This window comes from Neobacillus vireti, assembly GCF_036962465.1.
Taxonomy (GTDB): Bacteria; Bacillota; Bacilli; order Bacillales; family Cytobacillaceae; genus Neobacillus; species Neobacillus vireti_B.
Genome location: NZ_JBALNF010000015.1, coordinates 263 through 57933, shown reverse-complemented (window position 1 = coordinate 57933; position 57671 = coordinate 263). Strand labels below are relative to the sequence as shown.

The 57671-nt window shown below is 38.6% G+C and carries 51 protein-coding genes and 1 riboswitch; of the genes, 30 read left to right on the top strand and 21 right to left on the bottom strand.

The annotated features are described in order from the left end of the window. The first annotated feature begins 727 nt into the window (after positions 1–727). The gene (spoIIP, locus tag V7077_RS06870; RefSeq protein WP_335499744.1) at positions 728–1879 is read left to right on the top strand and encodes a stage II sporulation protein P; all 1152 of its coding nucleotides are present in this window, start codon (positions 728–730) and stop codon (positions 1877–1879) included. A 340-nt stretch (positions 1880–2219) separates the two neighbouring features. On the opposite strand, the gene V7077_RS06860 is transcribed toward spoIIP, so the two are convergent. Next, complete coding sequence (locus V7077_RS06860; RefSeq protein WP_335499741.1) at positions 2220–2525, bottom strand: hypothetical protein; 306 nt, start codon at positions 2523–2525, stop codon at positions 2220–2222. Between the two features lie 71 nt (positions 2526–2596). On the opposite strand from V7077_RS06860, the gene V7077_RS06855 reads away from it, so the two are divergent. The 3 genes from V7077_RS06855 (at position 2597) to V7077_RS06845 (ending at position 5648) form a co-directional block, all read left to right on the top strand. Next, positions 2597–2917, top strand: coding sequence for a hypothetical protein (locus tag V7077_RS06855; protein ID WP_335499739.1), 321 nt, complete (start codon positions 2597–2599; stop codon positions 2915–2917). A gap of 216 nt (positions 2918–3133) precedes the next feature. After that, positions 3134–3961: an SPL family radical SAM protein gene (locus tag V7077_RS06850; protein WP_335499737.1), complete on the top strand. Its 828-nt coding sequence runs from the start codon at positions 3134–3136 to the stop codon at positions 3959–3961. Positions 3962–4472: 511 nt separating this feature from the next. After that, entirely contained in the window at positions 4473–5648 is a 1176-nt protein-coding gene (locus V7077_RS06845) for a glucose-1-phosphate adenylyltransferase (RefSeq protein WP_335499736.1), read from the top strand. Between the two features lie 145 nt (positions 5649–5793). Here V7077_RS06845 and V7077_RS06840 read toward each other — a convergent pair whose 3' ends face one another. Beyond that, positions 5794–6705 (bottom strand): LysR family transcriptional regulator, encoded by a 912-nt coding sequence (locus tag V7077_RS06840; protein ID WP_335499734.1) that lies wholly within the window; start codon positions 6703–6705, stop codon positions 5794–5796. 144 nt (positions 6706–6849) lie between these two features. Here V7077_RS06840 and gdhA point away from each other — a divergent pair, with 144 nt between their 5' ends. Next, the gene (gdhA, locus tag V7077_RS06835) at positions 6850–8232 is read left to right on the top strand and encodes an NADP-specific glutamate dehydrogenase (RefSeq protein ID WP_335499731.1); all 1383 of its coding nucleotides are present in this window, start codon (positions 6850–6852) and stop codon (positions 8230–8232) included. Between the two features lie 304 nt (positions 8233–8536). On the opposite strand, the gene V7077_RS06830 is transcribed toward gdhA, so the two are convergent. Next, entirely contained in the window at positions 8537–9067 is a 531-nt protein-coding gene (locus V7077_RS06830) for an ECF transporter S component (RefSeq protein WP_335499730.1), read from the bottom strand. A 223-nt stretch (positions 9068–9290) separates the two neighbouring features. Beyond that, a riboswitch (cyclic di-GMP riboswitch) is annotated at positions 9291–9374 on the top strand. Positions 9375–9403: 29 nt separating this feature from the next. On the opposite strand from V7077_RS06830, the gene V7077_RS06825 reads away from it, so the two are divergent. The 5 genes from V7077_RS06825 (at position 9404) to V7077_RS06805 (ending at position 14200) form a co-directional block, all read left to right on the top strand. After that, entirely contained in the window at positions 9404–9613 is a 210-nt protein-coding gene (locus tag V7077_RS06825) for a hypothetical protein (RefSeq protein ID WP_335499728.1), read from the top strand. A gap of 249 nt (positions 9614–9862) precedes the next feature. Next, entirely contained in the window at positions 9863–10585 is a 723-nt protein-coding gene (locus V7077_RS06820) for a hypothetical protein (protein ID WP_335499725.1), read from the top strand. 131 nt (positions 10586–10716) lie between these two features. Beyond that, on the top strand, positions 10717–12354 hold the full coding sequence (locus V7077_RS06815) for an Ig domain protein group 2 domain protein (protein ID WP_335499722.1): 1638 nt from the start codon (positions 10717–10719) through the stop codon (positions 12352–12354). A 199-nt stretch (positions 12355–12553) separates the two neighbouring features. Next, positions 12554–13159, top strand: coding sequence for a thermonuclease family protein (locus V7077_RS06810; protein WP_335499721.1), 606 nt, complete (start codon positions 12554–12556; stop codon positions 13157–13159). Between the two features lie 477 nt (positions 13160–13636). Next, positions 13637–14200 (top strand): hypothetical protein, encoded by a 564-nt coding sequence (locus V7077_RS06805; RefSeq protein ID WP_335499719.1) that lies wholly within the window; start codon positions 13637–13639, stop codon positions 14198–14200. A gap of 97 nt (positions 14201–14297) precedes the next feature. Here V7077_RS06805 and V7077_RS06800 read toward each other — a convergent pair whose 3' ends face one another. From V7077_RS06800 to V7077_RS06785, 4 genes are all read right to left on the bottom strand, one after another. Further along, positions 14298–14516, bottom strand: coding sequence for a hypothetical protein (locus tag V7077_RS06800; RefSeq protein ID WP_335499717.1), 219 nt, complete (start codon positions 14514–14516; stop codon positions 14298–14300). Then, positions 14513–14845: a PadR family transcriptional regulator gene (locus tag V7077_RS06795; protein ID WP_335499714.1), complete on the bottom strand. Its 333-nt coding sequence runs from the start codon at positions 14843–14845 to the stop codon at positions 14513–14515. The genes V7077_RS06800 and V7077_RS06795 overlap by 4 nt, the downstream gene beginning before the upstream one ends. A gap of 169 nt (positions 14846–15014) precedes the next feature. Continuing rightward, positions 15015–16094: an LLM class flavin-dependent oxidoreductase gene (locus tag V7077_RS06790; RefSeq protein ID WP_420489618.1), complete on the bottom strand. Its 1080-nt coding sequence runs from the start codon at positions 16092–16094 to the stop codon at positions 15015–15017. A 153-nt stretch (positions 16095–16247) separates the two neighbouring features. Beyond that, on the bottom strand, positions 16248–16874 hold the full coding sequence (locus V7077_RS06785; RefSeq protein WP_335499708.1) for a metal-dependent hydrolase: 627 nt from the start codon (positions 16872–16874) through the stop codon (positions 16248–16250). Positions 16875–17113: 239 nt separating this feature from the next. On the opposite strand from V7077_RS06785, the gene V7077_RS06780 reads away from it, so the two are divergent. The 3 genes from V7077_RS06780 (at position 17114) to V7077_RS06770 (ending at position 19402) form a co-directional block, all read left to right on the top strand. Then, a complete protein-coding gene (locus tag V7077_RS06780; RefSeq protein WP_335499706.1) occupies positions 17114–17881 on the top strand; it encodes a YhfC family intramembrane metalloprotease in 768 nt (255 codons plus the stop codon). A 121-nt stretch (positions 17882–18002) separates the two neighbouring features. Next, positions 18003–18221 carry a hypothetical protein gene (locus tag V7077_RS06775; protein WP_335499704.1) on the top strand — a complete coding sequence of 73 codons (219 nt, stop codon included), beginning with the start codon at positions 18003–18005 and terminating at the stop codon, positions 18219–18221. Between the two features lie 221 nt (positions 18222–18442). After that, the gene (locus tag V7077_RS06770; protein ID WP_335499702.1) at positions 18443–19402 is read left to right on the top strand and encodes an aldolase catalytic domain-containing protein; all 960 of its coding nucleotides are present in this window, start codon (positions 18443–18445) and stop codon (positions 19400–19402) included. 68 nt (positions 19403–19470) lie between these two features. Here V7077_RS06770 and V7077_RS06765 read toward each other — a convergent pair whose 3' ends face one another. The 3 genes from V7077_RS06765 to V7077_RS06755 form a co-directional block, all read right to left on the bottom strand. Beyond that, positions 19471–20196 (bottom strand): ZIP family metal transporter, encoded by a 726-nt coding sequence (locus V7077_RS06765; RefSeq protein WP_335499700.1) that lies wholly within the window; start codon positions 20194–20196, stop codon positions 19471–19473. 167 nt (positions 20197–20363) lie between these two features. Next, the gene (locus V7077_RS06760) at positions 20364–21284 is read right to left on the bottom strand and encodes an MBL fold metallo-hydrolase (RefSeq protein WP_335499698.1); all 921 of its coding nucleotides are present in this window, start codon (positions 21282–21284) and stop codon (positions 20364–20366) included. Between the two features lie 270 nt (positions 21285–21554). Next, positions 21555–22322 (bottom strand): TraR/DksA C4-type zinc finger protein, encoded by a 768-nt coding sequence (locus V7077_RS06755; RefSeq protein ID WP_335499694.1) that lies wholly within the window; start codon positions 22320–22322, stop codon positions 21555–21557. 652 nt (positions 22323–22974) lie between these two features. Here V7077_RS06755 and V7077_RS06750 point away from each other — a divergent pair. The 3 genes from V7077_RS06750 to V7077_RS06740 all read left to right on the top strand — a co-directional run bounded on the left by V7077_RS06750 (position 22975) and on the right by V7077_RS06740 (position 26384). After that, entirely contained in the window at positions 22975–23607 is a 633-nt protein-coding gene (locus V7077_RS06750; RefSeq protein ID WP_335499691.1) for a hypothetical protein, read from the top strand. A 281-nt stretch (positions 23608–23888) separates the two neighbouring features. Continuing rightward, on the top strand, positions 23889–25055 hold the full coding sequence (gene purT, locus V7077_RS06745; protein ID WP_335499689.1) for a formate-dependent phosphoribosylglycinamide formyltransferase: 1167 nt from the start codon (positions 23889–23891) through the stop codon (positions 25053–25055). Between the two features lie 57 nt (positions 25056–25112). Continuing rightward, positions 25113–26384 carry an L-lactate MFS transporter gene (locus V7077_RS06740; RefSeq protein WP_335499687.1) on the top strand — a complete coding sequence of 424 codons (1272 nt, stop codon included), beginning with the start codon at positions 25113–25115 and terminating at the stop codon, positions 26382–26384. Between the two features lie 147 nt (positions 26385–26531). On the opposite strand, the gene V7077_RS06735 is transcribed toward V7077_RS06740, so the two are convergent. The 5 genes from V7077_RS06735 to V7077_RS06715 all read right to left on the bottom strand — a co-directional run bounded on the left by V7077_RS06735 (position 26532) and on the right by V7077_RS06715 (position 30180). After that, on the bottom strand, positions 26532–26972 hold the full coding sequence (locus V7077_RS06735; RefSeq protein WP_335499685.1) for a cell wall hydrolase: 441 nt from the start codon (positions 26970–26972) through the stop codon (positions 26532–26534). A gap of 141 nt (positions 26973–27113) precedes the next feature. Next, entirely contained in the window at positions 27114–27956 is an 843-nt protein-coding gene (locus tag V7077_RS06730) for a manganese catalase family protein (RefSeq protein WP_335499683.1), read from the bottom strand. 476 nt (positions 27957–28432) lie between these two features. Beyond that, on the bottom strand, positions 28433–28618 hold the full coding sequence (locus tag V7077_RS06725) for a hypothetical protein (protein ID WP_335499680.1): 186 nt from the start codon (positions 28616–28618) through the stop codon (positions 28433–28435). Between the two features lie 74 nt (positions 28619–28692). Next, positions 28693–29244 carry a DUF3231 family protein gene (locus tag V7077_RS06720; protein ID WP_335499678.1) on the bottom strand — a complete coding sequence of 184 codons (552 nt, stop codon included), beginning with the start codon at positions 29242–29244 and terminating at the stop codon, positions 28693–28695. A 138-nt stretch (positions 29245–29382) separates the two neighbouring features. Beyond that, complete coding sequence (locus V7077_RS06715; protein WP_335499676.1) at positions 29383–30180, bottom strand: HAD family hydrolase; 798 nt, start codon at positions 30178–30180, stop codon at positions 29383–29385. A gap of 301 nt (positions 30181–30481) precedes the next feature. Here V7077_RS06715 and V7077_RS06710 point away from each other — a divergent pair, with 301 nt between their 5' ends. Further along, positions 30482–31072: a molybdopterin-dependent oxidoreductase gene (locus tag V7077_RS06710; protein WP_335499755.1), complete on the top strand. Its 591-nt coding sequence runs from the start codon at positions 30482–30484 to the stop codon at positions 31070–31072. A gap of 10 nt (positions 31073–31082) precedes the next feature. Here the strand turns inward: V7077_RS06710 and V7077_RS06705 are convergent, their stop codons facing one another. Next, complete coding sequence (locus tag V7077_RS06705; RefSeq protein WP_335499674.1) at positions 31083–33137, bottom strand: helix-turn-helix domain-containing protein; 2055 nt, start codon at positions 33135–33137, stop codon at positions 31083–31085. A gap of 138 nt (positions 33138–33275) precedes the next feature. Here V7077_RS06705 and V7077_RS06700 point away from each other — a divergent pair, with 138 nt between their 5' ends. From V7077_RS06700 to V7077_RS06665, 8 genes are all read left to right on the top strand, one after another. Then, positions 33276–34505 carry an MFS transporter gene (locus V7077_RS06700; RefSeq protein ID WP_335499672.1) on the top strand — a complete coding sequence of 410 codons (1230 nt, stop codon included), beginning with the start codon at positions 33276–33278 and terminating at the stop codon, positions 34503–34505. Between the two features lie 12 nt (positions 34506–34517). Continuing rightward, positions 34518–35951: a M20 family metallopeptidase gene (locus tag V7077_RS06695; protein ID WP_335499670.1), complete on the top strand. Its 1434-nt coding sequence runs from the start codon at positions 34518–34520 to the stop codon at positions 35949–35951. Positions 35952–36064: 113 nt separating this feature from the next. Then, positions 36065–37624 carry an L-serine ammonia-lyase, iron-sulfur-dependent, subunit alpha gene (gene sdaAA / locus V7077_RS06690; RefSeq protein WP_335499668.1) on the top strand — a complete coding sequence of 520 codons (1560 nt, stop codon included), beginning with the start codon at positions 36065–36067 and terminating at the stop codon, positions 37622–37624. A gap of 272 nt (positions 37625–37896) precedes the next feature. Next, positions 37897–39264, top strand: coding sequence for a dipeptidase (locus V7077_RS06685; protein ID WP_335499666.1), 1368 nt, complete (start codon positions 37897–37899; stop codon positions 39262–39264). A gap of 110 nt (positions 39265–39374) precedes the next feature. Beyond that, a complete protein-coding gene (locus tag V7077_RS06680; protein WP_335499665.1) occupies positions 39375–40127 on the top strand; it encodes an NADPH-dependent oxidoreductase in 753 nt (250 codons plus the stop codon). A 449-nt stretch (positions 40128–40576) separates the two neighbouring features. Further along, the gene (locus V7077_RS06675; protein ID WP_335499663.1) at positions 40577–42508 is read left to right on the top strand and encodes a fructose-1,6-bisphosphatase; all 1932 of its coding nucleotides are present in this window, start codon (positions 40577–40579) and stop codon (positions 42506–42508) included. Positions 42509–42661: 153 nt separating this feature from the next. Beyond that, a complete protein-coding gene (gene helD, locus V7077_RS06670; RefSeq protein ID WP_335499661.1) occupies positions 42662–44968 on the top strand; it encodes an RNA polymerase recycling motor HelD in 2307 nt (768 codons plus the stop codon). Positions 44969–45209: 241 nt separating this feature from the next. Beyond that, complete coding sequence (locus tag V7077_RS06665) at positions 45210–45743, top strand: cupin domain-containing protein (protein WP_335499659.1); 534 nt, start codon at positions 45210–45212, stop codon at positions 45741–45743. Between the two features lie 71 nt (positions 45744–45814). Here the strand turns inward: V7077_RS06665 and V7077_RS06660 are convergent, their stop codons facing one another. From V7077_RS06660 to V7077_RS06650, 3 genes are all read right to left on the bottom strand, one after another. After that, complete coding sequence (locus tag V7077_RS06660; protein WP_335499657.1) at positions 45815–46960, bottom strand: SLC13 family permease; 1146 nt, start codon at positions 46958–46960, stop codon at positions 45815–45817. 190 nt (positions 46961–47150) lie between these two features. Further along, positions 47151–48977: an APC family permease gene (locus V7077_RS06655; protein WP_335499655.1), complete on the bottom strand. Its 1827-nt coding sequence runs from the start codon at positions 48975–48977 to the stop codon at positions 47151–47153. Positions 48978–49161: 184 nt separating this feature from the next. After that, positions 49162–50673 carry an MDR family MFS transporter gene (locus V7077_RS06650; RefSeq protein ID WP_335499654.1) on the bottom strand — a complete coding sequence of 504 codons (1512 nt, stop codon included), beginning with the start codon at positions 50671–50673 and terminating at the stop codon, positions 49162–49164. 159 nt (positions 50674–50832) lie between these two features. On the opposite strand from V7077_RS06650, the gene V7077_RS06645 reads away from it, so the two are divergent. Both V7077_RS06645 and V7077_RS06640 read left to right on the top strand, forming a co-directional pair. Further along, positions 50833–51264 carry a MarR family winged helix-turn-helix transcriptional regulator gene (locus tag V7077_RS06645; RefSeq protein WP_335499652.1) on the top strand — a complete coding sequence of 144 codons (432 nt, stop codon included), beginning with the start codon at positions 50833–50835 and terminating at the stop codon, positions 51262–51264. Between the two features lie 353 nt (positions 51265–51617). After that, complete coding sequence (locus V7077_RS06640) at positions 51618–52598, top strand: NADPH:quinone reductase (protein ID WP_335499650.1); 981 nt, start codon at positions 51618–51620, stop codon at positions 52596–52598. 84 nt (positions 52599–52682) lie between these two features. Here the strand turns inward: V7077_RS06640 and hcp are convergent, their stop codons facing one another. Together hcp and V7077_RS06630 are read right to left on the bottom strand one after the other, a co-directional pair. After that, positions 52683–54356 (bottom strand): hydroxylamine reductase, encoded by a 1674-nt coding sequence (hcp, locus tag V7077_RS06635; RefSeq protein ID WP_335499752.1) that lies wholly within the window; start codon positions 54354–54356, stop codon positions 52683–52685. Between the two features lie 387 nt (positions 54357–54743). Beyond that, entirely contained in the window at positions 54744–55334 is a 591-nt protein-coding gene (locus V7077_RS06630; RefSeq protein WP_335499648.1) for a YczE/YyaS/YitT family protein, read from the bottom strand. 136 nt (positions 55335–55470) lie between these two features. Between V7077_RS06630 and V7077_RS27710 the strand changes: the two genes are divergently transcribed. From V7077_RS27710 to V7077_RS06620, 3 genes are all read left to right on the top strand, one after another. Then, entirely contained in the window at positions 55471–55788 is a 318-nt protein-coding gene (locus tag V7077_RS27710; protein ID WP_420489619.1) for a TrkA C-terminal domain-containing protein, read from the top strand. A 249-nt stretch (positions 55789–56037) separates the two neighbouring features. Then, entirely contained in the window at positions 56038–56604 is a 567-nt protein-coding gene (locus tag V7077_RS06625; RefSeq protein WP_335499646.1) for a tyrosine-type recombinase/integrase, read from the top strand. Between the two features lie 32 nt (positions 56605–56636). Beyond that, a complete protein-coding gene (locus tag V7077_RS06620; protein WP_335499645.1) occupies positions 56637–57509 on the top strand; it encodes a YitT family protein in 873 nt (290 codons plus the stop codon). Positions 57510–57671 lie beyond the last annotated feature (162 nt).

Sequence of the window (57671 nt, the reverse complement as noted above, 5' to 3'; positions counted from 1 at the left end):
CAAAAAAAAGGGTAAATACCCTTTGTATTATAAAGGAATAAAAAAATTAAGATGGGAAAGCCTACGGGAGTAAGGGAGGTTAAATTATTATGTCTTTGAAAAATCAGAGGCTCATAAAAATGACAATGATTTTACTTTCATGGCTATCCATCCCGTTTATTGGAAGACGAAATTTAAACAGATTCCTTCCTGCAGCCATATTTATATTTATTCTTGAATTATGGAATGTTCAGATTGGAAGAAAACGAAAATGGTGGGTTACTTATAAAAAGCGAAACACAATTCTATCATTGGAATTTCCTATAGAAGTTGGACCTTTTTTTGTAGGTACTTTGTGGATACTAAAGTCAACGTATGGAAACTTTAAAAAGTTTATTCTGCTCAATGCCAGTATTAATGCTTTTTTCGCCTTTGTAATAACCAAGGTAACCGAAAAGTTAAAAGTCGCTAAATTAGTTAGACTCAATCGATTTCAATTTTTCTTTTATTTATTTTATAAGGCTTTTCTGTTATATGGATTCCAATCCCTTATTGATAGAAAAAGGAGATATAAATGGTGAATTTTAATCAATAGTAACTTTCATTATACTAAAGTCGAGTAAAGAGGCTGAACTGCCAAATCAACTGTTAATGGGATTATCTTTTGTCTTGACGTGTTGTTTAAATTCAATAAAATTCCGCAATAAAACCCTGCTTAGCACATATATATGGGCTAAGGGGGTTTACAATGAAATCAATCAAAATTATCACACTAACATTTACTTTCCGATCTATCCTAATGGTCCTATTTATGTTTTTAATGATTTCTATAGTTGTCGTTTCAAATATTAATATTTCCTCCCTAAAAATGAATAATTCGATCGGTATACTAAATGGTGAAAAACTTTTTTTGCAATTTTTTAAATCCGAGAATCATAGCTTTTTTCCTAAAGTAAAAAATCCTGATTTCACTGTTTCCAAACTGACAAACTTAGCTTTTCAAATAGGGACGACAATTAAACCTACAGATACACGAACGTTTTTAGGCAATGAAATTCCTGGATTAAGAATGTATGACACTGAGATCGTAGTAGCTGGTGAAGGAACCAACATTACTAATCTTCCATACGAATCTGCACCTCCAACTGAGGTTTTGTTAAATGAGAGAAAAGCTTCAGAGGAATTAATAAATCAAACGACAGACGACAATAAACCAATAACCAACCCTGAACATAAAACAGTAATGATTTATCATACCCATAGCTGGGAGTCATATCTTCCAGTTTTAAAGGATGCTAAGAATCCTGACGACGCAATAAGCTCGGACGAAAGAGCAAATGTAATTGGTTTAGGAGAACGTTTAGCTAGGAATTTAATGAGTAAAGGCATTGGCGTTGACCATGATAAAACAAATATGACGCAGGAGTTACTAAAGAAACAATGGAAACCAACAAAAGCATATACAGAATCGCGGGAAATCGTTGAAGCAGCCGCAGCCAAAAATAAGGAACTAAAATATTTTATTGATATTCACCGTGACTCGGCCCGAAAACAAATTACGACGAAAACCATTAATGGTGTTAACTACGCAAAGCTCTTATTTATAATAGGAAGAGAAAATAAAAACTATCTGGATAATCTAGAATTTGCCAAGGCACTGAACGCAGAGCTGGAAAAAAAGTATCCTGGAGTTAGTAGAGGGGTCTTTCTTAAATCTTATAAAGATGGAAATGGTGTCTATAATCAAGATATATCCAATAAAGCAATGTTGTTAGAAATCGGCGGAGTAGATAATAATTTGGACGAACTCCATCATACCGTCGATATATTTTCAGAAATACTGGCTGAGTATTATTGGAAAACCAATGAAGCAAAAGCGGTGAATGGAAATGGGGAATAAGTGCGAATCCTCAAAATAAAGGATCGCTTTTTCCAAAAATAGGCTATGAAGGTAGTGTTAAAATCAGAAAAAGGCCGATTTTTCAAATGAAGGATTGGCTTTTTTCTATCCTTTCTTAATCTGATTTCTTAACGGATCTGGTCTTTCCCGAAAAACAATTATGAGTGAAATCGATAAAAGGATAGAGAGGTTGGAAATGGATTATGTACACCTTTCAATCATCCACCGCCGGTATTACCATACATCTATTGAAGCACCTCCAATCGCTGGACATAAATTATTTCTTCTTCAATCGAAATTGCCGAGAAAAGGATGTCTTCATCTTATATGTCTCAATAACTCAGCGTATCCCTACGAATTTCTTATGTTCCTTAATAACAAGCTGAATAAATTTTTCACGCTCATCTGCACTATTTTTGAGAACTTTAATATTTTCAGTCTTCCTTAAGTAGTGCTTAACCTTTTTGTTATGCCAAATGATGTAATTATATCGAACATCTTGATTCAGGTTGGTGAACCATTCTTCTTCTTTTAATTCATCTATGTTTTTTTCTAGTTTTGACATCGAAGTAGGAAAAATTGTCTCAACCAGACCACCAACCAAATCACCGATTAAATCAACTAAAAAATCACTAATGATTATCATAACTACTCCTTGCCCTTAAATAGATTTTACCTATCAATTTTATATTATTATTGGAAGGGCGTAGGTAAACAATGAAAAAAATCCCCATTTTAATTACTTTTATTTTTCTTTTAATTGTTACAGCTTGTGGTGGTCCATATTTATCCAAAACCTCCGAATTGTATATACTTAAAAAAGCACATTCAGAGGATGATCAAAAAGCATGGATAATTGCTTTTGACCCCAACAGTATTACAGGGAAAAAGAAAACAACAATTATGGTCAAGGAAGCCATGGTGTGGAACTTAATCGAGGTAAATAAAACTTATCTTATAACTTACTCAAAGAAAGGAGATAATCCTTGGGTTTTAGAGCAAATTGAAAATCGAGGTGATGATGATACTATCAGATGAAAAAGTTTTATTAAACTAACGGAAGGGTATTTGAATTTAACAATTATGGTAAAATGTCCGTCCCTCATGAGGATGGACATTCTTGTTATTATTTTTTATTTGCTATTTCTATTTTTTTAGGAGCAAGTGGTGGCTGTTCTAACACTTGTTTTTCACCATAATATCGAACCGGTTTTTTGTCATTGCCAATGAAATTCAACAAAAGAGGAGCTTAAGATGGAAACAAAAAATATTCTTGCAAAGAAAATCCTTACGGAGGCAAAAGGTTATTTGGATGTTGGATTTACCCATTCATTAAACCCATACAGCGGATGTGCTTTTTCCTGCCTTTATTGCTACGTAAGGGAAATGCCGATTCAAAGATTTAAAGACATCCCTTGGGGAGAGTGGTTGGACATAAAAACAAACGCAGCAGAAAATTACCAAAATGAAATCTTGAAACTGCGTAAGAAAGATCAGCCTGTTAATATTTTTATGTCTTCAGCCACAGACCCCTATCAACCGATCGAACGGAAAACAAAGGTGACACGTGAAATAATAGAAGCGATGGTTGAAAATCCGCCAGATTTTCTTCAGATTCAAACACGGAGCCCGCTCATCACGAGGGATATTGATTTGATCACGCAATTGAAGGAAAAATGTAAAGTTTTAGTATCTATGACAATTGAAACAGACAGGGAAGACATAAAGAGGATTTTTTCTCCATTTGCACCAGGGATAAAGTTACGGTTAAAAGCTCTTCAAGCAGTGCATGATGCGGAAATCACCACCCAAGCTTCGATTTCTCCTGTTTTGCCCTTTACTCCTGACTTCCCCAAACAATTAGATGGAAGAGCCGACCACATTTGGATTGATACGTTAAGGATCGGGGATGGTTTGATGGGGAAACGGTCGGAAAAGTTAGGAATGCCTTCTTTATTTAAGAAGCATGGTTTAGCGGCATGGTATCAACCAGATATACATGAAAGAGTGGAGAAATTTTTTACTAAGTATTTCCCACGTGACAGAATACGTGTTTCTAAACAAGAAGCCTTCCTAAAATAAGAAGCCTATTTTTATAAAAGGTTTTGTCCCCGAATACAAATGATTCAATTGAAGCAGTCCAATTCGTAAATGAATTAGACTGCTTCTTCTCTTTTTATAACCACTCAATTCCTAAACGGGATAATACCGCAGCTAGCTGCTGATATACAAAAGTCATGTTAAAAGGAACAGCCGAATATACATTTGAAGAGGTTTTCCGTTGGAAACAGAAAATGTAAACCCTTCCAATTATTCTGAAATATCAATGTTAGATAATCTTTCGATAAACTTGATACGAATATTTTTTAGATTAAAATTTAATTATAGACTGACTCATTCCCCTCGTGTTCCCAACCAATATACAACCAATATTGACCTCAATAACTGAATACATCCACTTAGGATTGCCGTTATGTCTGCAAAGCCTCAACTAGGATCCAACTAGTTTTTTCAATGTTATATGTATGTTTGAAAACTTTTTAAAAGGGTAGGTAAATACTATATAGATAAATTTTTGGGAAGGTGAAAGATTATGAATAAAAAACAATGTATAGCGATGCTCTTAGCTGGCGGCCGAGGGACACGTTTAAAAGACCTGACCAAATCGATGGCAAAACCAGCCGTTCCATTCGGCGGTAAATACCGGATCATTGATTTTACCTTAAGCAATTGCAGTAATTCTGGGATTGATACCGTAGGTGTTTTAACCCAGTATCAGCCTCACACATTGCAAAATTATATTGGAGACGGTAAGCATTGGGATTTAGATCGGAGAAATGGCGGCATTACAATCCTGCCGCCGTATCAGAGTGAGGATGGAGACCGTTGGTATGAAGGTACCGCCCATGCGATTTACCAAAACCTCAACTATGTTGAAAAACATAATCCGGAGTATGTCCTTGTCATATCAGGTGACCACATTTATAAAATGGATTATCGTAAAATGCTTGAACAACACATCCAAACAAAAGCAGAAGCGACGATCTCTGTGATAAATGTTCCATGGAGAGACGCTCATCGGTTTGGGATTATGAATATGGATTCCAGCTCCAATAGAATCCTAGATTTTGAAGAAAAGCCCAAACAACCGAAATCAAATCTTGCTTCAATGGGGATATACATTTTTAATTGGAGCGTGTTGAAAAAATATGTAGAAAAAGAGGAGAAAAAACGATTCTCTTCTAAAGATTTTGGTAAGGATATTATCCCCGCAATGATTCATGATAACCGTGAAGTGTATGCTTACCGTTTTAACGGATATTGGAAGGACGTCGGAACCGTACAAAGCCTGTGGGAAGCGAATATGGACCTACTTTCCTATGAAACTAATCCGATTATTCAGCATGAAGAGTGGGGGATTTATACCCGTGAAACGTCACACCAGCCTTTCTATTTGGACGGAAAAGCGGTCTTAAGTCAATCTCTAGTATCTGAAGGCTGCAAGGTGTTCGGTAGAGTCGAAAATTCACTGCTTTATCACGGCGTAACGGTGAGCAAAGGGGCAGTCATAAAGGATTCGGTGATTATGCCAGGTACGTTTATTGGGGAAAATGCGGTGATTAATCGAGCCATTGTCGGAAGTGAATCGTTTATTTACTCGAATGTTCATGTGGGAGATACTAATCCATTTAGTGAGATTAGCTTAATAGGTAACAATCAAATAATTAAAGAAAACAAGCCTGTAAAAGTAAAGGGAAACGCAGTTTAAGAGTTTTATAATAAAATGGTTTTATGTTAGAAAAAAGCGTGACGTAGTAAAAATCAGGGCAGTGATGATTCATCACTGCCTATTTGTGTTTTTTAAAAGAAAAATTCTTATATTATGCGTAAAGTACTATAATTCAAGCCAATATTTACGATCGAAACTGATTTAATCTTTCATATGTTTCAAGCAGGAAATTATAAAACAATTCCTCCGTCGGGAGCAATTTTCGTTGTGTTGGGTAGATTACACCAACTGTCCGGGTAAGATTTGCATCGGATAGTGGGACTATGACGGTGGACCTCGGGGTGTTATCGACCAATGTCATTTCTGGCATTAATGCCACACCTAAGCCTGCTGAGACGAGCCCTTTTAAGGCATCGATATCTTTGCCTTCAAAGGCGATTTGTGGAGTGAAGCCTGCATCATGGCATGCCCGAACCACTTGCTCGCGAAAAACAAAACCTTCCGGAAGGACACAAAACGGATCCTCTCGTAAGTTCCGCAACCTAATTGATTTTTGATCAGCTAATCGATGATGGAGAGGGAGGAGGGCCACAATATTTTCTGTGAACAGAGTCGCTCCTTTAATTTTCGGTTCCTTTTCCTGATTGGGCATCGGGGCCATCATGGCCAAATTAAATTCACCATTTATCACACCGTCAATTAAATCATAATAAAGAGCATTGCTCATTTGAAATTTAGCTTCAGGGTATCGAGTCCGGAATGCATAAATAATGGAAGGCAAGGTATGGGCCGCCATGCTAATCGGGAAAGCAATTCGAACGGTCCCTTTCTCAGGGTCTAAGTATTCTTCTACTTCTCGCTTCGCATCTTCCATCATGTTCCATACTTGTTTCATTCGTTCATAAAAAATTTTTCCAAGAGGGGTTAACTTGACCCTTCTTCCCTCACGGATAAAAAGTTCAACCCCTAATTCGTCTTCTAAATTGAAAATTTGCCGGCTTACAGAAGACTGGGCAACATGCAGGACATCAGCAGCCTCGGTTACATGCTCTCTTTTTGCGACTTCTAGAAAATAGTTAATTTGCCGCGTCTCCAATTTTATCCCTCCACATTGATGCGTTAAATGCATTGATTTCATCGGAAAATCATATTGAAACTATCAATTATAAAATTATAAAATAAAAACACATATTAGAAAAGAGAATTTTCTTAATTTTAAATACTTTAGGGGTTGAATGGGATGAAAATGCTGGAAAAAGTAGAAGAGAATCAAACAGAAATCGTAAAAGAGTACGTAAATCGTTTATATAAAAAGGTTCAACAACGCAATCCAAATGAAATGGAGTTTCAGCAAGCAGTTAAAGAGGTACTTGATTCTTTAGTACCTGTCCTTGTCAAAAAACCAATCTATATGAAACAAGCCGTTCTAGAAAGACTGATTGAACCAGAACGATTGATTTCCTTTCGCGTTCCTTGGGTGGACGATAAAGGGAAGGTCCAGGTGAATCGGGGATATCGGGTTCAGTTTAGTAATGCAATTGGGCCCTATAAAGGGGGACTACGATTTCACCCTTCCGTTAACGCAAGCATTATTAAATTTCTCGGGTTTGAACAAATTCTGAAAAACTCTTTAACAGGTCAGCCAATAGGCGGTGGAAAGGGTGGTTCCGACTTTGATCCAAAAGGGAAATCGGATTTAGAAATCATGCGTTTTTGTCAGAGCTTTATGACCGAACTTAGCAGACATATCGGTGCAGATATCGATGTTCCTGCAGGAGATATAGGAGTAGGGGCTAGAGAGATTGGTTATATGTTTGGCCAATATAAAAAATTGAGAGGCGCCTTTGAAGCAGGCGTACTTACTGGAAAAGGCATTGGTTATGGCGGAAGCTTAGGCCGGAAAGAAGCAACAGGATATGGAACGGTTTACTTTGTCGAAGAAATGCTGAAAAGTCAGGGATTAAGCTTTAAAGGCAGTACAGTAGTGGTTTCTGGTTCAGGCAATGTGTCAATTTATGCCATTGAAAAAGCTATACAGTTTGGTGCAAAAGTGGTCGCCTGCAGCGATTCATGCGGCTATGTGTTTGATGTAAACGGAATAAATCTAGAGACAGTGAAACGATTAAAAGAAGTGGAGAATAAACGAATTTCTGAATATGTCAACGACCATCCAGAGGCTATTTACCAAGAAGGATGTTCAGGAATCTGGGCCATCCCGTGTGATATTGCATTACCATGTGCAACACAAAATGAGGTAAATAAGGAAGCAGCAGAAATGTTAGTTTCGAATGGGGTAAAGGCTGTCGGAGAGGGGGCCAATATGCCTTCAACTCAAGAGGCTGTTGATACTTTTATGGAGCATCATGTTTTATTTGCGCCAGCAAAAGCAGCAAATGCAGGCGGGGTGGCAGTCTCCGCGTTAGAAATGGCGCAAAATAGTGCCAGGCTTGCTTGGACACTAGAAGAAGTGGATGCCAAATTACAAGGAATTATGAAAGAGATCTATAATAAGAGTTTGAAAGCATCAGTCGATTATGATGCACCAGGCAATCTTGTGGTCGGTGCCAATATTGCTGGCTTTGTAAAAGTAGCAGATGCCATGATTGAGCAAGGAGTTATATAGACATTATAAAGTCAATTTTCCAGTGTAATAGGCGAGTTACAATTAAAAATTATGTGTATGTATACAGCTCCAAATGTTATGTTAATGCTGATGAAGGAACCCATTTAATATAGGGCCTAATACCAATCTTCAAAATGCTCAATTTACATGGTTTGAAATCAAAAAGCTTTTCAAGCTTCATTGGGAATAAAGTGAGTATTGATCATCGATCTCTTGTTCTTGGTACTTGCTTATCATTAACCAAAAAAAGCTGCCAGGCAATGGCAGCTTTTTTTTCATTCGATAGGGAGAAAACTTTCTACTTCTATTTCTGTCCAGCTTGTTTCTGTAAGCGTCCAATAAGAGGGACGACAATGATACCAGCGAGGGTGACCTGTAGAAAGTTGCCAGGGATGGAGCCGACTGGCTGAATCCAGTTGCCATAAAGAATGACTTCGGCAAAATAGTAGCCCACGATTTTGATAATCAGGGCAACAACAACTGCAAGTGAATAGACAAGAACTCTTTTCCCCGGTACCTTTTCAGCAATAAGACCGGCTACAAAGCCCATTGCCCCTACGATAATAAAGGTAAACGGTGCCCATGCTCCCCATCCGGAAATTAGATCGAATAAGCCCATTCCAAAAGCGCCGGCGATGGCTCCTGTTTTTTTACCGTAAACCAGAGCTGCTATAAATAGAGGTACGTTACCGAGATGGATTAGTCCTCCGTTACTCATAATTGGGAGCTTTACGTTAATAAACATAGTAGCAACTAGGGTTAATGCGATGAAAAGTGCATTGATGACTAGCGCTCTAGTTTTCGTTGATGCTGTTGGCGAGTATGTTGTATTCATTTAATAACCCCTTTCTTTTTTTAAATAATATCATAATTTACTATAAGCTCAATACTATTAATTTGCATAGATAAAGATTCTGATAACAACCATGGAAAGTATTTCCTCATGAATCAGTGCATTTGCCCCTTTTAATTCTTTAGTATGTCGAAATTTGTGTTATTTTATTTAGTAACATTTGAAATATTTGTAATATAATTTACTTTGATTAATTAAAACTCTTTATAGATAAAGGCAAACCACTCGAAAGATTGGGACGCAAAGCTACAGGTCTAAGGTTCTACACTATGATGGCTGAGCTGCCTAAAATAGAATATATTTTAGGAGGCTTATATTTTGATAGCACTTACTTGGGAAAAGGAACTGGAGATAGAATGGGAGGAAGCTAGTGACGAAAATATAGTAGAGGCATATGTAGTTAGCATACTGAATAAGTGGGACCAAAATTTAAGAGATTTGGAACAAGAATTAATGAAAAGAAAATTATTTTTAGTTGCATTAGAGCTCTATGATCGTAAAAAGCGCAGGGCATCATTAAATTTGTAGATGGTTAAAAATAGAACAACTAAAAAATGATAAAAAAGCAGGAGTGCCTAGAACATTAGGACTCCTCTTTTTATTCTGAGTTGTATGGAAAGTAGTTTGGATAAACGTACGAAGTTGTTATTCTGCTAAATAATTTAGTAGAATAATACTATTAGCATAGTGAAAATCAAGTGAAAGGAAATACCTTTTGCAAGATAACCATTCGATTTCCACTAGTCATAATGATAAAACATAAAAGAGGGATATAATATGACAACAGAAACAGATAATGAACTTTCTGAACGTTTCGAAGTGGCTTTTAATAAAATACATACTTGGCTGCAAAAAAATATTAAAAATGCAAAAACAAACAAATATACGGAACTACTTAGAATAGGTTTTCCGATGCATGCCATCATCAGAAAACATTATGATGATTTAAAAATATACGGCCGACTTAGAAACTCTATTGTCCATGATAAAGTTGAACCAGGGTTTTATATCGCGGAACCACATATGAGCGTAGTCGAACAAATTGAAACGATCGCGTCCAAAATCAATGAACCAAGGACGGCTCTTTCGATTGCTACCAAACCCGTATTTTATTATCTAGAAGATGCAAAATTAAAGGATATACTTACTGTCATTAACCGTAAAATGTATTCTGTTTATCCAATATACAATCAAAGTGGATATAAATGGCTATTAACAGCAGAAGGGATTATTCAGTGGTTTTCTCAAAATTTAGTCGATAATACGGTTTACTTAGATGAAGTAAGGGTACAAGACTTATATTCTTTCCATCGGCCCCTATCAGTCGAGTTTGTAGGTCAGGAAACAGATATGTTTGTAGTGGAAGAAATATTTGAAGACTATCATCAGAAAAATAAAAAATTGGAAGCGGTCATCATAACTGAAACAGGGGAACAGAGTGAAAAGCCCCTAGGTATCATTACATCTTGGGACTTAGTGGAAATTAATTCATTAGAATAAGGAACAAAGATAGTCACACAACTACTAGTTTAAGGATAGTTGGGAAAATTTTAAAAGTTTAACTATTCTTAATATTTACCTAACATGAGTGTGGTATTTTATGGAGGACAACCTATACGAGGAGTGATGGAATGAAACGTCAAAGCTTTCCCATTTTCGCATTGGTCCTTCTGTTCATGTCTTCAGCTCTTTATCTACCAACGTTTGCTTTAGCAGAAAATGCGCTCGATCCTGCCCCACAACTACAGCCCGTTGGGACGGCAAATGGCAAGAAAATTTTATTTGATAATACCCATGGACAAACAGCTGGTGCAGCAGACTGGGTGTTGGATGGAGGTTTCTCGGATTTTTCCAATGCTTTAGCCAATAAAGGTTATTACGCAAAAGAGCTGAGAAAAACCACTCCGATTACCTATCAAGATTTACAAGATTATAATGTGTTCGTCATCGGGGAAGCTAACATTCCCTATAAAACTTCTGAGCAAGCGGCAATGATTCAATATGTACAAAATGGCGGGAGTATCTTTTTCATTGGCGATCATTATAATGCGGATCGCAACAAAAACCGCTGGGATGCTTCGGAGGTTTTTAATGGTTATCGTCGCGGTGCTTATGCCGATCCGGCCAAAGGGATGACATCAGAAGAGGCTGCGTCTGCCGCCATGCAGGGTGTCACCGGCTCTGATTGGCTGTCAGCTAACTTTGGAATCCGCTTCCGCTACAATGCGATTGGGGATGTAACAGCCAATGATATCGTCACACCGAGCCAAGCCTTCGGAATAACAACGGGCGTCACTACGGTTGCCATGCATGCCGGCTCCACCTTAGCGATTACAGACCCTGCCAAGGCAAAAGGAATTGTCTATCTTCCAAAAACAACACTTGCTTGGAGCAATGCGGTCGATCAGGGCGTCTATAATGGTGGAGGAAGAGCAGAGGGCCCCTATGCAGCTGTTTCCAAACTTGGATTAGGAAAAGCAGCGTTTATCGGAGATTCCTCGGCTGTTGAAGATGCGACCCCAAAATATTTGCGTGAGGAAACAGGCTCTAAGAAGACGACTTACGATGGTTTTAAAGAACAAAATGATGGTACATTACTTGTGAATATCATCGATTGGTTAGCCATTCAGGAAAGTTATACCGCATTCACCCAGGTTAGCGGGCTGCAGCTAGATCAGCCAGCCGCCTTGCTAGCAATGGAAAATCCACAAACATCGACAGAGCCGCAAGTAGAACCGTGGTCTGCACCAGACCCAGGCTATAAATGGTATAATCCATCCACGTTTAAATCCGGATCTTATGGGTACGGTTCTAGCGGATCTGGTGGTACAACTACAACTTTGAATGAAAAATTTGAATCCGGTTCTAAAACTGCCTACACTTCAGGAAATGTGACGCTTGCGAGCGGTTCTTGGTACTTTGATAATGCTCTTATCGGCAATCTATCCACCGATAAAAAAACCGGTTTGCAATCGGCACGTGTACGAGCAGCTGGAGCGATTACGATGAATTTTAATGTCAGCGGGGCGAAGAGTATTCAGATTTCTCATGCCAATTTCGGAACCGACAGCGGAGCTAATTGGCAGCTGCAAATGTCGACGAATAGCGGTTCGACTTGGACAAACGTGGGGAGCACGAATACTAGTACTTCCACTTTAACCGTTAAAACGTTTGCCCTTACCCAAACGGCTTCAGTCCGCTTCCGAATTGTCGTTTCTGGTACTTCAGGAAGTAGAATCAATTTTGATGATATTGTGATAAACAATTAAATACGATATGAGCTATCCCGGGTTTAGTGGGATAGCTTTTTTTTGCCGAATTTTTCAAACATGTCTAACCTTTTGGTCTTTTACTCTTTATTTAAAGGGTGAATGGCGGATGTCCTTATGGAGGGGACTCTTGGCCAACCAACAGAATAGAACGTAAAAATAGGTAAGGACATTTTTAAATTCCTCGGGAGGGATTTTTATGCAAAAAGGATTAGCCGGCTGCGTTTTGATTGCTGCGACTTCGATTCTAGCTTTTCATCCACAGGGTACGCAGAACAAAGAGGGTACAGGAAATGAAAGGGTCATTCAAGATGAAGCTCTATTAGGCGATTCAATTGTAGAAGAAACAGGCAGTACGATACCTGTTACATGGGTTGCGACTATTGATGGGGATACGATTAAAGTAAGGGTGGACGGCAACATAGAAACAGTTCGATATTTATTAATCGATACACCGGAATCGAAAAAGCCAGGCATGTGTGTTCAGCCTTTTGCGATGGAAGCCTTTCAGCGGAATGAGGAGCTAGTGAGAGCAGGAAATATCACACTTGAAATGGAGAATGGGAATGACAGGGACTCCTACGGGCGCCTGCTTGCTTATGTATTTGTAAAAGGAAAATCGGTTCAAGAAACATTGCTTAAAGAAGGATTCGCTCGGGTGGTCTATATCATCCATCCACCTTATCGATACATTGATCGTTATCAGGAGGATGAAAATCTAGCAAAAAAAGAAAAACGAAACATCTGGGGCAAAGTGAATTACGTAACCCAATCGGGATTTAGTGGCTGCATTACAATGAAGTAGAGAACGTTTTTTGATGAAAGACTCTAAAGCACATCACTAACGACCCAAAATAGTGATGTGCTTTTATGTGGAAACAGTTCAATAGAATGGAAAATTTTTGTGATATCTATTCGATTACAAAAAGAGCTAATTGTGCCCGTTGGATGAGTCAATTCAGCTGGTCGGTCAAAAAAACAGATAATTGTGCCCGTCGGGAAAGCAAATTCAGCCTAACGGGCACAAAAACAAGATAAGGGTTGTAATACTAAATCAAATATTCACCGTCTCGACAATGGCTTGATATACAGGTCATATACCAAACGATTATGACAAATTATGAACCCCTTCATAGGACTTTTTGATTAAAATTCGTGAAAGATGTGGATTTTTGTAAGAAACAGCAGGATTTTTACTCTTATTAAAGGAATAGTTAGAATATAAAAAACAAAAGCCATTTTTTTCATTCATTCTATCAAAGTATGAAAGAAGGTATACGATGTGATGAAAGATTTCTTTGCTGACTATAAAAGGTTTATTGTTGTACCAGAAGATAAAAAGCGAGTGGAGAATGAAGTATTTGATCCAAAAAATTTTGCTGCCTATTATATCCTTACCTTGTCCATTTTTGATTCACGTTTAGTGACCTGGAAGGATGCAAGTAAATTTGGCATAGACGTCGAAAAAAGCATCAAAACCATTCTAGGGGATTTCAATCAAAAACAAAGCGAGAAGTACCATCTGCAATTATTAGAATTAGATCCGTTAAAAAACTACTTTATCTTAGCTCTTTCTTCTAAAACGAAATGGAACCCTGGGGAAGAGAAGGACCGTATTGCTTATATCATTGATAGATTTCTGACAAATCCTTTTTATGTTGGACAAGGCTGGTTCAACTTAATTGGAGAAAAAGGAAGAGTAGCCCGTAAACTCTTTTGCTGCTCATTTAAGGAATATACTTGGGAGGGCCAGAGGGAAGATAAATTTGAAAATATCAATGAACGAATCCCTAAAAATGGAGAGATAAAGCTGTTTAAAAGCTCTCCGAAGAGAGATATTCTCTAATCTAAATCATAATCATTTAATGAATGATAGAAAAAAATATCCCCATTTTACTAGTGCGCTAGAATATGGGGGATATTTTATTCCTCACCGAAACCCGCTATTTACCCGTCTCAACATCGTTACGATATTCCAAAGGATTCCTCCTGTTAGCAGAGATGCCCACCACGTAAACTCTAACGTGGGGCCAAAGCCAGGAAGGAACAAGCTTACGGTAATAACCATTCCCATCGATAACGCTCCAATCCCACCAACCTTTCTCTGGGTTGAGAAGCTCGCGCTTTCGATTATTTTCCTCAATTAACTGTTTAGCCTTCACGAAAATATCCTCCCCTTGAATAATAAGTGAACAGGATTTACAATTTGCATCCACTCTGAAGTGATCGTATCAAGTGATTCTTTGCCTTGTTCAGTTAAATAATAATATTTTCTATTTGGACCAGACTCTGATGGCTGCACTCTCCCACTAATAAGACCGTTTTTTTGTAATCGTAATAAAACAGGATAAATCGTACCCTCACTGACATCTCCTAATCCCACTTCCTGCAGTTTCTTCGACAGTTCATAGCCATACACGGGTTCCTTTTCAATGACGGATAATACACAACCATCCAATATTCCTTTTAATAATTGACTTCTTAAGGACATGGTATAGCTTCCTTTCTTATCACATCTATATTGTATAGCAAGGTAGTGGATGAAAAAATCACTACTTTGTTATACATAGTAGTGAGTATATTTTATCCTTTTTTTATTCAACAATGTCAATACTCTGCCAAACTTTGAGTGCCTTCCATTTTTTTGACTCTAGGGTTCATTATTTCCTGGTTTCTTTTCGTATGACGGGTGCGACTTCTGTTGCCAACCGTTCAATGTTCTCGGCGACCTTTTTAAAGGGCATTCCACCTATATCGATTTGGGCTAATAATCGTTGGTGTCCAAACAATTCATAGTGACGCATAATTTTTTCGATAATTTCCTGTGAACTTCCAACAAATAGGGCTTTATCCTTGCTGCACATCTGCTCAAATTCGACTCTTGACCAAGTCTTATTGACCCCATGATGACGATTGAGCTGGTGCCAATAATTGGAATGATACGGGTAATATTCTTCAATTGCCTGCTGATTCGTTTTTGAAATATAGGCATGCCCGGTAACCGCAACCTTCATGTCTTCCAAAGCACGGCCGGTTAGAGCAGCTGATTCTCGGTATCGGTCAACAAACGGCTGAAAGAAACAGGGATCCCCGCCAAGAATCACTAAAGCTAATCCAGTACCCAATCTGCCAGCTCGTTCCGCACTTTTCACAGTTCCTCCTACACCTACCCATATGGGAATCTGCTGTTGAATAGGACGCGGAGAGATGGCTGCTTCCTTTAGGGATGAACGATAACGACCATTCCAGGTGACCAATTGCTGCTCATTTAGTTTTAGAAAAAGCTCAAGGTGTTCTTCAAATAATTCATCATAATTAGTTAGATCAAAACCGAAAAGGGGAAAGGAGTCTAAAAAAGCCCCGCGTCCGGCAATAATTTCAGCGCGTCCATTGGATAAAAGATCCAGTGTGGCAAAATCCTCAAATAACCGAACAGGATCTACTGTATTTAACACAGTTGTAGCACTGGTAAGTTTAATTCGCTTTGTGACTTGGGAAATGGCTGACAAGACCACTGGCGGTGAGGACACAGCATAATCTAAACGGTGATGTTCTCCCACACCAAATACATCCAGCCCTGCTTCATCCGCCAATTTGGCAGCTTTGATGATTTCCTCCATTCGCTGTTTTACGCTGATGGTTTTCCCTGTTAGTGGATCTGGGTATAAATCCGCTAACGAATAAATACCAATCTCCATACCAATTTGATTTGCTGCTTTCAAATTCCTCTCCTCCACCATGGTTTAATCACTTTTACTTAATAGTATTCAATCACTTAAAAAAGGAATTAAATAAATTAACATCGTGAAGTTAATGAGTATGTATGGCAAATTTGCTCAAGGGTTGGTGAGGAGCCGTCCACACAAGTGGTCATCTAACAAAAGTTATTAGAGTTAAATTTCTTTGTGTGACAGAGGTAAAAATGGCTTAATCCCACGTTTATTAAATGGCAGAATTTTTAAATCAGCAATCAGGTGACTGATGTAACCCCCACAACAGGTATAGAACACACCACGGATTCCCAGTGAAGTCTCTAAATTGGAAGAGATGATTCCAAAGAAAACAACACCTAAGATGGAATGGGTATAGCTGCGGTGAGGAGAAAAGGACGCAACGATAAGGTAGATTCCGAGCAGTATTAACCATCGTTCGTCTATCGAGAATCCGCCCACAAGGACCGCTATTCCAGTAATCGTTAACATGTGTTTCTGCTTAATGAGGGAGGCAATCACAATAATTAACAAGCCGATGCCAATCCCCAGCCATTGCTCTAAAACTGCTTTATCCACGAAACTATAGACAATCATCATCAATCCAATGATCAGGGCAGAGAGCCGAATTACCTCATGCGGCAGAGTAATCTTTCCGCGCAGTTTCCCATCAATATCTAAATCCGGCATTAATCCTGAAACACATCCAAGTCCGACAAACAAGAGTGTTTCAGTCGGAGAGGCATGAAATGTATGAGCCACAATAAATCCTGTTGCAGATCCAATGACAGCATGTGAGGTACCATTCAATTTATTTCCACCTTTCATCCTATTAATCTCATTCATACAAAAACAGACAATCACTATTGTACAACAAAACATCTGTTCTGTTTAGCGGTTTGACAAACTTTAAGATTGGAAGTGAGGAAAGGCCTATTATTAAAAAAAATTTGTTTCAATTTATAATTGAGTATTGACAGTTAATGGTAAACAAATTATTATCATTATTAATAATGATAATAAAAAGGTTTCTATAGGGGGAGCTTAGAATGGTTAGTACAGCAACGATTATTTCAATGTTTGTTCCGATTGTGTTTTCATTTGTATTATTTATTGGGTTAATTCTATTTTTTCGCAAGAAGTCAGGTATTGCCGTAAAGCCAGTAATCATAGGTGCGATTGGATTTGTGGTGATAACACAGATTTTGGAAAAGGCGCTCCATCTCGCGGTCATCACGGCTTTTCCACATTATGCTGACCACCCTTGGGCTTTTGGGGTGTATGGAGGGATGGCAGCGGGCTTATTTGAAGAGCTGGGCCGCTTTCTTTTATTTACCTGGCTGCTAAAAAAATTCCATGATTACAAAGGCGGAATTTCTTTTGGCGTAGGCTGGGGCGGCATTGAGGCAGTGGTCTTAATGTTAACGATGATCGTGCCAAACATTTTGTTTGCTTTTATGATTAATGCAGGAACACTAGAAAAATCGTTGGGAGGACAAATCCCAACGGATCAGCTCGCAATGATGAAAGATGCCGTATTAAATAACGGTATCCCCTATTATTTATTAGCCGCTGTCGAACGGTTTTTCGCCGTCTTCATGCAGATTGCTTTTAGTCTATGGGTATTGATTGCGGTAATAAAAAAGAAATTTGTTTACGTGCTATATGCCATTCTGATTCATGCAGCGATTGATTTCCCACTCGTATTCGTCCAGACGGGTTATTTCACAAATTTGTGGGTGGTGGAATTCTATTTAGCCATCGTCGCGATGATTGCGTTTTGGTTGATAAAGAAGGCAAGGGCATATTTACTATAACAATAATAGATCTTTACGCCTGCGTGAAGGTCTATTATTTTAAAAATATTTCCTTCTAAATTTCAGCTAAATTCCTAATTAAGGAACATTTGTTCTTGTATAATGGTATTGAGGTGATAAGATGTCTTTTCATATCATGCTAACAAGGAAAATTTCGGACATAAAGGGGCATACACAAATTCAAGTCCAAGTCATGGATCCAGCTGCAGCACAAATTATTTATTTTACTCTTGATGAACTGGAAAAAGATGAGTTGCCGGAAAGCTTAAAAGAATACATAAGAGGATTACTACCCGAGATTGTGGAGGGGAGATGGCACTATAGTGGGAAACATAAATAAAGTCTATCTTGACTAAATGAAATCGAAGGTTGGAAACGACAATGTTTGACCATGGCTTCGATTTGTGAATTAAGCAGATAGCATAGTTTTTCTCCAAATACTGTTAAGAATATTCATAATTTAAAAAAATAATTTGACACCTTTGCTCGAATCATGATATAACCCCTTTAATAATAACAAATAATATGGCGAAAGAGTAAATAACAGGGGGAGTTACAATTATGGCACATAGCAGCAAAATATTAGACTGTACGATCCGTGATGGGGGATTGGTAAACAACTGGGATTTCAGTGTGGAATTTGTTCAGGATTTATATAATGGTCTTAGTGAAGCCGGTGTGGAATATATGGAAATCGGCTACAAAAATTCTGCGAAACTTCTCAACGCGACGGAGCATAATCCATGGAGATTTCTGGATGATGAGTTCCTAAAAGAGGTCATACCTGAGAAAAAGTTCACGAAGCTCTCTGCTCTAGTAGATATTGGCCGTGTAGATCCAAATGACATTCTGCCCCGTGAGCAAAGCGTATTGGATATGATACGGGTGGCATGCTATGTCCGTGAAGTGGATAAAGGGTTAGAACTTGTTCAAATGTTCCATGATTTAGGATATGAGACTTCACTTAACATTATGGCCTTATCTAGCGTGCCGGAGCATCAGCTGATTGAAGCGATGGAAATGGTAAAAGAAAGCCCTGTAGATGTGGTGTATGTCGTTGATTCCTTTGGAAGTTTAGATCCTGCCGGAATTGCCCATCAAGTGAAAAAGTTCCAGTCGATGCTCCCTAATAAACAGCTTGGAATTCATACCCATAATAATATGCAGCTAGCATTCGCTAACACCTTAACGGCCTATCAAAATGGTGCGATCTTCCTAGATTCGTCTGTTTATGGCATGGGACGTGCCGCAGGGAACTGTAACACAGAGCTTCTCGTTAGCTATATTCAAAAATCAAGCTATGAACTTAGACCGTTACTTGGTGTAATAGAAAAACACATGGTTGAAATGAGAAATAAGTGGGAGTGGGGTTATATCATTCCTTACATGATTTCTGGTGTGCTTAATGAACATCCACGTGTTGCCATGGCATACCGTAATAGCAAGGAACGTGACCAGTTCGTGAATTTTTATGATCAGGTAACAACTCCGGAAGCAACGTTAGCGACCGTTTCGAAGTAGATGAATGATTCACAAGAAAAGGTGTTTTCCATTAAGGAAAGCACCTTTTTTATCTGTCACTATGTTTATTAAGAAAAATGGTCCATGACCAGGGATACCAAAAGCCCCAAGGCAGCAATCAATCCAGTAACGGTTCCGCTTTCTTCGTAGGCTTCTGGCATCATGGTGGAAGTAATCATAGCAATAATTCCGCCCCCTGCGAAAGCGGCAATTCCTGCCAAAAGATAGTCAGGTGCGTTTGAAAGAAAAAAGTATCCTCCCCAGGCACTAATGGTAGCAATCACCAAAACAGACAACCACAAAAGAAAAATTTTACTTTTCTTATATCCGCTGTTTTTTAAACCAACGGTACTGGAAAGTCCTTCGGGAATATTACTGAGGAAAATCGCTGCCACTAACAACCAGCTGACAGACTGCTTTTCCAAAAGACTGGCTCCTACCATGATGGATTCGGGTATAGCATCCATCACGGTTCCGATAAAAATGGCAAGCCCTGCCCCTTTGGCTTGCTGATTGGATCTTTTTCGTTGATTCGCCCCTTTTTTCGAAACGAAATAATTTAAGAGCGTAAAAATAACAGCACCCAAAGTAAATCCGATCGCTGTTGCTTTTAAACCTCCATTGTGGAGGGAATCCTCAAGCAGTTCATAGGAAGCTGCACCAATCAATATCCCTGTACCAAAAGCCATTATGTCTCCAATGATCCTTTGCTTAACGGGTAGAAACATCGCAGCAAGGGCACCTAGGAAAACGGCAGAACCAGAAATGGCTCCCCACATCGCAGCATACCACATAGTTACTCCTCCTTCCAAAATAGGTTTCACTTATGTATAAACGTAATCACGAACGGTTAAACCTTGTATCAATTATAGGGGTAATAGAGGGAAGTGATGGAATAATAAAATTTTGATTCAAGAAAAATTCCCTTCTCAAAGGGAAGGGATACAGACTGTGCAGAATATTATTTTATTAATGTTTCTTCTAGCCTTTTAATATTCTGGTGATAAACCTCTGGGGAAGTCCAATCTTTATAAATAGTAGGAATTTCAACTTTATCGTCTTCACTGTTTTCTAAAACGATAGACATCAAATACGTTATATAGGTAATTACTTTTGTAAGGTCTGCTTTTGTTCCAATTGAACCATGTCCTGGTATTGCTGCTTCGATTTCTAGGTTCTTAACCCTGTGTAAAATTTCAATCCATTTTTTAGGATCCGACTCTTCAAAAAACGTTGGGTGACAGTTAACAAATAGCAGGTCTCCCATAAAAATTACTTTGTTATCGGGAATATAAAGCATTGCATCACAGTATGAATGCCCTCCACCCAACGTAAAGAGCTTTGCATTTCGCTTTGTTCCCTGTATATTCAGTTCGTTCATAAATGTTTGACTTGGTAATACTAATTCCAGGTTGGGTAACGAATCTTTTATTTCACTTAAAAAATTAATTTGATTTTGTAACTCCGAGTTAAAGAAATGATCTAATTGATTTTTTAGGGACTCAATATAATTTGATAGTCCCTGTAGGTCATCTTTTTGTTTTTTAATTCTTAAAGGATGAAGCTCTCTTATCTTTGAAAGAGTAGTTTGGCTAGAAATGATGTTACTATCCTTAAAGGTTTGGTTACCTCGAATGTGGTCACCATGCCAATGACTATTAACCACCAATGTGACTTTCTGATTTGTTACCATTTCAGCGGCATATTTTAGATCTTGTGATGCTTGTTGCGTGTTAAACGTATCAAAAACGATAATTTTGTCTCCTAAATCCACAAAGCCTGCATTTGCTACAGCACCTCCACCTGTTTTCGCTAGAGCGGCATAAACACCATCACTAACCTTTTCAAGCTTAAAGTGTTTACTGTAAAATTCCCCATTCATTTGCTTCACCTCTGAGGTTTTGATATATTCTATTAAACTGTAATTTACAGAATATTACTTATATATATTTTATCATAAGATAGAAGATGTTATTTTTATTCAATCGAGAGAATGATGCACATGAAAACGACATTTGGGGAGTGGTTGTGTTGGTGTTTTCTGATTGATTCAATGATGGAAAGGGAAGGGCTTGCAGGGGAAGAAATAGAAAACTGGTTTTTCCTTTTATTTAACGAGAGAAGAAGGGATGGTTTAGGTAAAACAGAGACTTTATTTAGTCTCTGTTTTCTTCTCATCTAATTTTTCCTCTAGATAACTATCTTTCCATTTATATGGAATATCTCCAATTTTGGAGTCAATTCCTTTACGATCAAGCAGTTCCTCGTATTCTTCCTTCTTTTTGGAAGGCAGAACGGTTTTTTGCTGACCTGTTATGTCTGTCGCAGAATAAGTTTCGTAATCCTCCGCATAAGAATCTTCGTTTATACCACGGTTATAAAGTTCATCATAGTTAGTATAATCCCCAACGAGGTCGGCAGGAGTTTCCGAGGTTCCAAACTTGGCCACTTCCTGAAAACTATCTTGTGTATCGATTACACCGTCCTTCGGTTCATGCCTGAAGGAATTAATCTTAGGCGGCTCTATCAGGTCTTCCTCGACTGGACGATAATCTCCACCAGATGTTTCCGGGGAGTGATTGACACAATACAAGGTGGAAGGTATAACTTCCAGCCGCTCGTAGGGAATATCGTTTTCGCAAACCAGACACTTTCCATAGGTTCCATTCTCAATGGCCTCTAGGGCCGTATTTATTTTTCTAAGCTCTTCATCCTGGTGTTGTTTTAAGGCAAAATCTCGTTCACGTTCAAATAATTCTGTCCCCAGATCGGCAGGATGATTGTCATAGGTCGATAATTCATCGACTGTTTCCCGTAAGCTTGTATCCAATTGACGGTTAACATCTATTTGACCTTCAATGGTTTGTTTATCCTCTTCAAGACTATTTTTTAATTGATCAAGCTGGTTTGTAGATAGCATTATCAGTCACATCCTCTTTTATAGTTGCTAGTAATCACTTACGATATACCCTTTTTGTATATTTAAAAACCTGAATATGGAATGAAGGTTGGGCACGGATTCTTAACAGTGAATTTTGCTGCCATTTTTCAAAATTCCGTTTCTCCTCCTCTATAAACGGGTATTTTACTAGAAAGACAAGGTGACATTGAATGCAGTGAAAAGGGAGATCCATTCATAGGATGAGAAAGCCTTTAGACGGAACAGTTTACTCATAGTCATCTTGCTAAAGTGTATGTTTTGACCAATGGTACCTATTTCTAATTTGAATGGAGTAAAAGCCAGGAAGGAAATCTTCATAACTTCAACTCATAAGGAGGAGAGCACTATGTTAAATTTTTTTATTGGGTTCATCCGAGGAATCACGATGATGGCTCCGTTTTGGTTTATGATTTATGTTGGTTTATCAGGGAAAAATGGGAGCGCTTAATATAGATTCACAGGAAGTTTTTAAAGAGCAGGTTCTGAAACCTTAATGGGATAATGATGTTTTCAATAAAGTCATAAAAAATCAGGCGGAAATCCTGATTTTTTTTCTTATGTTGTCCACACCTTGTTATAAACCCCATCATATTTTATCTAAAAGAGGACGAAGGGAAGAAGAGTGAGATCGTTGGGGGAAGAGAAAAGAGTTAGAAAGGAACCAAATGGAGAATTAGATCGGTTTTCGCAATTAATGTTTGGAGCCAATCGGCGAAGAGAGGGAAACAAAAAGGACGAAAGTAGTTCACAAGAAAATCCGAACCGAGGATATAGGCTTGGAGCCCATCAGCACAGAGAAGGACGTAAGAAAAATGAAAGTAGTTCACAAGATATTTCAGAACGTAATTTAATGTTTAGAGCCCACCAGTACAGAGAAGGACGTAAAATGAATGAAAGTAGTTCACAAGATATTCCAGATCGTAAATTAATGTTTGGAGTCCATCAACACAGAGAAGAACATACAAAGAATGAAAGCAGTTCACAAGAATTTCTGGACCAAAAAGCAGCTCCGCCTTTGAATCGCAAATCCAATCACTTTGATAATTGGTTTTTTGCCTCTAGGAGAAATGAAGAAGAGGACAGTTCGCCAACTCCTCAAAATCAACTAGAACAACAAATTGGAAAACTTCTTAATACGGTGGATGTTGGGTTGCTGATGGAGACGGTTGATATGCTCGTCGAAACAACTAAACAATATAAACCATTGCTGAAAGAAATCTCTCCCATGTTTAATAAATTTATAAAAAAGTTCAAATCCAAATAAACGGTCGAACTTCAGTGTGGATTGCGGCGGTCGTTTGGAGATTTCATTTCATTTTCTAATGAAAAGGGGGCATCAAGGATGTGCTCTTTTTTGCTTTTTACTTAATTTTTATTTAGGTCAAGGGCAGAAGATGAATAGTTGGTTGCGTTTTCGAATAAAAATACGAATAATTATAGTATAAAATATTATTATTGTTCGTGTTTTAAAGAAAAATACCACTTGTGTGAAGTGTAATTATAGGTTACTATAATCAAAAGGCAAACGATAAGGGGTTGTACAAGATGTTTGGTTCCCAAACAAAAAAAGTACTGCTGCTCGGTTCCGGCGAGCTTGGTAAAGAAACAATTATCGAGGCTCAGCGTTTAGGACTTGAGACCATAGCAGTAGACAGATATGAAAACGCTCCGGCGATGCAGGTGGCTCACCGTTCCTATGTGGTGGACATGCTCAATGGAGAAGAACTTCGAAGAGTAATAGAACAAGAGAAGCCGGATTTTGTTATTCCTGAAATTGAGGCGATTGCAACAGAAACCTTGATCGATCTTGAAAACGAAGGATTCCGGATAGTACCGACGGCTAAAGCAGTGAACCTGACCATGGATCGGGAAGGAATTCGGCGTTTGGCAAGTGAAGAACTGGGGATTCCTACTGCAAACTATGCTTTTGCAAACACATTAGAGGAATTGAAAACTGCTGTAGAGGAAATCGGGATTCCCTGTGTAATTAAACCAATCATGAGTTCATCTGGAAAAGGGCAAACCGTTTGCCGTTCAATCGAGGATGTAGAATGGTCTTGGCAAGAGGCTATTTCAGGTGGAAGAGGCAAAAAAACTCGGGTAATTGTCGAGGAATTTATCCATTTTGAATCAGAAATTACCCTGCTAACCGTCCGTTCCACTTCAGGAACAACCTACTGTGCTCCCATCGGACATGTTCAAAAAGATGGGGACTATATTGAATCCTGGCAGCCGCATGACATGTCAATCGAACAAATCGCAGAAGCTGAGGACATCGCAAAAAAAATCACTGATGCGCTTGGAGGATACGGCCTGTTTGGAGTGGAATTATTTCTTTCTTCCAAAGGTGTTTATTTTAGTGAAGTATCGCCCCGGCCACATGATACGGGGATGGTGACAATGGTAACCCAGGACCTATCCGAATTTGCCTTACATATACGAGCGATTTTAGGCTACCCAATTCCATCAGTTCAGCTGCTGAGATCTGGTGCAAGTCATACGATTAAAGCAACGAAGGAAAGTAAGACCTACCAGATAAACGGGATTTCTGAAAGCTTATCCATTCCTGATTCACAGGTTAGGGTGTTTGGAAAACCGGATACAAAAGTAGGAAGACGTATGGCAGTTGTGTTAAGCAATGGAGAAACAGTCGAGGAGGCAAGGCAGCGTGCCGCACTAGCAGCTGACAAAATGATGGTTACTTATGACTAAGTACGAATTAAATTAACTCACAGCAAGAAAAGACAACTCGAAAAGGGGACTTAAAGGATGCAAACAAAAAATCGTTGGTTGATTGCTCTTTCAGCCGTTGGAATTCATATTTCCATTGGTTCAGTTTACGCCTGGAGTGTTTTTACCAAACCACTGCAGGAACAGATGGGGTGGGGATTGAAGCAAATTTCGTTTACGTTTAGCTTAGCGATTCTATTTTTAGGTTTATCAGCCGCTTTTTTAGGGCACTTTGTCGAAAAATTTGGGCCGAGAGCAGCAGGTACACTTAGCGCTCTGTTTTTTGGAGTGGGAATTGCTGGGGCGGGTCTCGCCATTCATTTAGAATCCTTGCTATTACTCTACTTATTTTATGGTTTGATTGCAGGAATTGGCTTGGGGGTTGGTTACATCACCCCTGTTTCTACGCTGGTAAAGTGGTTCCCTGACAGGAGAGGTCTTGCAACTGGACTGGCCATCATGGGATTTGGCTTTGCTTCCTTGATAAGCAGCCCGATTATGAATCATTTAATTGAAGCGTACGGTATTTCAAACACTTTCTATATTCTTGGATTGGCTTACTTCGTAGTTATCTTTTGTTCTGCGCAGTATCTTGCTCCGCCGAAAGAAGGGTGGGTCCCTAAAGGACTAGAAGCCGCTGTCCAAAAGTCCGGTGCTATGAAACTAAACCGTGACCTTCGTCAGTTAACCGCCAATGAAGCAGTCAGAACAAGACCGTTTTGGGCCTTATGGATAATGCTGTTTATCAATATTACTTGTGGAATCGCGATCCTCTCAGTTGCGTCTCCAATGGCTCAAGAGTTAGTGGGGATGTCGGCTGCGGGAGCCGCGGCAATGGTTGGAATCATGGGATTATTTAACGGATCAGGGAGAATTGTGTGGGCCACCATTTCTGATTACATTGGAAGGCCAAATGTGTACACACTATTTTTTGCTTTTCAAATTGTCGCCTTCTTTATGCTGCCAAACATAACAGTTGGAATTCTTTTTTCGATCATTGTTTATATGATCATGACCTGTTATGGAGGAGGCTTTTCCTCAATACCAGCCTACATCGGTGATTTATTTGGAACAAAGCAGCTTGGGGCTATTCATGGCTACATTTTGACAGCATGGGCTGCAGCCGGTTTAGTCGGACCAATCTTTGTAGCCTGGGTCAGGGAGACCACTGGAAGCTATCAAGGGACGTTGGTTATTTTTTCAGGGATATTTATCATCGCTCTAGCTGTATCACTTCTCATCCGTCTCGATATTAAAAAATTAAGGATGAACAGCGAAAATCGCATCGTCAAAAATGCAGGGAATTTTTAACGTTTAAATCGATTTTTCAGGTAATCACAAAAAAAATTGCACATTAAACAAGGGACCACACCAGTATATTTACAAATGGTGTGGTCCCTTTTTATTTTTCTATAACATGACTCTGGTAACAATTGAGTACCCCGAATATCATGCTCCCTATCCGCTATATACGGAATCACATGTTCCAGCTTTTGGTTCATAATAACAATGGTTTTTAAATTGACCAGATTGTGGTTGACCGTACCAGGTGGGAGGACATGGGGCATGTGGATTAAAATACCAAAGGGCATATTTCCCTGGGTGTTGTCGCCAATAATCCAAATTTTGTTTGGCTAATCTTCTTTCAGACGTTCTGGCTCTTTGATAAAATACATTTCCTTTTTGAACAGCTTCAAAGGAAAAATTTCCTCCTTGTACTTGGAAAATAACTTGGTTAATAGAACGTAAACCTTTAAAGTCTAAACAATTAGCTACAAGGCGATTTACAATTACATTTCCAACATATAACATCCCTAATTTTCCTTCACCTTCGGCTTCTGCTCTCATCATCCTTGCCATTAAGGCAACGTCCGCTGTTCGATAGTTTACTCTTGGCATTTTTTCACCTCCAAATTATAAATATGAAAAAAAGCCTACATAGATGTAGACTTTTTTAAAATAAAATCACCTTATGATGTTACGTTAAAAAGACAAGAAAACAAGATGAACTCGTAAAGAGATCATCTTGTTAAATAGTTCTTATTTCGCAGGTAATTTAGTGATATCTAAATCGTGATGTAATTTTTCAGATGGTATACTTGGATTAGGTACTTGGCCTTTGGCAATTGGCTCTTCAATAAACACAAAGTCTCCCGACCCATCAGGTGCACTTCCTGTTGCCCAAAGACCTTCAGAGGATTCACTGCCTTCTGAAAGATTCCAAAATTCATAGGCTTGAGGCTGGGATTCCTGTTCAGCTTCAGCAGGGAAGGAAGCGGGAACTACCACACCGTTTTTCTCTTCAAGCTCTGCAATGGCCGCCATCCACTGGTATTGGTGGTAACGGTCACGGGCAAGCATTTTGCGGAATGTTGCACGGACACCTTCATCGGTTGTCATATGGTACAGACGAGCTACTTGAAGTCTACCCTGGCTTTCAGCGTGTAAATTTGAACGCATATCTGCTAATAAATTTCCACTTGCAACAATGTAGGCACCGTTCCAAGGTACTCCATTTGCATTAGTGGGCAATCCGCCTAGACCGCTAACGAGTAAATGCTGGGGATTAATCCCGCCCATGATTGCAGCAATAGCAGGGTCCTTTGCCGCTTCAGCCTGATCTTCTGGAGACGCACCATCCAGTAATTGACTGATTAGAGAGCATAGCATTTCAACATGTCCTATTTCCTCTGTGCCAATATCCATCAACATGTCCTTATACTTTTCTTCACCGCGACAATTAAATCCTTGAAAGAGATACTGCATCATGACGGTCATTTCTCCAAATTGACCACCAAGTACTTCCTGTACTTGTCGGGCGAGCATTGGATCTGGTCGGTCTACTTTTACCTCAAACTGTAATTGCTTTTGGTGTCGAAACATAAAATCCTCCTTTATCCATTAAAATTCTATACTTTAGTACCCGTCAATCTTTACGATTAATCATTTTTTTACAACAAAACAACCAGGAAACGGTGAAATTTTCAGTGGTATTCCTTTGTTTGTCACACAATAAAGAAGAACCATTTGGAAAGGGGACGGGGTCTGGTTATCTTCTTCAGAAAATAGGGAGTGAAAAGTATAACGGGTTCCGTTTCCTGTCGCAAAACCCGAATATGTAATCGAAATTGTAACCAAAATTGTACCGTGATTTGTAATTATTTTGTAATTAAAATAAAATGGCCCTGTCCGCTATACTGTGCCATTCTTATATCCGATAGCTTAAGGGTATTTATTCAACTACCCTTCTTTGTTAGCTCAATAAAAAAAGGCTGCTTTTTTGGCAGCCAGATCTTTAAGGAAAGCACCCGTAAGCATAAAAAATAGATTAATTATTTATGCATGAAACTTAATATTTCTTATAAGTATTTCTCAGGCTCTACAATCCTTGGAAGATGCCCATTATTTTTGAAAATAACGTTCTGTCTATTTTTCCATTTCATAACTCTAGCTTTTGCTTTGAGCAAAATGGCAGGATCATAGTGACCATGTAATAGTAAAGATTTTTTTGAATCATAGGTAATAGACCCAGTATTGATTGGCATATCAATACTTCCCGGAAGAACTTAGTGTGTTCTTGTGTTCTTACCCACATGTTACTACGCTACCCCTAACTTAATCATTGTTGGGAACCATGTGAAACGTAAAATGGTGGTACTTTAATCCATCCGCGTTTGCGCATTAAATGTTTTAATCTAGTCGCGAAAGCAAATTTTTCTGCTTGAAATTGAATAAACATTAAACCGACATCTGTACGAATTGATTCGGAAGCAGCACCAGCAGCACGCATAATTAAACTTACGATTTTTAAAGATAATTCGTTTGCAATCACATCATCCGTTAATTTAACACCAAGAGGAATACTATTAGGGTCTGATTTTGGCATATCTTCAGGGGCAGGAGGTAACGAAATTCCTTCCTTAATCATGAAATCATGAAGTCTTTCCCTTTGACTGGTCCCTAGTCTCATATCTTCTTCAAGTATTGCTTTTAGTTCATCATCCATCGTGGTATTTATACCTGCTTGAACAGTTACTTTGGCTAATTCAAGTCCAGCTAAGTAAATCCAGCATGCCATCACTTCTCCGACATGAAGAGGTTGGTCTTCGTTTTGGTCTTGAACTGTCAGTGATTTCATGGCATCCATGATTGTTTCCATTATATTTACCATGCGACTCCCTCCTAATCTGGTAGTAGACTATACATATTCTTTGTATGAAAAGACTTTTTATTCAGGAGGTATCGCCAACATTTCGGAAATTTTGTACGCTAAGCAAATTACAATTTAAAAAAGTCATAATAAAAACCTCTAAATAGCGTATGATTCATAAGATTTAAGAAGATAACGTTCGATAAACTCAGCTAATCCATCATTTTCGTGGTGTCCTGTAACAAAATCAGCTGCTGCTTTAACCTTTTCGCTAGCATTCCCCATCGCCACACCAGTACCGACAGACCTAAGCATCTCTATATCATTGGGTCCATCTCCAATAGCTACGACTTCATTTGGGCTAATTCGAAATTCGGTAAGCAGGCTCTTAATAGCAGACCATTTGGAAACATGAGGAGCAACCAACTCAAACCCGTCTTCCCAATCGATGACTTCAGCTTCATTCTTAAACAAGGCAGAAAATTTCGGACTAGGTGCACCTGTGCGAACACTATATTTAAGAACATCCCGATAGTTTGCCAGTCTTAAATCTCCAAAATATCGTGGCGGAATTAGCCCGATTTTTGTCCAATAATCGATTTCTTCACTCGTTTCCTTACAATATAGCCCATTTGCTGTATGGATAATAACATTACAAGGTTTTTCAGCAGTCAGATGGTGGAATCGTTCTTCACTCAGTTGGACGGTCTTCATTTGTATAGCTCTTCCTGTCTCTGCATCGTGAATAGCAGCACCATTCAAACAGATCATGGGAGTGGATAATCCAATTTCTTTGTGGTAGGGAGCGGTTACTTCATAGTGTCGACCAGTAGCTAGAAAAACCTTGATTCCCTGATTCATGAGCCTAATTATGGCTTCTCTATTACGATTGGAAATGCTGTTTGAGGCTTTTAACAGTGTACCATCCATATCAATAAATATTGCACGCACATTCATTTATTCTGCCTCCTCATTCGTGGTAAACCAATCATATCATGTGAATATTAAGCCCGTGTAAACTCTGTGTACAGACAGAATAAAGTTTATTGGAAATCGTGAGACGGTTCTATGCAAATACTTAGAAAGCAATAGTGATTTTTATTGAGGTAAAGCGAATGAGTCCGTGTCCTCAACTGGAGCTGCTACCCCTATTCAAATTTTGTAGAGTGTTATGAATTTGGTTTGCTTGGGTTATTTGGTATCATCTATATGAAACACTGTAATTTAATACGTTAAGAGGAAGAAGGGATGGTGTATGATGGAAAAACAGCTTCCGCCTGGCCAATTTGAAACAGAAAAATGGCCCATACTTCATAAAGGGGACGTTCCCGAGTTCAATAAAACCACTTGGAATTTCAAACTCTTTGGTGAGGTAAAAGAAGAAAAAATTTTATCCTATAAGGAATTTATGGAGCTTCCGAAAACCATTTCTACCGTTAATATGCATTGTGTAACCACCTGGTCTAAATTTGATACAACCTTTGAAGGAATTGCCCTTAGAGAGTTATTAAAGTTTGTTGAACTAAAGGAAGAGGTAAAATACATTAAAATTTATGGTTACTATAATCGGGAGAGATTTGGATATTCTGCCAACCTGCCGCTTGAGCCTTTATTAGGGGACGATTCTTTGTTTGTTTACCGGTGGAAGGATCAAAATCATGATTGGCAGGATATCGATCCAAAACATGGTTATCCACTAAGGTTTATTCCACCGGAAGTATTTTACCTATGGAAAGGCACCAAGTGGGTGTCTGGGATTGAGTTTATGACAGAAGATCAAGCAGGATTTTGGGAAGAGTTCGGCTATTCGATGACTGCAAATCCATTTAAAGAAGAACGGTACCGTTAGTACCGTTCCTCTAAATCGAGTTACTGGTCTTTCTTAAATAACATGCAAGCTGCAGTTTCAGAATGTCTTCTGTATCTGTCAGAGAAATATGAAGGATGTCTTCTATTTTTTTAAGCCTTTTATATAAAGTATTAACGTGAATGTGTAATAATTGTGCGGTCTTTCCTGGTGCTCGGTCATGTTCCATATAGATAAGCAGCGTTTCTTCGAGCATTAAGCTTTTATCATTTTCTGATTGAAGTGGAAGGAAGACCTCATTAATGAATGCATTTAATTCTTCGTTCGGATGATTAATAAAAAGCCGATTAATTCCAATTTCGTCATAGTTCATGATTCCCGTCTTTCTTTTCGAAACTAGATACGTTATGGCCTTGTCGGCTTCTATATAGCTTTTTTGTATAGATTCAAGCTCTTGATAAGAGGAACCTACTCCAATTTTTAAGTCTCCTTTATATAAGTACTTCCAGCTCGTTTGAATCGTTTTAAGATTATTTAATAAATACTTTTTCTCGCTTTGACTGGAAAATTGACAAAGCATCGTAATTTTGTTCCGATATCCGAAAACAATAGGGGTATAGGAATGAAAATGTTGATTAATTAGTGAAATAAGTTTATGAATCTGGATATTGGTCAATTGGATATCCAAGTGAGAAGGTATATTAATCAAAATAACTAGATTATTGGATGTGACATCCATTCCTAGTTCAACTGCTTTTTGTGTTAGTAAATAATTATCTTTACATTCTAGGAAATCATGAAATAAATCATGGGTTTTTTGATAAAACGATTCAGTGAGTTTGTGTCTTCTGATCATTTCTAATGCAATGATCGAGCTAGCTTGTTCTAAAATCATTTTATCTAAGGGCAATAGAATACCATCATTTATTTCCACAATGATTAAACCAAAAGGTACATCGATCGCTAGAATGGGATAAATGTATAAAAGCTTTTCATGTCCTGGAACTTGTAAAGAATGAAAAGATGGTTCTTGACAGTAGGTGATGAGTTTCTTTAACTCGTTAGGAAACTCTGATAACCATTCACCAGGACTTGAAAACACTTGGTCCTCGGAAAAATCAAAGATGATTAATGGTTTGTGGATTAGTTTATTTAATTCGTTTACGATGAATTTCAATCCTTTGCTTTGAAGGGATAGTTTAATAAAGGTGTCGTGAATTTCATCACGTTGTATCAGTAACTGATTATGTAACTTGAGATCGTGGAATAATTTTGAATTTTTTAGAGCAATGGAAACTTGGTCAGAGAAACTTTCTAGCAACCGCTGGTCCTCTTTTGTTAAAAGGGACGTGTGACCATTCTGATAAACAATCAATACACATAAGGTATGTTCTTCTACCTTTATTGGCACCGAAATAATCGATTGCAATGACTCAAATTGAAAGGAATTAAGTAGATGCTGGGTATTTTCAGATGACATCGTTGCTGATTCTCTAATAATATCACCCATCGAAGTCAATCTGATCGATTGATTGGTCTGAAACGTTTTTCCGATGATGCCTTCCCCAATGTTCATCTTCATATTTTTAATTTCTTCACTCGGTCCACCTGTCCATGCCTTAGGAAGTAGTTTGCCTATATCACCGTCATACATCCAAAGGACCCCCATATCCGCACTGGGAATAACGGATAGAGCATTTTCAAGGATTTTCGTTAGCAGAAAGTCTATATCTTCTAAAACAGATATATCACGTATACTCTCTATTAGTTTGTTCCGGATATGTTTCTCTCTTTCTAACATCAATTGTAAATAATAAAGATCCACGAGTAATGTAAGGTGTTCCTGGTTACAGCTTTCCGACCTTTTGACTCCTGCTGTTCTTAGGACAAAGGTCGAGTGACTAGGGTAATAGAAATGGATTTCATTGTAATCCGAAAAAGCCATGGTGATATTTTTTCTCAGAGTCTTTGGAGAAGGGGTCTTATCATGAAATTGATGAGAGGAAACAAGAGAAAAATCCATTCCATTAATACTCTCCCATAACTGATAACTAGGAAGGCAACATTGTTCTCTCAAATACTGCTCGATTTTCATTCGTGCGTTCATATGGATCCCTCCTATTAAGAGTGTATATAACTACATTAATTTTACATGAATGGTGTAGATTTGAACATTGTTTAAATAGTCAGAATTTTTTATATTTAGAATAACATCACATTACTTAATTTGATAGGGGGTAGGTATATGGTAACGAGAGTACAGCAAAATTGGAAGTATATTATTATCACCATGCTTTTTCTAGGATGGTCATTAGGGAATTTTGATCGCTTTATTATTAATTATGCTATTTTAGGTATTTCAAAGGATTTACACTTTAGTGCATCTGAGACAGGAATTGTATTAAGTAGTTTCTTTGCTGGGTATGCCATCATGCAGATTCCAGGCGGTTGGCTGGCAGATCGATTCGGTTTCCGGAAAATCATTATTACCGCCTTACTGGCATGGTCCATCTTTACCGTCTTAACAGGTTTTGCATGGTCCTTATTATCGATGATTCTCATCCGCTTTCTGTTTGGAATTGGGGAAGGAAGTTTCTTTCCTTCAGCGTCAAAAGGAATAGCTGGTTGGTTTCCAATCAATGAGAGGAGCCGTGCCATGTCTATTATGCTCTCTTCTGGAACCATCATGGGGGTTTTGACCCCAATTGCAGGAACGCATCTCATACAAGGCATTGGGTGGAGAGGTATATTTCACTCAGTCGGTGTAATAGGAATTGTCATTACCCTATTGTTTGTTTTCTTTCTTAAGGAACAAACAAGGACTAGTGTTGAGGGAGGGAAAACCTCTAGTAAAAAGAAACAGCCTTTAAAAGATGTATTGAAGACACCGATGATCTGGAATTTGTTTATTGCTTATTTTAGTATTTATGCAGTGAACTGGGGATTAACTTCATGGATGCCAACATATTTAGTGAAGGTAAAAGGGCTCGATTTAACATCTGTTGGTTACGTATCTGCTATTCCTCCGCTCGCAGGTGTTTTAGCGATGTTTTTAAGTGGATATGTCTTAGATAAATTACCTGAGGGGAAGGACAAGCTTTTGGCAGCCGTTTTTGCGGTAATTTCGGCGGGTTCACTCCTCCTCATGGCTTTTGCGCCTAACATTACGATGTTTGTAATCTATCAAAGTATCATTACTGTCTTATTCTCATTTAATATTATTTTGATTACCACTGTCCCTTTGAAGATTCTCCCAGAAGCAGTGGTGGGGACGGCAAATGGTTTTATTAATACCGGTGCGCAGTTTGCAGGTGTCCTAACACCAATGTTGATTGGGTTTTTAGTGGATGCCTTTAATGGTTCATACAATGCAGCATTTATTATGCTGGTTATCTTTGCTCTTTTATGTGCAGGTTCATTATTTACAATTCGACCAAAAAAACAAATTGAGTTAACTAGTCAACATGTAGGATAGGAGATGGATAAGTTGAATTTAACAGAAAAAATATCAAAAATAATTGAGAGTAAACGTTCTTTGTTTACAAATGTAAGTGATCAAATCTGGGAATTTGCAGAAACACGGTTTGAAGAATTTCATTCGGCTGATTTACTTTGTCAAACATTAACAAGTGAAGGGTTCTCGATAACCAGAGGCGTGGCGGGGTTAGAAACCGGTTTTATCGGTTCATTTGGCAAGGGGCACCCTATCATAGCGGTACTTGGTGAATTTGATGCGTTAGCGGGGCTGAGTCAGGAAGCAGGCAGCATAAGTTTTAACCCTATTTCGGTTAAAGGAAATGGCCATGGATGTGGTCATAATCTGTTGGGGGTTGGTGCACTTTCCGCAGCAATCGCCATTAAAGAATATATGGATGAGAATCAAATGGCAGGAACAGTAAGATATTATGGATGCCCTGCAGAAGAAAGCGGCTATGGCAAAACGTTTATGGCAAGGGACGGACTGTTTAAGGACGTGGATGTGGCTTTCTCATGGCATCCGGCAACAATGAACGCTGTCATGCATTCTACCTCAAACGCCGTCATTCATGTGGACTTTAAATTTTCGGGCAGAAGTGCCCACGCTGGTGCGGCTCCACACTTGGGCAGAAGTGCCCTCGATGCCGTTGAACTGATGAATGTGGGTGTCAATTATATGCGAGAACATATGGTTGATGAGGCCCGCATCCATTATGCTGTAACCAATACAGGCGGGCTAGCACCGAATGTGGTGCAATCTGAGGCAGAGGTGACCTATTTAATTCGAGCACCCAAGCCCAATCAGGTAAGAGATTTATTTGATCGAGTGGTAGATTGCGCGCGTGGTGCAGCACTGATGACACAAACGAAAATGGAGCACAGTATACAGGGATCCTGTCATAATTTAATTCCAAACCTGACACTTGAAAAAGTAATGCATCAACATATGCAAGAGTTAGGTTTTCCAAGTGTAACAGATTCGAGTATCGATTTTGCACAAGAGATGTATGCCACTTTGACAGAGGAAGAGAAACAAAGTGCTGCAGCGACTGTCGGTAAAGACATGGCCAGGAGGCTGGCTGAACGACCTATTGCTGATTTTGTTGTTCCATTTTCCGACAAAGTAAGTTTTATGAGTGGCTCAACGGATGTGGCTGACGTCAGCTGGAATGTTCCCACTGCACAATGTGTCACGTCAACTTGGGCGTTTGGTACCCCGTTTCATACATGGCAGGTTGTCGCACAAGGCAAAGAAGAGTATGCACACGAAGCGATGTTACTCGCAGGAAAAGCGATCGCTTGTACAGCTATTTCTGCACTCAAGAATCCCGAATTAATAGAAAACGCCAAAAGAGAATTAAATGAAACGCTCGATGGTGAAACCTATGAATCACTAATTCCTGCAGGTTTGATGCCTCCGAAATTGATGGTAGCAAGCAAATAATCATTTCGTATAAATGATGAATTCCATTACTTTTGCCCTTCTACTATAAAGGTGGAAGGGCAAAGTATTTATAAGGAATAATAGTAGTGACTACAAGGAAAGGAGTACGTTATATGTCCTTTACTTCTTTAAAAGAATTAATTGAACTGGCGGAAAAAGGGAACACAACCATCGCTCAGATCATGTTAAAAACAGAAGAAGAACAAAAGGGAATCCCTAAGTATCAATTATTGGAAAAAATGTCGGAGCAATTAGGTGTAATGGAGGACGCGGTACGAAAAGGGACAGAAAGTCCTGTGATGTCTCGGACCGGCTTGACAGGCGGGGATGGATATCGTGTGAAACTCTATGCAAAAAAAGGGAGGTCGTTTATCGCCCCCAAAACATTAGATACCCTTTCCTACGCGCTGAGCGTGTCTGAAGTCAATGCAGCCATGGGGCGGATTGTGGCAACACCTACAGCAGGTTCAGCTGGCATATTACCGGCTGTTCTTATTCATGCTCTGGAAAGTGGCAGATTTAAACGTAATGAAATTGTTCTTTCTATGTTCACAGCTTCTGCCCTTGGATTAGTCATTGCCAATAAAGCATCCATATCTGGAGCCGCAGGCGGATGTCAGGCAGAAGTGGGATCGGCAACAGCGATGGCAGCAGGTACGTTGGTTGAATTAGCAGGGGGAACGCCATCACAGGTCGGAAATGCGGTGGGGATCGCATTAAAGAATTCACTAGGGTTGGTTTGCGATCCTGTCGCAGGACTAGTAGAAATACCTTGCATTATCAGAAATGGACTACATGCGATCACGGCCCAAGCGGCAGCGGATATAGCATTAGCAGGCGTCAATAGTGTGATTCCACCCGATGAAGTGATTAATGTGATGCATGAAGTAGGACAACAAATGCCTGAATCATTAAGGGAAACGGGAATAGGAGGCTTGGCCGGAACACCAACTGGCAAGCAAATCATGGGACAAGTATTTAACAAAAAAGCTGAAAGCCAGCCGGCAAAATATCAGAGTGCATATGAAATCATTGGCCCGATTATGGTCGGTCCCTCTAGTTCACATACAGCAGGCGCCGTTCGCATCGGCAGTATTGCCAACCAGTTATTAAATGAAAAACCTGTTCATGTGAAGTTCTCCTTAATGGGCTCATTTGCAGAAACCTATGAAGGTCATGGCACCGATGTAGCTTTATTAGCAGGGGTACTCGGGTTGGCAACGAGTGATGAAAATGTCCCCTATGCAAAACAGTTGGCGGATCAAAATGATTTATCTTACGAATTTACCAAAAGAATACTAGGAAGTTACCATCCCAATACGGTTCTCATTGAATTGGAAGGAGAAACGAGAAGGATTAAAATATTGGCGAGTTCATTAGGTGGTGGAAAAGTCGAGGTTCAAGAATTGGATGATTACCCGTTAAAATTCTCGGGTGAGCGGCCGACACTTGTGATCCGTCATATCGACAAACAAGGATTTCTAGCGGAATTATCAAATATTCTTAATAAGCATGGGTATAACATTGCCCGCCTGGGACTAGAACGGGCTAAAAAAGGCGGACCAGCGGTTACCATTTGCGAGGTGGATGAAAAATCCGTTACCACTATCATTCCAATTTTGAAAAAAGAACTCGCAATCTTAGAAGATATTCTACTCGTCCATTTACCATAAGAAGATAAAGGTACATTCATTGAGGTTCAAGCTGCATTGGCAGCTTTTTGTTTTGATTTAAGGATATTTTCGCATAATTGTTGTTTTTCGTAATGCTTCATGGCATCTTTTCGTAAGATAAGAACGTTTGCGAAAATTGCCCTGAAACTTAGTAAAAGGTGCTTAATCAGGTTCAAAAGCAACAAAGCTTAAATTGTTTCAGAGCTAATTGTAGGTATTCTTCCTACTTTTTGTATAAAATAAAATAGAAAATAAAAAGAAAAGGTGAGAACATGAGTCACTTATCCGAGTTTTTATCCGAAAATCATCAGCAAAACGTCGAAGAATTAAAAGAACTGCTCAGGATTCCCAGCGTAAGTTCCTTATCGGAGCATAAAGAGGACATTCAGAAAGCTGCGTCGTGGATTGCCAATAAATTAGAAAGCATTGGCATGGAACATGTTGAAATTATTCAGACAAAAGGCCATCCAATTATCTATGGGGACTGGCTTCATCAAGAAAATGCGCCGACAGTCTTAGTGTACGGCCATTATGACGTACAGCCCGTTGATCCTGTTCATTTATGGGAGACTCCTCCGTTTGAACCAACGATCCGTGATGAGAAGATCTATGCCAGAGGGGCAACCGACGACAAAGGGCAGACATTCTTACATATCAAAGCAGTCGAAACACTATTGAAATTAGAAGGTAAATTACCGGTAAACGTTAAATTTTGCATCGAAGGAGAAGAAGAGATCGGAAGTCCTCATCTTCCGCCATTTTTATTCGATAATAAAGAAAAATTAGCATGTGATGTGGTAATTATATCTGATTCTGATATGTGGGACAGAGGCGTTCCCGCTATCACCTATTCTTTACGAGGTCTATGTGCCTTGGAATTTTCCCTTAAAACCGCTAATTCTGATTTGCATTCGGGGATGTTTGGCGGAGGAGTCCAGAACGCCAACCATCAATTGGTACAGCTTCTGTCCACCCTTCATGATGCAAACGGTAAAGTAAATGTCGAACACTTCTATGATGATGTCGTCGAACTAACAGATTTTGAAAAGGAACAAATTAAAGCACTGGGTTTCGACGAAGAAAAACTAAAAAAATCGTTAGGGCTAACCGATTTAACCGGAGGGGAAAACAATTTTCCTTATCCTGAAAGAATTAGTTCCCGGCCAACCTTAGAAATCAACGGGTTATGGGGCGGATTTCAGGGAGAAGGGACAAAAACGGTCATCCCGAATGAAGCACATGCCAAAATCACCTGCCGTTTAGTCCATAATCAAAACCCTGAAAAAATTCAACAATTAATCAAAAAGCATTTGGAAGAACAAGCACCAAACGGATGTACGGTGGAGGTTTCCTTACAAGATACGGGCAATCCATTCTTAACGCCAATCGACAGTCCGATGATTCAAAAAGCAGCCGAAGCCTATGAAAACGTCTATGGAAAAGCACCAGTTTATAAAAGAGAAGGCGGTTCGATTCCAATTGTATCTGACTTTAACCAATCTCTAGATGTGCCTGTGGTCTTAATGGGATTCGGTTTGCCAGATGAAAACCTTCATGCACCAAACGAGCACTTTAACTTGGAAAACTTTGATAAAGGGATCCTGACCATTTGTTCCTTTTTCGAACTTCTTAATAAGTAAAATGGTGCCTGTCACCACCTGCGGTGGTGACAGGCCCATTTATGAGATTCGGGTGTTTAAAGTTGATAAAGAGTGTGTTGTATTGTATAGACGAGGAGTGATTTGATTCTATGAATGAAACGATTGAAATATTAAGAAACCATCGCTCAGTCAGGGAATTCAACCCTGAAAAAGAGGTAAGTGGAGACCAGATCGAAACGATTATTGAGGCGGCTTTGGCTGGTCCCAATTGGATAAATGGTCAGCAAGTAACCGTGATCGAAGTAAGGGAGCCTGAAAGAAAATCAGCTTTGGCGAAAGCAGCAGGCAACCAGAGGTGGATCGAGGAAGCTCCCGTGTTTCTAGTGTTCTGCATGGATTTTTATCGGGCGAAGCTGGCAGCTGAAAAAAATGGGACTGATTTTAAAGTCGTTGAGGACTTAGAAGCAATATTGATTGGATCCACTGATGTCGGAATCGCACTGGGAAGCGCCGTAATCGCAGCGGAATCGATGGGACTCGGAATCGTTCCAATCGGAGGATTAAGGAGAAATCCGCAAGCCTTTGTGGATGTTTTGAATCTTCCGGAATATGTTTTTCCAATTTCAGGCCTGGTTGTGGGACATCCACGAAATGTACCTGGTCAGAAACCAAGGCTGCCACTGAAGGCTACCCTTCAGAAAGAACAGTATGATGCTAAGATTCAAAAGGAAATCATTGACCAATATGATCAGACCATTTCATCCTATTTGTCACAACGGACAAATGGACAAGATTCTAGTGACTGGTCTAGTAAAATTGCTCAATTTTATGATAACGGATTTGAACAATACAGAAAAAACTCCAGTCCTGCGGTTAAAAATCAACGTTTTCAATACAAGTAGAAAAAGTGTTTGATCTATCGCATTGGATGTTGCTTTCAATCGGGTAAGCGATTTCCATGAATAAAGGAAACTTTTCATGCTCAGAGGATTAGTTTCTCTGAGCTATTTTTCATGCCAAAGAACCCATTTTTAGAAATGTCAAAAGCTCGCCTAATAGGTTTCCTCAAGTTACGGGGAATTTTGTTAGCAGACCATTGTTTAAAATCAGTTGAAAACTATTATATCGGATACCATAATATATCAAAAATTATCATCCTATTTGAGTTACAAAGGCACATGTTTGCATCGGATTTCTGTACATAACGAAGGTTTCTTCTATTAAAATAAATAAAACTATAAAAATAGATAGTAAGAAATTAAATATATTCTATTTATCGCTTATAATAGTAAATAAGAAATTTAAATAACAGAACAATACATAGTCAACTTTTGAAAGGGGATACATATTCTTGAATGCAAAATATCTGGATTTACTGGCCCAAAAGTATGATAGCGCTGAAAAAGTGGTAACAGAAATTATTAATCTCGAATCGATCCTAAATCTACCAAAAGGGACTGAACATTTTGTCAGTGATTTACACGGCGAGTACCAAGCCTTCCAACATGTATTAAGAAATGGTTCTGGTAAAGTTAAAGAGAAAATCAATGACCTGTTTCAATATATCTTATCGGAAAACCAAAGGAATGAATTTGCAACCTTAATTTATTATCCAGAAGAAAAACTGCAGCTCAAAAAAAATCATTTTTATAATGAACTAGAGTTAAATAAATGGTATACAGAAATCATTGAACGGATGATTAAGCTTATTTCTTATGCCTCTTCTAAATACACACGCTCTAAGTTACGGAAAGCTTTGCCGAATCAGTTTGTCTATATCATTGAAGAGTTGCTTTACAAGAAAAATGATTCCACCAATAAGGATGATTATTATTCAAAAATTGTCCAGCAGATCATCTCTTTAGGGCAGGCCGAAAAGCTGATTATCGGTCTTGCCTATACGACACAGCGGTTAGTGGTTGACCATCTACATGTAGTGGGGGATATCTACGACCGTGGACCTGAGCCCGATAAAATTATCGAAACGCTGATTGGTTACCATTCGGTCGATATTCAGTGGGGAAACCATGATGTCCTATGGCTGGGGGCTTTTGCTGGGTCAAAGGTATGCTTGGCTAACATTATTCGTATTTGTGCTAGATATGACAATTTAGATATTATTGAGGACGTATATGGAATCAATCTAAGACCATTACTGAATTTAGCGGAAAAGTACTACGAAGATAATCCAGCTTTTAGACCTAAGGTCCATTCCGAAAAAAAATTATCTGACTATGAACAATTGCAAATTACAAAAATCCATCAAGCTATCGCCATGATTCAATTTAAGTTGGAAATCCCAATCATCAAGAGGCGCCCGAATTTTAATATGTCCGAAAGGCAGTTACTTGAAAAAATTGATTATGAAAAGAACGAAATCACGATAAATGGAAAAACCTACCTTCTCGAAAATAGCTGCTTTGCAACGGTTAATCCAAATCAGCCAGATCAATTATTAGAAGAGGAAAAACAAGTGATCGATAAATTGTTATTTTCCGTTCAGCATTCCGAAAAGCTGGCAAGACATATGAATTTCCTAATGAAAAAAGGCAGCCTTTATTTGAAATATAACGGTAATTTGTTAATTCATGGTTGTATTCCTTTAGATGATGAAGGAAATATGGAAAAAATGACAATTGAAAATAAAACATATGCAGGCCGTGAATTACTTGATACGTTTGAATATTATTTACGATATGCTTTTAAACACCCAGAAATGACAGATGACTTGGCAACAGATATGGTTTGGTATTTATGGACCGGAGAATACTCATCTCTGTTTGGAAAAAGAGCGATGACCACCTTTGAACGATACTTTATTAAGGAAAAGGAAACACATAAGGAGAAAAAGAACCCTTATTATTACTTACGTGAAAACGAAGAAATTTGTAAAAAATTACTTGCTGAATTTGATCTCGACCCTGAGCAGGGGCATATTATCAACGGCCATACGCCAGTAAAAGAAATAGAGGGAGAAAATCCAATCAAAGCGAATGGAAGAATGATTGTCATCGATGGCGGTTTCTCAAAACCTTATCAATCTGTAACAGGTATTGCAGGGTATACGCTCCTTTATAATTCGTACGGTATGCAATTGGTAGCCCATAAACAGTTTCATTCCAAAGAAGATGTCTTATGTGACGGCACGGATGTCTTATCAGTAAAGCGGGTAGTGGATAAAGAACTGGTGCGAAAAAAGGTAAGAGAAACGAATATAGGTAAAGAGCTATTACAAGAGATTTCTATCTTGAATCGTTTGAGGGAATATCGATATATGAATTAACGAAAAGGTAATCATAAAGCATATAGTTAAATCCATCCTTTTGATTTAAAGGATGGATTTAACTATGTTTAGTACTTGACGGTAGAAAAGACTTAGTTTAGTCTTATTATCCCAAGATTCAAAAATAGTATGGAGAGATGAGGTGTAATAAGGATGAGTGCCCAAGATCAAGTGTCGGCCCGAGACCATAAAGACTTTCAAGCTGAAGTAGAGCGCTTGGAGTTTACGAAGGAATATATACGAACCGTTTTAGACATATCAAAAGAGAATAAAGAGTTTGCAGTTGAAAGTATGAAACAATCGTTTGCCGAACTGAATTCTAACGATAGCAGTACGAGCTACACCGATCTCCTCGCGAATGCGAATTTTCTGGAATTGGCTGAAAGTGAACTGAAAAGGTTAGAAAGCGTCATCGGTAAACCTTATTTTTCAAGGATTGACTTTACGAGCACTAGCACGAAGACAGAAGAAGTTTTGTACATAGGCAAAGTATCATTATTTGACCGTGTCTCGCAGCAGCCGATTATTGTCGATTGGAGGTCACCGATTGCCAATGTCTATTATGACGGACGGCTGGGAGAGGTGTCCTATGAAGCTTACGGGGAAACACAAACCGGTTACTTAGCTTTAAAAAGGCAGTATGAGATCATCGATGGATTATTAAAAGAAATCAGAGATATCGATTTAACCACCCACGATGAACTGTTGCAGAAGTCGTTGTCAGGTAAAGCTGACAATCGCTTAACAGAAATTGTTGCGACGATTCAAAATGAACAAAATGAAGTGATCCGGGCTTCTTTAACGCACCCGATTATCGTCCAAGGGGCCGCCGGAAGCGGGAAAACAACGATTGCACTCCATAGAATCTCCTACTTTCTCTATTCCTTTGGGTTTAGATTTCCTCCAGAAAAATTAATGATTCTTGCACCTAACCGACTATTTATTGATTATATCTCGGCCGTCTTACCGGAATTAGGGGTCAACAAGATTAATCAAACCACTTATATTGACTTTATGAGAAGCTGCTTGGACCAAAAACTCAAACTATTTTCGCCTAATTCCAAGCTAATCAAACTATTAGAAGCGAATCGAACCACCAAATCGATGCAATGGGTTTCAAGCTTCAAGGGCTCACTCGAATTTAAGGAACTAATCCAGCGATATATTAATGAATTGGAAGAGAAGCTTGCCCCACAAGAAGATTTTGTCGTTGAAAAATCCGTTCTAATGAAGGGCGTAAAGCTGAAAAAACTATTTTTAAAAGAATACACGTACATGCCAATCTACAAAAGGCTTGGAAAAATTAAAAACCTGTTAGAAGATGATCTAAAAAAGAAAAAGTCGATTATGTTGGCGAATCTGAACAAAAAATATGAGGAAGCACTTGAAAAAGCCCTTTATAACACGAAAATGAAGTCAGAAAAAAGGAAGCAAATAGTCGTTTCCTTAATGGAACGAAAGGAAGAGAGAAAAAAGCGGGTAGAACAAGAGGCAAAGACTGCTGTAAAAAAATATATGGATGCCTTTGTCATGAAGGATATATTCACCCTTTACAGGGAACTTATGTCTTCTCCTGAATTACTAAAAAAGCATTCCACTACTCTTTCATATCAAGAATGTAAGGTACTTAGTAAGTACTGTTTGAGGATTTTTGAACGAGGTGCTTATGAAATGGAGGATTTAGCGCCAATCTTTTTTATGAAATCAAAGCTTGAAGGCATCGAAGATAAATATAAAATGCGCAGTATTTTCATCGACGAAGCACAGGATTACAGCTATTTTCAATTTGCAGCTTTAAAGGAAGGCTTTGAGACTGACTTGTTTACGATCGTAGGGGATTTAGCCCAAGGGATTCATTCCTATCGCGGGTTAAATAGCTGGACACCGGTTTTGAAAGAAATCTTTCCGAATGCGAATTATCAAGCCTTACAAAAAAGCTATCGAACGACGGTCGAAGTCATGAATTTAGCTAACGAAATCCTGATGTTAATGGACCAGGAATTGCCTAAGGTCGAACCTGTTATTCGTCATGGCCAAAAGCCACTTTTTAAAACGATTGACACTAAGAATCAGGAACAGGTCAGGATCCTGCTCGAACAAGAGATTACTTCACTCAAAAAAGAAGAACTGCACTCGATCGCCATTATTGGACGGACAGAGAAAGAAAGTCAAAGAATATACCAGCTCTTCGAAAATAGTCATCTGCCGATTCAGTTGTTAGCGGAAAAAGAAGAAATGAAGAAGGGGTATATCGTGATTTTACCTTCTTATTTATCAAAAGGGCTGGAGTTTGATTCTGTTTTGCTCGTAAGCTTGGAGGAGTCGTATTCACTAGCAGACCTGGACATTAAATTGTTGTATGTCGCGATGACAAGGCCGATGCATCGTTTGTATTTATACGGGAAAGAGCCGGCCGATTTTTTATTAAATAAGGCTAATTCCATTCATTTCGAGATGTAAATGGATGGTAAAGGAAGTCAATTAAATGCAGGTTCTCGCCCTTTTCTGTGACAATTGAAAGTTACTTGACAGTAGGATTCCACTTATATAGGGATCCTATTTTTTGTCTATCTTAATGTTTAGTTGGAAAGCCACAGTAATGGACCAACTGTTTTGAGCTAAGTTCGTCCTGTCCATAAGTACATTCCCATAAAATAGTACATAAGATAATTTGAATTGTTGTGAGAAAGGAATGAATTAGATGTACTATACCCCTTGGAGGTATCCATACCCATATCAGCCTTATGTTAATTATGGTCATGTCCCAATGTATGATCATTATAGGAGACAGCCTGATTACTGGAATGTTTATGATGACGCAAGAAATAAGATGAAAGATTTTGGGGGGAAACCATTTGTAGTCAATATTAATGAGGCTGCTAAACAGAACAATACGTATCGTACCGCATTGTGGACAGGAAATCATTTGCAAGTTACATTGATGAGTATTAATATTGGGGAAGATATCGGTTTAGAAATTCATCCTAACATTGATCAATTCTTAAGGGTTGAACAAGGTCAAGGAGTTGTGCAAATGGGCAAGACAAAAGATAATTTAAACTTTGTTCAAAAGGTTTATGATGATTTTGCCATTATGATACCTGCTGGTACCTGGCATAATGTAACAAATACAGGTAATACCCCGTTAAAACTTTATTCGATCTACGCTCCTCCACAACATCCATTTGGTACGGTTCATTTAACTAAAGCACAGGCTTTTGCGGCAGAATCATAGAATGAATAAATTTCTTCCCATAAAAAAGAATCAGGATCCTTCATTATTAAGAGGATCCTGAAATTATTATATCAGCTAAAAAATTTAAAAATGGCATACTGAAGCAGGGCCAGAAAAAATAAAAAGGAAAAATTGTAGATTGTAAATTTTGTTAAATACGGTTTACCCTCGCTGGGATTTGCTTGAATATATAATTTGTAAGAGATGACACTGGCTAGTGAAGCAATAAGTGTTCCAAGTCCACCGATATTGACTCCCAATAACAAAGGCTTCCAGTCATTAGTAAAGTGAGAAAGCAGTATAGAGGCAGGTACATTACTAATAATTTGACTAAAAAGGATAGAACTAAAAAAGATAGAAGCAGGGTTTTTTAGGCTTGTATTTGCAAATGTCTGTACAGCCGCAGCATGAGATAGATTGCCAATAAAAATAAAAAAACAGATAAAGGTTAAAAGCAATAAATAATCTACCTTTAGTAATAATTCTTTGTTTAATAGAAGGGCAATCAATAACGTCACTATCAAGGCAATCTCATCGTTTAAAATTCCAAAAATTGAAGCAATAATAATTGCAAGGACCACTCCCCAAACCGCTGTCTTTTTCCCATTTACAACCCTAACCGGCTCAAGGTCTACATTCAACTTTGATCCATTTTGTCTTCGAATAAGGAAATAGAGAGAACTAAAACCCAGGATAGCCATAAAGGCAACCGTTGTAAAAAAAGACAACGGTTTAATCCCAAAATAAGAATATAGAAACAAATTTTGCGGATTTCCCATTGGAGTCAAACTGCTGCCAATATTTGCTGCAATGGTTTGAAGAATCACCGTCTCCATCATAGGTAAATTCGTCTTTTTGCTAATCAAAAGAGTCAAAGGGACAAAAGTAAGTAAGGCTACATCGTTAGTAACGATCATCGAGCTAAAAAAGCATAACAAAATAAGAATCGATGAAACAGATTTACGATTCTTACATTTATTTAAAAGACTAATCGCCAATTTATCCAATACTTTAAGTTCTTCGAAAGCTTTAATAGCAAGCATAAGATTAAATAAACAAATTAGTACATGAAAATTAATGTATTCCAGTTTGGGCGGCTGAATGGCACAGCTTAGAACCGCAAGTACTAAGGATATAGTAAAGACGAGGTCTTTTTTTAGGAAATCAAATAGGAACGCTAATTTGTTTTTTTGTTGTATCAATATAGTTTCTTTCATTGCATCATCACCTAAAATCATACTAATCTAAAACCGAACCTTATGATTCTATCATGTATATAAATAGTTGGGTAGAGAATATCCTTTATGATTGTGTGATTCTTTATCATTAAAGTTTATTTTAATTTTGAACCAAAAAAGGGAATTCCAAGAAAAACGCTTGGAATCCCTAGTACTTTGTTTTCTTATGTTATTTTTTTAATCGAAATGGTACGGTTGAAACAATCACATTTTTTTGATAAATGAGATAGAGTCGTAACAATAAACTTGATTGGTTATGCAAGAAATCGTGCCATCTTTTTTTTGTAATAAATTGAGGAATTAATACCGTAATTGTGTATTTTTGTTCATTGGCCTTTTCCTCAACGATTTCGATAAAGCGTGCAATCGGTCGTAATAAACTTCTGTAGGATGTATACAAAGTCACAAGACGAATATCTGGCTGCCATTCCATCCATTTATCCTCCATTTGTTTCTCACTCTCACGGTCAAAAGCTACATAAACGGCAATAACGGAGTCACCAATTAACTTCGCATAGTTTAAGGAGTTTTCGACCACCTTAGAAATCCCAGCTACCGGGACAATGACAATGTTCCCCTCTAACGGCAGAGCTTCATCACCTGCAGTTATCCTAAGTTGTTCACCAACGGCATCATAATGCCTTTTAATCCGATGGCACACAAAGACAATAATCGGTAAGAAGATGAGAATATACCAGACTTGAGAAAACTTTGTGATAAAGAAAATGATTACAACCGTGAAAGTAATCAGCGCGCCAATTAGATTTATGGTCATTTTCAATTGCCAGCCAGAAGGCTTCTCTCTCATCCATTTCACAATCATACCTGTTTGCGACAGGGTGAAAGGGATGAATACCCCTACTGCGTAAAGGGGAATAAGTTGTTCTGTTGCTCCTTCAAAGATGATAATCAATAGAATAGATGCAACACTTAGCGTAAGGATTCCGTTTGAATAACCAAGTCGATCGCCGCGATTTAGGAACATTCTCGGTATATACTTGTCTGTCGCGAAGTTAACCGCTAACATAGGGAAAGCAGAAAATCCGGTGTTTGCAGCAAGTACCAAAATAAGAGCCGTAGTTCCCTGGATGAAAAAGTATAGGAAATTTCTCCCGAAAATTTTAGATGCCATCTGGGAAACAACCGTTTCATCTGCTTTAGGGGAAATCCCCAGCCAATAGGCTAAAAACATCGTTCCCGTGAAAAGAACCGCTAATATGGCCCCCATAATCATTAACGTATGAACGGCATTTTTAGCTTCAGGTTCCTTGAAATTAGGAACCGCATTTGAAACAGCCTCTACTCCTGTAAGTGCCGAGCAGCCTGATGAAAAGGCGCGCAATAGGAAAAATAAACTTATCCCGGGAACAGCCGTCCCGATCGGTGTATGTAAATGGGATGGAATATGTCCGTTAACAATTTGCCACAGTCCCACTACAATCAAAAGGACTAACGCCAGGACAAAGATATAGACGGGATAGGCGAGAACAGAAGCAGATTCCGTAATACCTCTGAGATTCAAAATCGTAATCAAAATAACTAAGAAGGATGCGATAACCACATTATAGGGATGTAATAGAGGGAATGCCGATGTAATGGCATCGGTTCCGGCTGAAACACTGACGGCGACTGTTAAGATATAATCGACTAATAATGAGCTGCCTGCTACAAGTCCTGCATTTTTCCCCAAGTTACTTTTCGAGACAACATAGGCACCACCGCCATGAGGGTAAGCGTAGATAATCTGACGATAGGATAAAATGAGCGCAGCTAAAAGGATGAGGACACCTACTCCAATTGGTATCGAATACCAGAGCGCAATAAGACCTAAAGTGGATAGGACAATGATGATTTGTTCTGGACCGTAGGCCACAGAAGATAGGGCATCGGATGACAGGATGGCAAGTGCTTTTAATTTACCTAATCGTTGTTCGCCTAATTCACTTGTTTTCAGCGGTTTACCAATTAAGGCTCGTTTAAATATTGAATAACGCATAAGGTCCCCCGTAGTGTAAGCATTTGAACTGCAATTAACTAACTTATAGGATTATATTACCCGATAATTCCCTTAAAAGTCATTTATGTAATGCAAACCCAAAAAAGAACACTAAGCTTTTAGTTGGTACCTTAAAAACTACAACATTTTAAAAAAATAAGCCGCCAAATTGGCGGCTTAATGACTAATGTTGAACTTGCTTTTGCTGCTCCATGACCTTCTTATGTGAAGGAAGGAAGAAGGTTGCAATGAGGTTCGCGACCCCGATAAAAAACACAAGAATAAACACTAAGTGCATTCCATGGGCAAGCCCTTCATGGATCATGGTAATCACGTTTGCAGGAAGCTTATTTATGGTTTCAGAGCTTAAGACATTACTAATATTGCCTCCTCCGCTCCAACCACCGCCTGCATGTTCTTTCCCATAATTAATTAAGGAGTTGTTAAAAATAGTTCCAAAGACAGCGACCCCGACCGTTTGGCCAATCGACCTAGTGAACGTGTTGGATGCCGTTGCCGCACCACGCATTTGCCAGCCAACCGCCGATTGAACGAGAACGGTGGTTGGAGTGGTCGCGTAACCCATTCCAAGACCAATTACAATCATAATTCCTACAAAGTACCAGTACGGGGAGTCCAGCTCCACAGCCAGCAGCCATGTCCCACCTAGGGCAATCAATACAGCACCAAGGATGGCCGTTAACTTAGAACCAATTTTATACATATAACGACCAGCAAAAGTAGCACCTAAGGGCCATGCGATCGACATTGGCATAAGCGTAAGTCCTGAGCTCGTTGCACTGTGTCCGAGAATCGTTTGGATCCACATGGGCAAATAAACATTGACGCCAATCAGGACAGAAGCGGCTAGAAAACCGATGAGATTAGAAACGAGAATCACTGGAATCTTGAATAAGGATGGAGGAAGCATCGGTTCTTTTACTTTGGTTTCGATATAACCAAATAGCACAATAAAAATCACCGCTACAGCAAACAGGATGTAAATGGCTGTAGAATTCCATGCATATTTCTGGCCCGGACCTGCATTGAGTAGAGCGTATAATAGAGTCGAAATTCCAAATGTAAACGTAATTGCTCCAAGATAATCAATTTTACGGTCCTTTTTCAATTCAACTGTTTCGTGGAAGAAGACAGTGATTAACACAAGCGAGACTAAACCGACCGGCAAATTAATATAGAAAATCCAACGCCAGCTGATTTGGTCCACGAAGAAACCGCCTACTAAAGGGCCAAGTAGACCTGCGATTCCCCAGACAGCACTAAATACTCCCTGCATTTTGGCTCTCTGCTCGCCAGGGTAGAGGTCACCAATAATCGTAAAGGTTAACGGCATGACAGCCCCCGCACCAATTCCTTGAAAAGCTCGGAACCAAATTAATTGAGTCATCGTATGAGCAGCACCTGACAACATTGATCCTGCCACAAATAGAATAACTCCCGTGATAAAAATTTTTTTACGGCCGAATAAATCAGCTAATTTACCGTAAATAGGTGTTGTTACCGAAGTGGTCAGTGTATAGATGGCAAATACCCAGCTGATTAATTTTAACCCGCTCAGGTCACTGACAATCCGCGGCATGGCGGTACTGACAACCGTGACATCAATCGCGACTAATAGAATCGCAACCAACATTGCAACGGTTACCATTTTACGATTCGTTGTTGTTTTTGGCATGTTTTGTCTCCTTTATTTTTAAATAACTAAGGTAAAAGTCCTTTTGTTTGTCAAGTTATTGACTAAATTAGTTTAAGTTATCCTTACAACTTAGTCAACTACTTGACTAAGTTTTTTCACTGCATTAAGATAATCATAATCTATGGACCGGAGGTTTGTATGGAAGAAGTAAAAACAAACATTACGTTAGATATTTTTAGGATATCCAATCTCTTAAGCAGATATGGAGCAAAGATAGTTTCGGAGGTTGGCCTGACTAGCATACAGCAATGGGTGATTCTAAGAACCATCATGAATAGGGGAGAAATTTCTATTGGTGAACTAAAAGAGGAAATGCTGGTAACAAAACAAAATATGACCGGTATGATCAATCGTTTGCAGCAATTAAATCTAGTTACCCTCTTTCAAGACCCTGAAGATAAAAGACGAACGCGAGTGAAAATAACAGAGGAAGGAATCCATGTGTATGAGCAACTGAAATCGTTACGAAATGATTTTAATGCAGAGACTTATCATATTTACAATGATCAAGAAATAATGGTTTTAAGTGATTTACTCGGCCGGCTTGTGGAGCATTTGAAAGTGGAGTAATCTATCAAAACACTCGAAAAATAAGCCAACAGCAAGCCAATAGAGCTTGTTGACGACCGACCATCAAAAAAATGTGTAAACAAAGTAGTCAATAAAGCCTATTGACGACCGACCACCAAAAAAATAAGGCAACAGAGTAGTCAATAGAGCTCATTGACGACCGACCATCCAAAAAATAAGACAATAGAGTAGTCAATGGAGCTTATTGACGACCGACCATACAAATAATAGGTCACCTGGGTAGTCAATAGGCCTTATAAAATGTAAATATATGTGGGTTTCTTAGTTCAAACCTTCATACTACGGTAAATGATATTTTTCGATATATAATAACTACGAGGAGGGTGATAAATATGAAAGCCATTCAAGTTACAGAATTTGGCGGACCTGAGAAATTAGTATTTACCGACGTTGAGGAAGTAGTTGCAGGAAAGGGAGAGGTATTTGTTCGTTTATATGCCGCGGGTGTGAATCCGAGTGATACTTACACCTTAACAGGTACATATGCATTTAGTGTTCCTCAGTTGCCCTATACCCCAGGCTTAGACGGTGCTGGGATTGTGGAGGCGGTTGGAGAAGAAGTTACGAATGTTCGTGTTGGTGATCGTGTATTTATTGCGTCTTTAATGGGAGGTAAAAGTACAGGTACATTTGCTCAAAAAGTTGTCTGTGATGCAGCTTCGGTTCATCCATTACCGGACCAGGTCTCCTTTGAACAAGGTGCAGCATTAGGGGTACCGGCATTAACCGCCTATCGTGCACTATTTCAACGTGCTTGTCTAAAGCCTGGACAAACCGTTCTTATTCATGGAGCCAGTGGCGGGGTTGGATTACAGGCTGTGCAAATGGCGAAAGCTCACGGTGCTACAGTGATTGGAACGGCAAGCAAGCCAGAGGGCAAAAAAATGGTCCAGCAAGCTGGAGCAGATTTAGTTATAGATCATGTGACAGAAGCAACGACTGAAGAGGTGCGGGCCTTAATGGATGGCAATGGACCTAATGTTATTATTGAGTTTTTAGCCAATAAGAATTTAGAAACCGATTTAAAGCTGATTGCACCATTTGGCAAAATCGTCATTATTGGAAATCGCGGTTCTATCGAAATAAATCCACGTCTTGCCATGCAAAAGGAATGTGATATTTTAGCAACCGCTCTTTGGAATGCCCCAAAAGAGGAATATGAACAAAGCATTCATGGTGTCATTGGCATGCTGACAAGTGGTGCACTTCGTCCGGTTATTGGGACAACGATGCCGCTCCAGCAAGCGTCGCAAGGCTTTGAACAGCTAGAAAAAGGGATAGGAAATGGGAAACTTGTTCTGACAATTGACTGATTAGGTTATAAAAACGAAAAAAATAAAGGGAAAGCCACTGACTTTCCCTTTATCCTTCATCCCAGCAGGGACCCCAGTCTATTATTAAACTAATGCACTTCCTTGAGCATCAACTGAGCTGTTCATGAACATTTCTAAGTCGGCTTTTGTATTGGAAATGCCGCCTACACCAAAATTCTCAATTAAGAAGTTTGTTACGTTTGGTGACAAGAAAGCTGGTAAGGTTGGGCCAACGTGAATATTCTTCACACCTAGGTAAAGTAAAGATAAGAAAACGATCACCGCTTTTTGCTCATACCATGCGATATTATAAGATAATGGTAATTCATTGACACTTTCTAATCCAAATGCCTCTTTCAGCTTCAATGCCGTCATAACGAGAGAGTAGGAATCGTTACATTGACCGGCATCAAGTACTCTTGGAATACCGTTAATATCACCTAAATCCAGCTTATTGTAGCGATATTTTGCACAACCGGCTGTTAGTATGATCGTATCTTTTGGAAGCTCTTCGGCAAACTCTTTATAATACGTTCTGCTCTTATGGCGGCCATCACAGCCAGCCATGACAAAGAATCGTTTAATATCACCGTTTTTCACTGCTTCTACCACTTGATCAGCTACTTGAGCCACTTGATTATGCGCAAATCCTCCAATAATTTCACCGGTTTCAATTTCTACTGGCGGCTCACATTTCTTTGCATGCTCAATAATAACCGAGAAATCCTTTGTACCATCTTCATTTTTAGGAATATAAGTTACACCTTCAACAGCCGTTGCTCCAGTGGTATACATTCTGCCTTTATACGATTCCTTTGGCGGTACAATACAGTTAGTTGTCATTAGAATTGGACCGTTAAATTTCTCAAATTCACGAGTTTGTTCCCACCATGCGTTTCCGTAGTTACCGACAAAGTGGTCATATTTTTTGAATGCTGGGTAATAATGCGCTGGAAGCATTTCGCTATGTGTATAAACATCTACTCCCGTACCTTCCGTTTGCTTTAATAACTGTTCCATATCTTTCAGGTCATGGCCGCTCACTAAGATTCCTGGATTTTGGCGTACACCAATGTTTACTTTCGTCATTTCAGGATGACCATACGTGGATGTATTGGCTGTATCTAAAAGCTCCATGGCATGAACGCCGTACTTTCCACATTCCATGGAAAGGTCAATTAATTGTTCCATACTTACGGAATCATCTGTAATCATGGCAAGTGCTTTTTGCATAAACGCATTTAACTCTTCATTTTCATAGTAAAGGTTTGCTGCATGCTCTAAATAGGCAGCCATTCCTTTTAAACCGTAAGTCACTAACTCTCTTAATGAACGAATATCTTCATCTCTTGTCGCTAAAATACTAACTTCTTGAGAAGCAGATTTCACTTCAAGCTCATAATTGGTTTCACCATTCCAAGTGACAAAATCGCTATGGTTGTCTAACGAATACCCTGCATTTGTGATTGCTGCTTTAATTTCTTCGCGGAGCTTTAATCCTTCTCTTACTGTAGTAAAAAATTCATTTTTATCCCAGTTTGCATTGGTAATGGTCATAAAAAGACCGTTTACGACAAATACATCTGTTTTCTTTTGATTGATCCCGATTTTACGAGCGATTGTATTCACAATCGATACTCCTTTAATGGTGTAAATCAATAAATCTTGCATATTTGCTAAATCATCTTTTTTTCCACAGACTCCAACAACGGTACAACCTGTTCCCTTTGAAGTTTCCTGACATTGAAAACAAAACATACTCATTTTTTAATTCCTCCAAAGAATCAATATCGATTTCAAATTCATTTACAATTTCTCTTAGTTAGTTTGAATGATTGAATAAGGGTCAAAAGCAATTAACAATATAATCAGCTTATTTACATTGTCATTATAGATTCATTGATTTTAAATTTGGAGTTCTTTAAGAATCTGTTCATAAACAAGTCAAAAAGATTTGAACACTTCGTGACAAAGGATAAGTGGGTGGAATTTGAAGTCGAGCAGTCTATTAATAATGAATCCTTTAAATGAAGTAGAAATAAAAAAGAAGCTGACTCAAAAGGTCGATCATTACGACTCTTATGGGTCAGCTTTTTTATTTCCTCAGTCATGATTACGGAGGAATACCAGGGAGAAGGAAGATTCCTATTTCATTTGTAATAATGCTTCTGCCAGATGTTTCCGAAAGTATTGTACAAGTGGACCGGTACCAAAGGCAATGATGACAGTAGCAACTCCCACAACTGCTCCAAAGGAAAAACCAAGCGCAACAGCTAATACATCAGTGATCATTCGGGCGAGTGCAAATGGAATTTTGTCATGCGATAATTTCTGAATGATTAGTGGCAGGGCATCGTAAGGCGCTATGCCTAAATCGGAGGTCATATAAAGGGCAACTCCCATTGCCACGAAAAGGATGGCAATAACAAGGAAAATACTTCTTGTCATGAACAGTGGGGTAGAGCCGAATAACTTATAATAGCCATATAAAAAGAAATCGGAAAAAAAGCCGATTCCTACCATGTTAACGATCGTACCCATCCCAATCGTATGTCGAACAAATATAAATACAATAATCAGTAAGATTAAATTAAATAGTAATTGATAAATACCGAACGAAACATGTAAAAATCCACTTAATCCTAAATTCATCGTACTGCAAGGGTCAGTACCAAAATTACTTAATCGCAAAAGGGAAACAGCAATCCCTATAAATAAATTACCGACCAGCATCATCCAAAATCTTCTCCAATTAAATACATGCACGAAAATTTCCTCTGCTTTCATGGTAGTTGAATTTTTTTGCCTACCAATGAAATAATAGCCCTTTCATAGAAAAACTAGCAACCTATTTATTTTCTAATTCAAAGGAATTGTTGTACGAACTGAGTATGTCAAAAATAGCCACATTTCTCCAATTGCTAAAAAGCAAGGGAATCAAGCACAACTTGATATAAAAAAGAGGACGATCTTAACAGCGATTGAGATAGAAGTACCCGAACGAATGATTGGAAATTCATTGAGCAGTTTAGATTTTTCGAGAAAATATGGACTTACAGTCTCTTTTAAAATACGAGATGGAGAGCCTATATTAACTCACTTTGTAGAAATTCCTTTTCAAAATGGGGATTATTTCTATATCATTGGAGAAAACACGAACATAAACAAATTTAAGAAGAAATTTCTATAGACCTAACTTGGGCAAGTATTCATAGAGTACCTGTGCGATTTAAATACATTAATTTTCTAGGGCGATGCTTGCATTAGGGCATCGCCTTTTTTACAGTTTGATATTGGAAGAAATTCTGGATATAAAAAGTATACTTGCTTCTCAATTTTCAAAAAATAGATAAATCGATATCTCACGAGCTAAAGATTTGAATGTTACTCAATTATAAATTAAACTTAAATTAAGTAACATTGAAGGAGTAATGCTGAGGTGGAAACAGTCGATGCACTTAGAGACCTGGAACAAATACATTCCATAAAAGAACACCTTAAAAAACAATCCTATCGGGATTATTTATTGTTTGTTGTTGGAATCAATACAGGTCTAAAAATATCTGAACTGCTTTTGATTAAGGTAAAGGAACTTTTTAATGGCGAGGGAGAAATTAAGGATTTTTATCATTACTCAGAAATGGAGAGTGAAAGGAGGAAGACCGTATTTTTAAATAACAAAGTGAAGGAAGCTGTAATCTCTTACTTAACTCAAGTCAACAGAGAAGAACAGATTTATTTATTCCAATCACGTAAGTTTAAACAACCGATTACGCGGCAGCAGGCCTATCGAATTATTCATGATGCTGCTGTAAAGGTAGGCATTGAAGGAAAGATTGGGACGAATTCACTGGCAAAGACGTTTGGATTTCATGCATTCAAACAAGGTGTTTCGATTGCACTTTTACAAAAACATTTTAACCATTCAACACCAGCAGAGACTCTGAAATTTTTAGGGATCACGAAAGATGACATGATTACCACTCAGATCGATGTGAATTTGTAAGTTCTAATTTTTCAGTGGAAGAGAGGAATTTGATGAATACAAACAAAATACATAAACCGAATAAACTAAAATTGATCCTGCGAGGTTTGATGGTCATTATCGGGGGATTTATTGCTGCATACGGACTAGAAACGGTCCTTATTCCAAACAACGTATCGGATGGGGGAGTAACGGGGCTAAGTATTGTTGGTTCAGAACTATTTGATTTACCATTAGGAGTTCTTATTGCTATCATAAACCTTCCTTTTATCTGGTTAGGTTATAAACAAATTGGAAAAAGTTTTGCCTTATTTTCGATTATTGGAATTGTGTCACTAGCGGTTGGTACAATTCTCATGCATCATACCCCGGCTATTATTGAAGGGGATACGTTGTTAATTACCGTTGTTGGCGGAATTATCATTGGATTTGGGATGGGCTTAGCCTTACGTAATGGTGGAGCATTAGATGGTATTGACATGCTTGCAGTTCTGCTCTCACGAAAATTACCATTTGGTACAAGTGATCTCATTCTATTCCTAAATATATTTGTGTTTATTTTCGTTTCGATTGTTTTTGGTCTGCAAGGGGCGATTCTTTCAGCAATTGCTTACTTTATTGCTTCAAAAGTTATTCACATTGTGGAAGAGGGGCTAAGTGGTTCGAAAACCTTTAATATTATCACCGCTCAACCTGAAGTAATGGTAGAGACCATTCGTGATCGTTTAGGCCGCAGTGCCACGTATAAAGTAGCGTATGGAGGTTTTTCACATGAAAAATTTAAAGAAATCACCTGTGTGATTAACCGCTTAGAAGAAACGAAACTTAAAGAAATTATTAATGAACAGGATCCTAAAGCCTTTGTTACAGTCTATGATGTAGCAGAAGTAAAAGGCGGTAACTTTAAAAAGCATAATATTCATTAGATGAAGTTAATAACCATTCAACAACCGTCCTAATCGACTAAGGTGCAAGAATGGATAACTGGCTGCCAGCAATTTGGCAGCTTTTTTTATTACATCCTAAGTAGAAATACCAAAGTGACAACTACTTTGGAATATGAAAAATATGGTAAAACCATCTTATAA

What these genes read in the sequence shown, in the direction of transcription:
- V7077_RS06795 (WP_335499714.1), bottom strand. Translation starts at nt 14,845, where the DNA reads ATGTCCTTAAGAAGTCAATTATTAAAAGGAATATTGGATGGTTGTGTA.
- purT (WP_335499689.1), top strand. Translation starts at nt 23,889, where the DNA reads ATGTTTGGTTCCCAAACAAAAAAAGTACTGCTGCTCGGTTCCGGCGAG.
- V7077_RS06685 (WP_335499666.1), top strand. Translation starts at nt 37,897, where the DNA reads ATGAGTCACTTATCCGAGTTTTTATCCGAAAATCATCAGCAAAACGTC.
- V7077_RS06790 (WP_420489618.1), bottom strand. Translation starts at nt 16,094, where the DNA reads ATGGTGGAGGAGAGGAATTTGAAAGCAGCAAATCAAATTGGTATGGAG.
- V7077_RS06630 (WP_335499648.1), bottom strand. Translation starts at nt 55,334, where the DNA reads ATGATGCTGGTCGGTAATTTATTTATAGGGATTGCTGTTTCCCTTTTG.
- V7077_RS06740 (WP_335499687.1), top strand. Translation starts at nt 25,113, where the DNA reads ATGCAAACAAAAAATCGTTGGTTGATTGCTCTTTCAGCCGTTGGAATT.
- V7077_RS06765 (WP_335499700.1), bottom strand. Translation starts at nt 20,196, where the DNA reads ATGTGGTATGCTGCGATGTGGGGAGCCATTTCTGGTTCTGCCGTTTTC.
- V7077_RS06665 (WP_335499659.1), top strand. Translation starts at nt 45,210, where the DNA reads ATGTACTATACCCCTTGGAGGTATCCATACCCATATCAGCCTTATGTT.
- V7077_RS06760 (WP_335499698.1), bottom strand. Translation starts at nt 21,284, where the DNA reads ATGAATGGGGAATTTTACAGTAAACACTTTAAGCTTGAAAAGGTTAGT.
- V7077_RS06620 (WP_335499645.1), top strand. Translation starts at nt 56,637, where the DNA reads ATGAATACAAACAAAATACATAAACCGAATAAACTAAAATTGATCCTG.
- sdaAA (WP_335499668.1), top strand. Translation starts at nt 36,065, where the DNA reads ATGTCCTTTACTTCTTTAAAAGAATTAATTGAACTGGCGGAAAAAGGG.
- V7077_RS06820 (WP_335499725.1), top strand. Translation starts at nt 9,863, where the DNA reads ATGACAACAGAAACAGATAATGAACTTTCTGAACGTTTCGAAGTGGCT.
- V7077_RS06755 (WP_335499694.1), bottom strand. Translation starts at nt 22,322, where the DNA reads ATGCTATCTACAAACCAGCTTGATCAATTAAAAAATAGTCTTGAAGAG.
- V7077_RS06680 (WP_335499665.1), top strand. Translation starts at nt 39,375, where the DNA reads ATGAATGAAACGATTGAAATATTAAGAAACCATCGCTCAGTCAGGGAA.
- V7077_RS06780 (WP_335499706.1), top strand. Translation starts at nt 17,114, where the DNA reads ATGGTTAGTACAGCAACGATTATTTCAATGTTTGTTCCGATTGTGTTT.
- V7077_RS06650 (WP_335499654.1), bottom strand. Translation starts at nt 50,673, where the DNA reads ATGCCAAAAACAACAACGAATCGTAAAATGGTAACCGTTGCAATGTTG.
- V7077_RS06655 (WP_335499655.1), bottom strand. Translation starts at nt 48,977, where the DNA reads ATGCGTTATTCAATATTTAAACGAGCCTTAATTGGTAAACCGCTGAAA.
- V7077_RS06815 (WP_335499722.1), top strand. Translation starts at nt 10,717, where the DNA reads ATGAAACGTCAAAGCTTTCCCATTTTCGCATTGGTCCTTCTGTTCATG.
- hcp (WP_335499752.1), bottom strand. Translation starts at nt 54,356, where the DNA reads ATGTTTTGTTTTCAATGTCAGGAAACTTCAAAGGGAACAGGTTGTACC.
- V7077_RS06775 (WP_335499704.1), top strand. Translation starts at nt 18,003, where the DNA reads ATGTCTTTTCATATCATGCTAACAAGGAAAATTTCGGACATAAAGGGG.
- V7077_RS06845 (WP_335499736.1), top strand. Translation starts at nt 4,473, where the DNA reads ATGAATAAAAAACAATGTATAGCGATGCTCTTAGCTGGCGGCCGAGGG.
- V7077_RS06810 (WP_335499721.1), top strand. Translation starts at nt 12,554, where the DNA reads ATGCAAAAAGGATTAGCCGGCTGCGTTTTGATTGCTGCGACTTCGATT.
- V7077_RS06855 (WP_335499739.1), top strand. Translation starts at nt 2,597, where the DNA reads ATGAAAAAAATCCCCATTTTAATTACTTTTATTTTTCTTTTAATTGTT.
- V7077_RS06660 (WP_335499657.1), bottom strand. Translation starts at nt 46,960, where the DNA reads ATGAAAGAAACTATATTGATACAACAAAAAAACAAATTAGCGTTCCTA.
- V7077_RS06725 (WP_335499680.1), bottom strand. Translation starts at nt 28,618, where the DNA reads ATGCCAATCAATACTGGGTCTATTACCTATGATTCAAAAAAATCTTTA.
- V7077_RS06705 (WP_335499674.1), bottom strand. Translation starts at nt 33,137, where the DNA reads ATGAACGCACGAATGAAAATCGAGCAGTATTTGAGAGAACAATGTTGC.
- V7077_RS06830 (WP_335499730.1), bottom strand. Translation starts at nt 9,067, where the DNA reads ATGAATACAACATACTCGCCAACAGCATCAACGAAAACTAGAGCGCTA.
- V7077_RS06730 (WP_335499683.1), bottom strand. Translation starts at nt 27,956, where the DNA reads ATGTTTCGACACCAAAAGCAATTACAGTTTGAGGTAAAAGTAGACCGA.
- spoIIP (WP_335499744.1), top strand. Translation starts at nt 728, where the DNA reads ATGAAATCAATCAAAATTATCACACTAACATTTACTTTCCGATCTATC.
- V7077_RS06735 (WP_335499685.1), bottom strand. Translation starts at nt 26,972, where the DNA reads ATGCCAAGAGTAAACTATCGAACAGCGGACGTTGCCTTAATGGCAAGG.
- gdhA (WP_335499731.1), top strand. Translation starts at nt 6,850, where the DNA reads ATGAAAATGCTGGAAAAAGTAGAAGAGAATCAAACAGAAATCGTAAAA.
- V7077_RS06720 (WP_335499678.1), bottom strand. Translation starts at nt 29,244, where the DNA reads ATGGTAAATATAATGGAAACAATCATGGATGCCATGAAATCACTGACA.
- V7077_RS06860 (WP_335499741.1), bottom strand. Translation starts at nt 2,525, where the DNA reads ATGATAATCATTAGTGATTTTTTAGTTGATTTAATCGGTGATTTGGTT.
- V7077_RS06645 (WP_335499652.1), top strand. Translation starts at nt 50,833, where the DNA reads ATGGAAGAAGTAAAAACAAACATTACGTTAGATATTTTTAGGATATCC.
- V7077_RS06850 (WP_335499737.1), top strand. Translation starts at nt 3,134, where the DNA reads ATGGAAACAAAAAATATTCTTGCAAAGAAAATCCTTACGGAGGCAAAA.
- V7077_RS06700 (WP_335499672.1), top strand. Translation starts at nt 33,276, where the DNA reads ATGGTAACGAGAGTACAGCAAAATTGGAAGTATATTATTATCACCATG.
- V7077_RS06640 (WP_335499650.1), top strand. Translation starts at nt 51,618, where the DNA reads ATGAAAGCCATTCAAGTTACAGAATTTGGCGGACCTGAGAAATTAGTA.
- V7077_RS06710 (WP_335499755.1), top strand. Translation starts at nt 30,482, where the DNA reads ATGGAAAAACAGCTTCCGCCTGGCCAATTTGAAACAGAAAAATGGCCC.
- helD (WP_335499661.1), top strand. Translation starts at nt 42,662, where the DNA reads ATGAGTGCCCAAGATCAAGTGTCGGCCCGAGACCATAAAGACTTTCAA.
- V7077_RS06770 (WP_335499702.1), top strand. Translation starts at nt 18,443, where the DNA reads ATGGCACATAGCAGCAAAATATTAGACTGTACGATCCGTGATGGGGGA.
- V7077_RS06715 (WP_335499676.1), bottom strand. Translation starts at nt 30,180, where the DNA reads ATGAATGTGCGTGCAATATTTATTGATATGGATGGTACACTGTTAAAA.